50 protein-coding genes and 1 pseudogene (1 of these 51 running past the window's edge) are annotated in these 57671 nt (G+C 70.3%); 39 read left to right on the top strand and 12 right to left on the bottom strand.

Annotation, left to right across the window (positions count from 1 at the left end; all coding sequences use genetic code 11):
• Together AB0O34_RS15220 and AB0O34_RS15215 are read right to left on the bottom strand one after the other, a co-directional pair.
• Positions 1-4450, bottom strand: the 5' portion of a protein-coding gene (locus AB0O34_RS15220; RefSeq protein ID WP_363915965.1) for an FtsK/SpoIIIE domain-containing protein. Its footprint begins 428 nt before the window's first position; 4450 of the gene's 4878 nt are visible here — the first part of the coding sequence; its start codon is at positions 4448-4450; its stop codon lies beyond the left edge, outside the window.
• Positions 4451-4550: 100 nt separating this feature from the next.
• Positions 4551-4925 carry a hypothetical protein gene (locus AB0O34_RS15215; protein ID WP_363915964.1) on the bottom strand — a complete coding sequence of 125 codons (375 nt, stop codon included), beginning with the start codon at positions 4923-4925 and terminating at the stop codon, positions 4551-4553.
• A 10-nt stretch (positions 4926-4935) separates the two neighbouring features.
• On the opposite strand from AB0O34_RS15215, the gene AB0O34_RS15210 reads away from it, so the two are divergent.
• From AB0O34_RS15210 to AB0O34_RS15125, 18 genes are all read left to right on the top strand, one after another.
• On the top strand, positions 4936-5082 hold the full coding sequence (locus tag AB0O34_RS15210) for a hypothetical protein (RefSeq protein ID WP_363915963.1): 147 nt from the start codon (positions 4936-4938) through the stop codon (positions 5080-5082).
• Between the two features lie 553 nt (positions 5083-5635).
• A complete protein-coding gene (gene cutA, locus AB0O34_RS15205) occupies positions 5636-5989 on the top strand; it encodes a divalent-cation tolerance protein CutA (protein WP_363915962.1) in 354 nt (117 codons plus the stop codon).
• A 368-nt stretch (positions 5990-6357) separates the two neighbouring features.
• Positions 6358-7059: a hypothetical protein gene (locus AB0O34_RS15200; protein WP_363915961.1), complete on the top strand. Its 702-nt coding sequence runs from the start codon at positions 6358-6360 to the stop codon at positions 7057-7059.
• 1 nt (position 7060) lies between these two features.
• The gene (locus AB0O34_RS15195; RefSeq protein WP_363915959.1) at positions 7061-7855 is read left to right on the top strand and encodes a hypothetical protein; all 795 of its coding nucleotides are present in this window, start codon (positions 7061-7063) and stop codon (positions 7853-7855) included.
• The gene (locus tag AB0O34_RS15190; protein ID WP_363915958.1) at positions 7852-9159 is read left to right on the top strand and encodes an ATPase, T2SS/T4P/T4SS family; all 1308 of its coding nucleotides are present in this window, start codon (positions 7852-7854) and stop codon (positions 9157-9159) included. Before AB0O34_RS15195 ends, AB0O34_RS15190 begins: the two co-directional genes overlap by 4 nt.
• On the top strand, positions 9156-10067 hold the full coding sequence (locus AB0O34_RS15185) for a type II secretion system F family protein (RefSeq protein ID WP_363915957.1): 912 nt from the start codon (positions 9156-9158) through the stop codon (positions 10065-10067). The genes AB0O34_RS15190 and AB0O34_RS15185 overlap by 4 nt, the downstream gene beginning before the upstream one ends.
• A complete protein-coding gene (locus tag AB0O34_RS15180; protein WP_363915955.1) occupies positions 10060-10986 on the top strand; it encodes a type II secretion system protein in 927 nt (308 codons plus the stop codon). Before AB0O34_RS15185 ends, AB0O34_RS15180 begins: the two co-directional genes overlap by 8 nt.
• Positions 10987-11220 carry a hypothetical protein gene (locus AB0O34_RS15175; protein ID WP_363915954.1) on the top strand — a complete coding sequence of 78 codons (234 nt, stop codon included), beginning with the start codon at positions 10987-10989 and terminating at the stop codon, positions 11218-11220.
• Complete coding sequence (locus AB0O34_RS15170; RefSeq protein ID WP_363915952.1) at positions 11217-11672, top strand: TadE/TadG family type IV pilus assembly protein; 456 nt, start codon at positions 11217-11219, stop codon at positions 11670-11672. The genes AB0O34_RS15175 and AB0O34_RS15170 overlap by 4 nt, the downstream gene beginning before the upstream one ends.
• Entirely contained in the window at positions 11663-12085 is a 423-nt protein-coding gene (locus AB0O34_RS15165; protein ID WP_363915951.1) for a TadE family protein, read from the top strand. The genes AB0O34_RS15170 and AB0O34_RS15165 overlap by 10 nt, the downstream gene beginning before the upstream one ends.
• 26 nt (positions 12086-12111) lie before the next feature.
• A complete protein-coding gene (locus AB0O34_RS15160) occupies positions 12112-12519 on the top strand; it encodes a pilus assembly protein TadG-related protein (protein ID WP_363915950.1) in 408 nt (135 codons plus the stop codon).
• Between the two features lie 28 nt (positions 12520-12547).
• Complete coding sequence (locus AB0O34_RS15155; RefSeq protein ID WP_363915949.1) at positions 12548-15559, top strand: bacterial transcriptional activator domain-containing protein; 3012 nt, start codon at positions 12548-12550, stop codon at positions 15557-15559.
• A 137-nt stretch (positions 15560-15696) separates the two neighbouring features.
• Positions 15697-16398, top strand: a complete 702-nt coding sequence (locus AB0O34_RS15150; RefSeq protein ID WP_363915948.1) for a hypothetical protein — start codon at positions 15697-15699, stop codon at positions 16396-16398.
• Complete coding sequence (locus tag AB0O34_RS15145; protein WP_363915947.1) at positions 16395-17324, top strand: hypothetical protein; 930 nt, start codon at positions 16395-16397, stop codon at positions 17322-17324. Before AB0O34_RS15150 ends, AB0O34_RS15145 begins: the two co-directional genes overlap by 4 nt.
• A 215-nt stretch (positions 17325-17539) precedes the next feature.
• Positions 17540-19486 (top strand): ATP-binding protein, encoded by a 1947-nt coding sequence (locus AB0O34_RS15140; protein WP_363915946.1) that lies wholly within the window; start codon positions 17540-17542, stop codon positions 19484-19486.
• Positions 19487-19553: 67 nt separating this feature from the next.
• Complete coding sequence (locus tag AB0O34_RS15135) at positions 19554-19904, top strand: serine hydrolase domain-containing protein (protein ID WP_363915945.1); 351 nt, start codon at positions 19554-19556, stop codon at positions 19902-19904.
• Positions 19898-20428 (top strand): hypothetical protein, encoded by a 531-nt coding sequence (locus tag AB0O34_RS15130; protein ID WP_363915944.1) that lies wholly within the window; start codon positions 19898-19900, stop codon positions 20426-20428. Before AB0O34_RS15135 ends, AB0O34_RS15130 begins: the two co-directional genes overlap by 7 nt.
• A 220-nt stretch (positions 20429-20648) precedes the next feature.
• Positions 20649-22148, top strand: coding sequence for an SMP-30/gluconolactonase/LRE family protein (locus AB0O34_RS15125; RefSeq protein ID WP_363915943.1), 1500 nt, complete (start codon positions 20649-20651; stop codon positions 22146-22148).
• Between the two features lie 94 nt (positions 22149-22242).
• Here AB0O34_RS15125 and AB0O34_RS15120 read toward each other — a convergent pair whose 3' ends face one another.
• From AB0O34_RS15120 to AB0O34_RS15100, 5 genes are all read right to left on the bottom strand, one after another.
• Positions 22243-22749, bottom strand: a complete 507-nt coding sequence (locus AB0O34_RS15120) for a methylated-DNA--[protein]-cysteine S-methyltransferase (RefSeq protein ID WP_363915942.1) — start codon at positions 22747-22749, stop codon at positions 22243-22245.
• A complete protein-coding gene (locus tag AB0O34_RS15115; RefSeq protein ID WP_363915941.1) occupies positions 22746-24377 on the bottom strand; it encodes an AlkA N-terminal domain-containing protein in 1632 nt (543 codons plus the stop codon). The genes AB0O34_RS15120 and AB0O34_RS15115 overlap by 4 nt, the downstream gene beginning before the upstream one ends.
• A gap of 68 nt (positions 24378-24445) precedes the next feature.
• Positions 24446-25393 carry an NYN domain-containing protein gene (locus AB0O34_RS15110; protein WP_363915940.1) on the bottom strand — a complete coding sequence of 316 codons (948 nt, stop codon included), beginning with the start codon at positions 25391-25393 and terminating at the stop codon, positions 24446-24448.
• A gap of 103 nt (positions 25394-25496) precedes the next feature.
• Positions 25497-25700: an acyl-CoA carboxylase subunit epsilon gene (locus AB0O34_RS15105; protein WP_363915939.1), complete on the bottom strand. Its 204-nt coding sequence runs from the start codon at positions 25698-25700 to the stop codon at positions 25497-25499.
• Positions 25701-25713: 13 nt separating this feature from the next.
• Positions 25714-27312: an acyl-CoA carboxylase subunit beta gene (locus AB0O34_RS15100; RefSeq protein ID WP_363915938.1), complete on the bottom strand. Its 1599-nt coding sequence runs from the start codon at positions 27310-27312 to the stop codon at positions 25714-25716.
• 73 nt (positions 27313-27385) lie between these two features.
• Here AB0O34_RS15100 and AB0O34_RS15095 point away from each other — a divergent pair, with 73 nt between their 5' ends.
• The 4 genes from AB0O34_RS15095 (at position 27386) to AB0O34_RS15080 (ending at position 33290) form a co-directional block, all read left to right on the top strand.
• Positions 27386-28204: an ABC transporter ATP-binding protein gene (locus tag AB0O34_RS15095; RefSeq protein ID WP_363915937.1), complete on the top strand. Its 819-nt coding sequence runs from the start codon at positions 27386-27388 to the stop codon at positions 28202-28204.
• 16 nt (positions 28205-28220) lie between these two features.
• Positions 28221-29777 carry a hypothetical protein gene (locus AB0O34_RS15090; RefSeq protein WP_363915936.1) on the top strand — a complete coding sequence of 519 codons (1557 nt, stop codon included), beginning with the start codon at positions 28221-28223 and terminating at the stop codon, positions 29775-29777.
• Between the two features lie 151 nt (positions 29778-29928).
• Entirely contained in the window at positions 29929-32616 is a 2688-nt protein-coding gene (locus AB0O34_RS15085) for a phosphoenolpyruvate carboxylase (RefSeq protein WP_363915935.1), read from the top strand.
• Between the two features lie 188 nt (positions 32617-32804).
• Positions 32805-33290 (top strand): SRPBCC domain-containing protein, encoded by a 486-nt coding sequence (locus AB0O34_RS15080; protein ID WP_363915934.1) that lies wholly within the window; start codon positions 32805-32807, stop codon positions 33288-33290.
• A gap of 60 nt (positions 33291-33350) precedes the next feature.
• Here the strand turns inward: AB0O34_RS15080 and AB0O34_RS15075 are convergent.
• Positions 33351-33565, bottom strand: a pseudogene (locus AB0O34_RS15075) (formate dehydrogenase accessory sulfurtransferase FdhD); the annotation flags it as partial.
• A gap of 427 nt (positions 33566-33992) precedes the next feature.
• On the opposite strand from AB0O34_RS15075, the gene AB0O34_RS15070 reads away from it, so the two are divergent.
• The gene (locus tag AB0O34_RS15070) at positions 33993-34478 is read left to right on the top strand and encodes an SRPBCC domain-containing protein (protein WP_363915933.1); all 486 of its coding nucleotides are present in this window, start codon (positions 33993-33995) and stop codon (positions 34476-34478) included.
• A gap of 20 nt (positions 34479-34498) precedes the next feature.
• On the opposite strand, the gene AB0O34_RS15065 is transcribed toward AB0O34_RS15070, so the two are convergent.
• Both AB0O34_RS15065 and AB0O34_RS15060 read right to left on the bottom strand, forming a co-directional pair.
• Positions 34499-35446 carry a formate dehydrogenase accessory sulfurtransferase FdhD gene (locus tag AB0O34_RS15065; protein ID WP_363915932.1) on the bottom strand — a complete coding sequence of 316 codons (948 nt, stop codon included), beginning with the start codon at positions 35444-35446 and terminating at the stop codon, positions 34499-34501.
• On the bottom strand, positions 35443-37656 hold the full coding sequence (locus tag AB0O34_RS15060; protein WP_363915931.1) for an FdhF/YdeP family oxidoreductase: 2214 nt from the start codon (positions 37654-37656) through the stop codon (positions 35443-35445). Before AB0O34_RS15060 ends, AB0O34_RS15065 begins: the two co-directional genes overlap by 4 nt.
• A gap of 225 nt (positions 37657-37881) precedes the next feature.
• Between AB0O34_RS15060 and AB0O34_RS15055 the strand changes: the two genes are divergently transcribed.
• From AB0O34_RS15055 to AB0O34_RS15015, 9 genes are all read left to right on the top strand, one after another.
• Entirely contained in the window at positions 37882-38706 is an 825-nt protein-coding gene (locus tag AB0O34_RS15055) for a biotin--[acetyl-CoA-carboxylase] ligase (RefSeq protein ID WP_363915930.1), read from the top strand.
• A gap of 146 nt (positions 38707-38852) precedes the next feature.
• Complete coding sequence (locus tag AB0O34_RS15050; RefSeq protein WP_363915929.1) at positions 38853-39365, top strand: PH domain-containing protein; 513 nt, start codon at positions 38853-38855, stop codon at positions 39363-39365.
• Positions 39366-39398: 33 nt separating this feature from the next.
• Positions 39399-40391 carry an adenylate/guanylate cyclase domain-containing protein gene (locus AB0O34_RS15045; RefSeq protein WP_363915928.1) on the top strand — a complete coding sequence of 331 codons (993 nt, stop codon included), beginning with the start codon at positions 39399-39401 and terminating at the stop codon, positions 40389-40391.
• 84 nt (positions 40392-40475) lie between these two features.
• Positions 40476-41561 (top strand): S-(hydroxymethyl)mycothiol dehydrogenase, encoded by a 1086-nt coding sequence (locus tag AB0O34_RS15040; RefSeq protein WP_363915927.1) that lies wholly within the window; start codon positions 40476-40478, stop codon positions 41559-41561.
• 2 nt (positions 41562-41563) lie between these two features.
• Complete coding sequence (locus tag AB0O34_RS15035) at positions 41564-42181, top strand: MBL fold metallo-hydrolase (protein ID WP_363915975.1); 618 nt, start codon at positions 41564-41566, stop codon at positions 42179-42181.
• Positions 42182-42400: 219 nt separating this feature from the next.
• A complete protein-coding gene (locus AB0O34_RS15030) occupies positions 42401-42580 on the top strand; it encodes a (2Fe-2S)-binding protein (RefSeq protein WP_363915926.1) in 180 nt (59 codons plus the stop codon).
• A gap of 16 nt (positions 42581-42596) precedes the next feature.
• Positions 42597-43091 (top strand): bacterioferritin, encoded by a 495-nt coding sequence (gene bfr, locus AB0O34_RS15025; RefSeq protein ID WP_363915924.1) that lies wholly within the window; start codon positions 42597-42599, stop codon positions 43089-43091.
• Between the two features lie 295 nt (positions 43092-43386).
• Positions 43387-44055 carry a response regulator transcription factor gene (locus AB0O34_RS15020; protein ID WP_155339464.1) on the top strand — a complete coding sequence of 223 codons (669 nt, stop codon included), beginning with the start codon at positions 43387-43389 and terminating at the stop codon, positions 44053-44055.
• Between the two features lie 11 nt (positions 44056-44066).
• Positions 44067-45338 (top strand): ATP-binding protein, encoded by a 1272-nt coding sequence (locus tag AB0O34_RS15015; RefSeq protein ID WP_363915923.1) that lies wholly within the window; start codon positions 44067-44069, stop codon positions 45336-45338.
• A 97-nt stretch (positions 45339-45435) separates the two neighbouring features.
• Here AB0O34_RS15015 and AB0O34_RS15010 read toward each other — a convergent pair whose 3' ends face one another.
• Positions 45436-46062, bottom strand: coding sequence for a GtrA family protein (locus tag AB0O34_RS15010; RefSeq protein ID WP_363915922.1), 627 nt, complete (start codon positions 46060-46062; stop codon positions 45436-45438).
• A gap of 187 nt (positions 46063-46249) precedes the next feature.
• Here AB0O34_RS15010 and AB0O34_RS15005 point away from each other — a divergent pair, with 187 nt between their 5' ends.
• The 3 genes from AB0O34_RS15005 (at position 46250) to purE (ending at position 48968) form a co-directional block, all read left to right on the top strand.
• Positions 46250-47197 (top strand): hypothetical protein, encoded by a 948-nt coding sequence (locus AB0O34_RS15005; protein WP_363915921.1) that lies wholly within the window; start codon positions 46250-46252, stop codon positions 47195-47197.
• Positions 47198-47271: 74 nt separating this feature from the next.
• The gene (locus AB0O34_RS15000; RefSeq protein WP_363915920.1) at positions 47272-48441 is read left to right on the top strand and encodes a 5-(carboxyamino)imidazole ribonucleotide synthase; all 1170 of its coding nucleotides are present in this window, start codon (positions 47272-47274) and stop codon (positions 48439-48441) included.
• Positions 48441-48968 carry a 5-(carboxyamino)imidazole ribonucleotide mutase gene (gene purE / locus AB0O34_RS14995; protein ID WP_363915919.1) on the top strand — a complete coding sequence of 176 codons (528 nt, stop codon included), beginning with the start codon at positions 48441-48443 and terminating at the stop codon, positions 48966-48968. The genes AB0O34_RS15000 and purE overlap by 1 nt, the downstream gene beginning before the upstream one ends.
• Before the next feature lie 13 nt (positions 48969-48981).
• Here the strand turns inward: purE and AB0O34_RS14990 are convergent, their stop codons facing one another.
• Entirely contained in the window at positions 48982-50301 is a 1320-nt protein-coding gene (locus tag AB0O34_RS14990) for a UDP-glucose/GDP-mannose dehydrogenase family protein (protein WP_363915918.1), read from the bottom strand.
• Between the two features lie 175 nt (positions 50302-50476).
• Between AB0O34_RS14990 and AB0O34_RS14985 the strand changes: the two genes are divergently transcribed.
• From AB0O34_RS14985 to cphA, 4 genes are all read left to right on the top strand, one after another.
• Complete coding sequence (locus AB0O34_RS14985) at positions 50477-51640, top strand: acyl-CoA dehydrogenase family protein (protein WP_363915917.1); 1164 nt, start codon at positions 50477-50479, stop codon at positions 51638-51640.
• 396 nt (positions 51641-52036) lie between these two features.
• Positions 52037-53629 carry a glycoside hydrolase family 44 protein gene (locus tag AB0O34_RS14980; RefSeq protein ID WP_363915916.1) on the top strand — a complete coding sequence of 531 codons (1593 nt, stop codon included), beginning with the start codon at positions 52037-52039 and terminating at the stop codon, positions 53627-53629.
• A gap of 230 nt (positions 53630-53859) precedes the next feature.
• On the top strand, positions 53860-54687 hold the full coding sequence (locus AB0O34_RS14975; RefSeq protein WP_363915914.1) for a cyanophycinase: 828 nt from the start codon (positions 53860-53862) through the stop codon (positions 54685-54687).
• A 44-nt stretch (positions 54688-54731) separates the two neighbouring features.
• Positions 54732-57410, top strand: a complete 2679-nt coding sequence (gene cphA / locus AB0O34_RS14970) for a cyanophycin synthetase (protein ID WP_363915913.1) — start codon at positions 54732-54734, stop codon at positions 57408-57410.
• The last annotated feature ends 261 nt before the right edge of the window (positions 57411-57671 follow it).

Genomic DNA, 57671 nt, shown 5'->3' with positions numbered 1-57671 from the left:
TGCGGCGGGGAGCCACCACGGCGACCGGGGTGTCGCGGTGGAGCAGCGAGCGGGCGGCGGTCAGCAGTACGGACGAACGGCCGGACCTGGACGGTCCCGCGATGACCGCCGCCGGGCCCTGCGCGAGCAGGTCGACCCCAAGGGGGGCCAGGGAGTCGCCGCCCGCGCCGAGCAGCGCCCACAGGGGGGAGGGCGGCTCGAAGGCGGGAACCAGCTCCAGGGCCTGGGAGGAGGTGATCCGCATCGGCAGCGCGTCCACCTTCAGCAGCGAGCCTGGGCCAGGGAACCGAGACGAGGCCGTACGGGCGAGCGCCTGCAGCGCCGCGACCTGCGCGGGCCCCGAGGGATCGTCGCACAGCAGGGCGATCTGGCTCTCGATGACGCCCTGCTCTCCGATGGAGATCGCGCGCCCCGGCGGCATGGCCGACGGGAGGCTGCGCGGCGGGAGCCCGGCGAGGCCGTAGTCGGCGGGATCGGCCAGCCGCATGATCAGCCGGTCCTCGAACAGCGTGGAGATCTGGCCGAGCAGGCCTGACCTGTCGGAGGTCACCACGGCCCGCAGCCCGACCGCGGGCCCCTCGCGGAGCAGTTGCATGAGCGAGTCGAGCAGCCGCCCGTAGTCGTAGCCCTCGAACGCCGCCGCGAAGCCCTCCCAACGGTCCAGCATCAGCACGAGCCAGGGCATCCGCAGCGTCGCGTCCGCTGACTCACCGCTCCCACCAGCGGTCCCGGCTTCGGGAAGGGACGCCGGCTCACCGCTCCGGCTTGCGATCCCGGACGGTGGTTCACCGCTCCGGCCGGCGATTCTCGCTTCGGCCGGGGACGGTGAGGCGCCGTTCACGCTCGCCGCTCTGGCCTCGGCCAGGGAGGCGTAGCCGGCCTCGGCGAGGAGCTGCTGTCTGCGGCCGACCTCGATGCGGAGCCGGGTGAGCAGGCGCTCGACGCGGTCGAGCTGGTCGCGCGTGACGACGGCGCCGCAGTGCGGGAGCGCCACCAGCGGCAGCAGGGCGCCCGAGCCGCAGTCGATCGCGTGCAGGTGCACGTCCTCGGGCGAGGCGTGCATGGCGATGGAGCCGGCCAGGGTCCGCAGGGCTGTGGACCTGCCGGTGCGGGCCGTGCCGGCGATCAGCAGGTGACCGCCGTGGGCCGGGTCGAGTACGAGCGGCCGGCGATCCTGGGCCCAGGGGAGGTCGGTGAGACCGAACCTCAGCGGCGGCACCTCGGTGCCGTCGTATGGGTCCAGGGCCGGCGGCAGGCCGGTCAGGCCGAACCGCGGCGGTGGCACCTCACGTCCGCCGTGCGCGGACTCCTCCAGCAGGACCGTATCGGGGAGCGGGGGGAGCCACGGGCTCGGCTGCTCCTTGATGCCCATGATCCGGGCGGCGTCCACCACGGCGTCCACGAGGACGGCCAGGTCACTGGTCGGCCCTCCGTTGCCCCCGCCCGCGCCCCCCTGCGGGCCCGTGCGCAGCGGGTGCCCGAGATCGCGCCAGCCGACCTCCACGACCCTCGGCCCGGCGCTCCGGCGCGCGGCCTCCGGCACCCTCCCGCCGACCCGCGCCGTCTGGACGGCCTGCGCGGCCCCGATGCCGGATCGCACGTAACACCGTCCGGGAGTGGACTTGGAGATGTGCGCGGCCTCGGGCCCGGAGATGACGTCGGCCGACTCCGTGGCCTCCGTGACCCGCAGCGCGATGCGCAGCGAGGTGTTCGCCTGGATGTCGGCGGTCACCACGCCACCGGGCCGCTGGGTGGCGAGGACGAGGTGGATGCCGAGGGAACGGCCGCGCCGGGCGATGTCGACCAGCCCGTCCATGAAGTCCGGCAGCTCGGCCACCATGGCGGCGAACTCGTCGATGATCAGCAGAAGCCGGGGCAGGGGCGCGGCGCTCCCGGCACCCCGGGTGGCGGACGTGGATTCCAGGACCGGAGAGCCCGCGCCCCCCGCTTCGCGCGAGTGGTCCCTGAGCTCGTGGTAGTCGTCGATGTCCTTGGCCCCGGCCGCGAGCAGCAGCCGCTCCCTGCGGCGGATCTCGGCGGCGAGCGACGCCAGCGCCCGCTGGGTGAGGTGCTCGTCGAGGTCGCTGACCATGCCGACGGTGTGCGGCAGGCGCACGCACTCCTTGAACGCGGCGCCGCCCTTGTAGTCGATCAGCACGAACGTCATCTCGTCGGGGCGGTTGGCGACGGCGAGCGAGCAGATCAGCGTCTGGAGCAGCTCCGACTTGCCCGCTCCCGTCGTTCCCGCGACGAGCGCGTGCGGGCCGTCCGTGCGCAGGTCGACGCTGAACGGGCCCTCCGCCCCGACACCGATCGGCACCTCGGTCGTGCGGCCCCCCGAGCGCCACCGCGTCGCCACGGCGCGGCCGGTGGGGGTCAGCTCCAGCAGGTCGAGCAGGCGCACGGACGAGGGGAGCGCGACCGCGGCGTCGTCCCTGCTCACGTCGCGCAGCGGGGAGAGCGAGCGGGCCAGGCGTTCGCACCACGCGGGCGAGACCTGGTCGGCGAGGATCTCGCCGATCGAGTCCAGCCCCCCGCCGCGCAGCCGTACGAACCCCTCGGGCGCGCAGTCGACGACCGTCGCGCACTCCTCCGGGAGCAGCCGCTGGTCCTCGTCGATGGCGATCGTGTAGACGCCGGCGCGCGGCCCCTGCCGGAGCACCTGCGGCATGCCGGGAAGCGCGCGCAGCACCTGGGCGCCGTCGAGGATGACCAGCACGTCGTACGGGCGGTCGTCGTAGGAGGCGAACAGGGGCTCCTCGTCGGGCAGGAACGAGCGCCCCCATCCCTTGGCCGGCGCGAGGGGGGCCAGGCCGTGGTCGTCGGGGCCGAGACGCTCGGCGATCAGCGCCGCCAGCTCCGATACCCGCTGGGCCGCCGCTTCGGGGTCGGCGCCGACCAGCGCGACGCAGTCGGCGTCACGTGGCGCGCAGTGGGGCAGCCAGCGCGCCCAGTTCCACTGCGCCGCCCCGTCGGCACCGGCGGAGAGCACCACCACGGCGAGGTCGCGAGGGCTGTGCAGGGTGACGGCGGCGCCGACCAGCGACCGGGTGATGCCCAGCGTCACCTCGCGCGGCCCGGTCATCCCCGCCACGCCGAGCCGGCGCATCGCCAGCGAGACCGGCACGGCCCCGGACACCGGATGCTCGGGCATGGGCATGTCGGGAGACGCGCCGCGCTCGGGAACGAACTCGATCTCCGCGGGCAGGTCGGCCAGGCCGATGCGCAACCGCAGCGCGTCGGGATCGTGGCTCCTGCGCTCCCACAGCCGCCGCCGGGGACCGGTCGCGGTGAGCAGGAGCTCGGCGGCGTCGGGGGAGGCGGCGCGGCGTTCGAGCTCGTTCACCGCCCTGGCCTTCTCGACCGCCACCTCGAACGCGGCCAGGCGCTCCCTGTAGGCCTTCATCTCCTGGCGGTACTTCCTGCGGCCGTGCCGCCGGTCGCCGATCCACTGGCCGATCATGATCAGGGGGGTCATGAGCCCGATCAGCAGGTAGTACCAGATGTGGAACACCGCGGCCATGGTGAAGCCGAGGACGGCGGGCAGGCAGGCGGCCAGCAGCTGCAACCGCATGCCCTCGCCCCGGCTGGGCTCGGCGGGCACCTCGAACCGCCTTCGGCGCTCGGCCGGGCGCAGCCGGGGCGGCCGGTTGTAGGCGAGGCCGCCTTCGGGCAGGACGTCCAGATGCGCGTCGGGCGGCTCGGTCGCCCGCAGGACGAGGACGGAGTTCCCGCAGGTGAGCGGGGTGCCGTCGAGCCAGGGGCGGGGGGCGCTCACCGGCTCGCCCGCGAGCTGGGGGACGGTGTGGGTGGCCCCGCGCGTGAGGGCGCCGATCACCTCGACCCTCTCCGCGCTGACTTCCGAGGGCCCTCCGCGCGCTCGCTTCCTCGCCTTGCGCCGGGCACGCCGGGACATCTTCGCCGGGGCCCTGCCCGGGGATAAGACGGACCTCACGAGGACCTCGTCCGGCGTGACGCGTACCTCGGCCGCCTCGGGCGGCAGATGGTGGTCGCCGACCGACACCGCGCACGCCGGATCGGACCCGATGACGTGGACCCCGAGGCCGAGCCGGTGGACCGAGCCCGCCGCGGGCCCACCGACCACCCTGATCTCGATCACGCCGCCGGGCTCCGCGAGGACCGTGGACCCGGCGGTCCGCTGGTCGAGCGTCACCAGGTCGCCGTCGCGGAGCGCCGCGACCATGGGGGCGTCCGGGTCGAGCCGCCTGCCGTCGACCCACAGCGAGGGCACCTCCCGCCCGCGCGGGCGTGCCTGTCCGCCGAGGCCGTACGGCGCGCGTGCCCGCGCCAGCCGTACGACGTTGCCGCGGGTCTCTCCCGGCGCGCCCTGCAACGCCACGGCGAGGCCCGCGACCGTGGTCTCCTCGTCACCATCGATGACGACGTCACGATGGCCGTGCTCTGAGACCACGGTAAGCATGATCCGCATGCGGCGTCTCCTCCGGGTCCGGCTCCCGCGCATAACGTAGCGACGGGAGTTCATCCGGTCCGGAGGTTTACGTCAACCAGACCCGGGGGTGCCCGTCTCCCTACTTCTCCACTTTCTTGCCGTCAGGGTTGATGAGATACCACTTGCCGCCGAACTGGTTCCTGCCCTGGCCGTTGTAATCGCCGGGCTTCATGTCGCCGCTGTAGTAGTACAGCGGGTGCTTGTCGTAGGTGACCTGCTTGTCTCCCTGCTTGCGGGTCGTGGTGCCGAGAAGGTTCTCCTTCACCCCGGTGCCGGCCTGGGGCTTGCCGCGGGTGAGGAGCGGCGGCCAGGTGATCGCGCAGTTGTCGTAGCAGTTGGACGTGTTGTCCTTGTCCTTCTCGAAGACGTAGAGAGCCTTGTCGTTGTCGCCGACCAGGATCTTGCCGTACTTCGAGTCCGCGACCTTGACCTTCGCGTGCTCGGGCGTCGGCATGGGGCTCATCATGGATTCGGTCCCCGACGGCGACGCTCCCGGCGAGGTGTATGTGGGGCTCGTGCCGGGGCTCGACGTGGTCGTCGGCGAGGACTCGGGGTATGGGGACATGTCTGTGCTGGTCGGTGACTCGGTGGCGTTCGCCGCCCTGCTGTAGCTGGTCGCGGGCCTGCCGGCTCCGCCACATGCGCTTACCAGCAGGACGGTTGTGGCCAGCCCGACGCTCGACGCCAGAATTCTGTTCATAACCCCCTCCTTCTCAAGAGCTCCGCACCCAGCTGTCGGGGCCGGACTATGTATCTGCCGAGGGGGGACGTAGCTATCCTTCCCGCCTATCCAGGTTTCAGCACATCCGTGCTCGTTTCGCATGGTCTCCGACCCAAAGACCGATACGGAAAGAGGGATAACGTGGGTGGTTATCGCGTGGTGTCGTGTTGTCCCACGGGTTTCCCACAGGCGTCTGTGGGCGACTGCTGTGGATAACCTCCACTCCTGTGGATAACTCGGAGGCGTTGTGGGCTGATTTACGATCTTAAACCGGATTTATGGGCATGATTCGGGCGGAACTGTGCCTGACGATAACGCGCTGCCGCTGTGGATAAAGCTGTGTACAACCGGCCGTGAAGACCGGTTCGGTGCCGGTTCGGTGCCGGTTCGGTGCCGGTTCGGTGCCGGTTCAAGGCCGGTCCAGTGAGGGGGAAGGGGCTGTCATGCCGGACTACGTGCAGGTCCAGGTCGCGGTCGAGGACCGGGCCAAGGCCGCCGAGCTCGCCCGGTCGGCCGTCTCCGCCAGGCTCGCCGCCTGCGTACAGATCGTCGGCCCCGTAACGAGCACCTATCGGTGGAAGGGCGCGGTGGAGACGGCCGAGGAGTACCTGTTGCTCATCAAGACCACCCGCGAGCGCTCCGTCGAGCTGACCGAGCACATCCGACGCGAGCATCCGTACGAGATGCCGGAGATCATCAGCCTGCCGGTCGAGGGCGGCCTGGGCGCTTACCTGCACTGGGTCGACGAGGAGACGCGGCGCGGCCCTGAGAGCTATGGCCGGGAGACGGGCGGTTAGGATGCCGCTTCGCAGGGAAACCAGAGTGGTAACTGTTGCTGACGATACGTTCGATACAAAGGGGAATAACAGCGGAAATATCATGGCGACCGGTGTCACGGGGCAGCTGCGACTCTTGACGCTCCCGTTGACAGTTAATCCATAGTGGATAAGCATGGGTCCGGTTTCTATCCCTGAGCTTGGTGCAAGCTGCACGCAATGGCATGAGAATTCCGGAAGATAACCCAACGACCCCCCGTCCTACATATCCGTGACCATGCCGTCCCGCACCGTGGTCATGCGGTTCATCTCGGTCAGCCCCGTTGGCGGCCGATTTCAGCGCATGGTGAGGGTGTCGGCCTGGTTCCTGATTCGGGAGCCCCCCACCCATGAGGATCAGCGAGAAACCCGATCGTGACAGCCGCGCGCCCGTGAACTCGGAGCGCCCGGGGTCGCCGGGCGCGCTGTCCGGACCGGCCTCCCGCAAGCTCCCCGTGCCGCCTCGCGAGCGCAAGCCGGCCCTCGCCGCCCTCGCCCTGCTGCTCGTCCTCGGCGGGGCGCTCGCCACCACCTTGCTGGTCCTCCGCAGTGGCGACCGCGTGTCGGCCATCCAGATCACCCAGCAGATCGGCGCCGGCCAGCCGATCCTCCCCGAGGCGATGGAAGAGGTCCAGATCGCCGACACCGGCATCCCGTACGTCTCCTGGAGCCACCGGCAGGAGGCCGCCGCGACCTTCGCACGGGTGACCCTGATCCCCGGCACCCTGCTCACCGAGCAGATGGTCAGCAACGCGAGCGAGCAGGTCGGCCCCGGCAAGATCACCCTCGGCCTCGCACTCAAGGCCGGCCAGATGCCGCTGAGCCTCCAGAGGGGCGACCACGTCCAGGTGCTGTACGTGCCCGGCTCGGGCCGTGGCACGGCACAGGGCAAGGTGCTCGCTCCGAGCGCGCTGGTCGAGAGCGTGGGCACCAGCGAGGGGAGCAGTTCGGGCCTGGTGTCGATCATCGTCGACGCGACGGTCTCCCCGGCGATCGCCATGTACTCCTCAAGCGGTGAGATCGCCCTCGGCAAGCTCTCCGGAGCCGGCTGACGTGGCGCTCATCGCCCTCGCCGCCGACAAGGGGGCGCCCGGCGTGACCACCGCCGCGACGGCGCTCGGCGCGGTGTGGCCACGGCCGGTGCTCCTCGCCGAATGCGACCCGTCGGGAGGCGACCTGGTCTACCGCCTGCCCAGCGTCGACGGAAGCGTACTCAACCCGGGCCGTGGACTGCTGAGCCTGGGCGCCACCGCGCGCCGGGGCCTGCGGCCCGAGCAGGTCCACGAGCACACCCAGAAGCTCGTCGGCGGCCTCGACGTGCTGACCGGCCTGACCAACGGCGAGCAGGCCGCCGGGCTGACCTGGCTGTGGGGTCCTCTGGGCCGGGCGCTCGCCGCGCTGCCGGGGGCCGACGTGCTCGCCGACTGCGGCCGGCTCGGCGCCCACCCCCAGATGGCCGACCTGGTCGCCGAGGCCGAGCTAACGCTGCTGTTCACCCGGCCGAGCCTCGACCACGTGGCACACCTGCGCGAGCGCCTCATGCTGATCTCCGGGCAGGTCGGCGTGGTGGTGATCGCCGACCCCCGGTCCTACCGAGGCTCGATCGACGAGGTGCGCCGCATCGTCGCCGCCACCGCCAGGGAGGTGGTCTTCGTGGCCGGCCTGGCGTACGACCCGAAGGGCGCTGAGCTGCTCAGGGGCCAGTGGGGCGGCCGGCTGGACCGCTCCCTGCTGATCCGTACGGCCCGGGAGCTCGCCGGCCGTCTCGCCGCCCGCGTGGCGCCGGGCCGCACATCCCCGCCCGCCACGGAACCGCCACGCCCACGAACGGGGGAGCGAGCGACATGAGCATCGACCACACGCTGGTGAAGCGGTTCCGGCAGGAGGTCGGTGATCGGCTCGCGCACCAGCGCAGGCTCGACCAGGCGAGCGGCCTCGTGCCGATGTCGGGGGAGGACGAGCGCCAGTTCGCCCGGGCGCTGATCTCCCAGGTGCTCGAGGAGCACGCGCGGAGCGAGATCGGTTCGGGGCGCACCCCTCCGACGGCCGAGGAGGAGGAGGCGCTGGCGGCGGGCATCCACGCGGCGCTGTTCGGCGTCGGCCGGCTGCAGCCGCTGCTCGACGACCCAGAGGTCGAGAACATCGACGTCAACGGCTGCGACCGCGTGTTCGTCGGATACGCCGACGGCCAGGAGCTCGTCCACGATCCCGTGGCCGAGTCCGACGAGGAGCTGGTCGAGCTCATCCAGATCCTCGCGGCCTACAGCGGCCTGTCGAGCCGCGCCTTCGACACCGCGAACCCCCAGCTCGACCTGCGGCTCCCCGACGGCTCACGGCTCTCGGCGGTCATGGACGTCACGGTGCGCCCCGCCGTGTCGATCCGCCGGGCCCGCCTCGGCAAGGTCTTCCTCAGCGACCTGGTGGGCAACGGCACCCTCACCCCCGAGCTCGGGCGTTTCCTGTCGGCCGCCGTCGGGGCCAGGAAGAACATCATGATCGCGGGCTCCACGAACGCCGGCAAGACCACGCTGCTGCGCGCCCTGGCCAACGAGATCCCGCCCCACGAGCGGCTGATCACGGTCGAGCGCGCGCTGGAGCTGGGGCTCGACCAGTTCCCCGAGCTGCACCCGAACGTCGTGGCGTTCGAGCACCGCCTGCCCAACTCCGAGGGCCAGGGCGAGATCACCATGGCCGAGCTGGTGCGGCGCTCGCTCCGCATGAACCCCAGCCGGGTGATCGTCGGCGAGGTGCTGGGCGACGAGATCGTGACGATGCTGAACGCCATGACCCAGGGCAACGACGGATCGCTGTCGACGATCCACGCGAACTCCTCGATGGAGGTCTTCAACCGCATCGCCACCTACGCCCTGCAGGCCGAGGAGCGCCTGCCGATCGAGGCGACCCACATGCTCATCGCCGGGGCGATCGACTTCGTGGTCTTCATCGAGAAGCGCAACGACTACCACGAGGGCGGCCGGCTGCGCCGCTACATCGCCAGCGTCCGCGAGGTGGCCGGGGTCGACGGGCGGGTGCTGTCCTCGGAGATCTTCGCCCAGGGCCCCGACGGCCACGCCGTGCCGCACGCGCCGATCGCCTGCGTCGACGACCTGGCCCAGCACGGCTACGACCCGACGATGGGAGCGTGGTCATGATCCCGCTCCCCGCCGGGCTCTTCGATCCGCTCGCGATCCTCGCGGGCGCGCTGATCGGTGGCGGGCTGTTCCTGTTCGGCCTCGCCCTGTACGGGGTGCGCCCGGGGCCGCCCTCTCCCGATCGCGGCGCCCGGCGCCGTGAGGTGCTGCGCAGGCTCTCCACGCGCTCCGCGGTCGCGACCATCACCGGCGGCGTGGTGCTGGTGATCACGAGCTGGCCGGTCATGGCGGCGGGAGCGGTGCTGCTCGTCCTGGCCTGGCGCGGCCTCACCGGCGGCGCGGCCGAGGAGCGGGGGGCCATGACAAGGCTCGAAGGGCTCGCGGCCTGGACCGAGTCCCTCAGGGACACCATCGCCGGCGCCGCGGGCCTCGAACAGGCGATCCCGTCCTCGATCAGGGCGGCGGCGCCCATGCTCAGGCCGCACCTGCGCTCCATGGTCGACCGCCTGCACACCCGGATGCCCCTGGCCGACGCGCTGCGGATGTTCGCCGACGAGCTGGACGACCCCTCCGCTGACCTGGTGATCGCCGCGCTCATCCTCAACGCCAAGCTGCGCGGCCCCGGCCTTCGCGAGGTGCTCGGCGCGCTCGCCGTCTCCGCGCGCGAGGAGCTCGACATGCGCCGCCGCGTCGAGGCCGAGCGCCGTGCGACGCGCCGCAGCGTCCAGATCGTGGTCGGCACGGCCGTGGCCTTCGCGGCCGCCCTGGTCGTCTTCAACCCCTCCTACGTCGAGGAGTACGACTCCCTGCTGGGGCAGGCCGTGCTCGTCGTGGTGGCCGGGCTGTTCGGCGCCGGGTTCGCCTGGATGCGGCGGCTGGCCCGTTTCGACAAGCCCGCCCGGCTTCTCGGGCCGGCGTCGAGCGCCCCCGTGGAGCGCGAGCTGGTGTCCGGAGGCGTCCATGGCTGAGAACGTCCTCGCCGGGGCGGTGTTCGGGCTGGGCCTGTTCCTGCTGATCAGAGCTCTGTTCCCTCCAAGGCCAGGGCTGGTCGCCCGCCTGCTCGCGCTCGACTCCGCCCGGCAGGGCGACGACGCCCTCCGGCTCCGGCTCATCAACCCCGACGAGGAGGTCAGCGCCTTCCGGCGCGGTCTCGGTGTACGGCTCGCGCAGTTCTACACCGCTCGGGGCTGGGAGGTCCGCTCGACCCGCGCCGATCTCGCCCTGCTCGGCCGGTCCTTCGAGGGCTATCTCGCCACCAAGATGCTGCTCGCGGTGTCCGGGCTGCTGGCGTTCCCCGTCCTGGCCGGCTGGCTGCTGCTGATGGGGTGGGGAGTCTCGCTCCAGGTGCCGCTGTGGGGGGCGCTGCTCGTCGCCCTGGTCTTCTTCTTCCTTCCCGACCTGCAGATCCGAAGGGACGCCGCCGTGCGCAGGCGCGACTTCCGGCATGCCGTGGGCGCGTTCCTCGACCTGGTCGCGATGAACCTCGCGGGCGGCAGGGGCGTGCCGGAGGCGCTGCTGATGGCGGTGTCGGTCGGCGAGGGCGGCGGCTCGTCCAACTGGGCGATGGCCCGCATCCGCGAGGCCCTGGCCAACGCCAGGATCGTCGGCATAACCCCCTGGCAGGCGCTCGGCCAGCTCGGCGACGAGATCAACGTCGACGAGCTGCGCGACCTGTCGGCGGCGCTGGGATTGGTGGCCGACGACGGCGCCAAGGTACGCGCCTCGCTCACCGCCCGCGCGGCGACGATGCGGCGGCGCGAGCTCGCCGAGGTCGAGGGCCAGGCCGGCGAGCGCTCACAGTCCATGCTGGTCGCCCAGCTCCTGCTCTGCGCGGGATTCGTGATCTTCCTCAGTTTTCCGGCAGCGATGAAGATGTTGGGGTCGTAGATGTTCACACCACCGTGGCTCACTTACCTGGTCGCCGTGCTCCACGTACGCGTCGACCGTGCCAGGACCGCCCCCTCGCGCGGAGCCTCCGCCGTCGAATGGGTGATCATCACCGCGATCATCGCCGGCGTGGCCCTCGGCCTGGCCACGCTGATCAAGACCTTGGTCACCCAGAAGCAGGCCGAGATCCAGAGCAACTTCGGCGGGGGCGGCGGTACCGGCGGAAAGCCGTGACCAGGCGGGCCTCGTCCCCGAAGGCCGCCGCGTGCGTGGGCCGGCGCGACCGGGGGGCCACGGTGGTGGAGCTGGCGCTGCTCATGCCGGTCCTGCTGATCGTGATCCTGCTGGTCGTGCAGTCGGTCCTGTGGTTCCACGGCCGCCAGGTGGCGGACGCGGCGGCCCGCGAGGGGGCCAGGCTCGCGCGTGCCGCCGGAGCCTCCGGCAGCGGCTGGCAGGGCCAGGCCGAGGCCAGGGCCCTGCAGGTCGTACGCGCCATCGGGCCACGGCTGCTCGCGGGTGCCAAGGCCCGCGCGTGGGAGCAGGGTGGCGAGCGCGGCGTCGAGGTGACCGGCGGAAGCGTCTCGGTGATCCCGCTGCTGCCCCGCACGGCGTTCACCATCACCTCCCGGTTCGGCGGCCCGGTGGAGTGCTTCCGCCCCGACGACGGGAGCGGCGCGTGCGGCTGAGAGTGCCTGGCCGCGAGGTCTTCGCGCGTTCTCCCGACCGGGGGTCGATGGCGGTCGAGACCGTGATGCTGGCGCCCGTCTTCCTGCTCTTCCTGATGTTCCTCGTCGGGGCGGGCCGGGTCGTCGAGGCGCAGGGCGAGGTCAACGGGGCCGCGAGGGACGCCGCGCGCGCCGCCTCTGTGCAGCGCACCTTCGCGGCTGCCGAGACCGCCGCCCGCGACGCCGCCGGGTCCGCGCTCGACGACCAGTGCGGCCCGAAGGTGAGCCTCTCCGGCAGCGACTGGAAGGAGGGCGGCAGCGTACGGGCGACCGTGACCTGCGACCTGAAGCTCGACTTCCTCGGGTTCGGCACGCTCAAGCAGATGAAGGGCGACTCGGTGGTGCCGCTGGAGCAGTTCAGGAGGGTCGAGTGAGACGGCTCCGGCAAGATCAAGGCTCGATGTCAGTATTTGTCGTGATCTTCTCCGTGGTGGTGTTCATGCTCGCCGGGCTCCTGGTCGACGGCGGCGCGGCCATCAACGCGCGGCTGCGCGCGTCCGACATCGCTGAGCAGGCGGCGCGGGCGGCGGCCGACCAGATCGACGTCGAGAACCTCCGGGTCACCGGCCAGGTGCGCCTGCTCGGCGACGACCGCGCGGTCTGCGGCCGGGCCCAGGAGATCGTCGACGCGCACGACGACGCGGAGGTCCGGCTGACCCGGTGCCAGACCGGCGCGGGCCAGGCTGAGGTGACGGTCGCGGTGAGCGCCCGGTGGAACGCGGTGTTCCTCGCCGCGCTCGGGTTCTCCGGCTCCGCCATGTCAGGTGTCGCCACCGCGGGCCCCGATCCCGGCGGCCAGCAGCCGTGACCGGGGCGGAGACGAAGGAAGGAGAGGGATGACCGCGCAACGCAGACCCCCATCGCGCACGTCGTCCGGGATCACCCCGGCGGCGCAGCCTCGGCGCATCCGGCCGCGACGGACGGTCGGCGACGTGATCGCCGGCATCGGGGCCCTCATCGCCCTGGCCGCGCTCATGGGCGGTGTCCCCTATGCCCTCCTCCGTCTCGCGGGCCCGCCGCTGCCCGACGAGCTGCTCAACGGAGACCTCCTCACCAGGCAGGTCAGCACCAGCACGGCCGTCGCGATCCTCGTGCTCCTGGTCTGGCTCACGTGGTCCCAGCTGGTCCTGTGCGTGATCGTCGAGGTGTACTCCGGCATCCGCCGCATCGGCATGCCCGTACGCGTGCCGCTGTCGGGCGGACCGCAGGCGCTGGCCAACCGTCTCGTCTCCACGGCGCTGATGCTGTTCACCGTGTCGGCCGTGGCGATACCGATCGCGGGCATCGCCTCCGGGCCGCCGCCGGCCCGGCCCTCGGTGGTCGCGGCGGCCCTCACCACTCCCATCCCGGAGGAGCAGGGCTCGCTCGGCTCGCTCGACGTGGTACGCCAGGTCAAGAAGGTGTACGTGGTCCAGCCGCCGCACGGGCGCCACCACGAGAGCCTCTGGGAGATCGCCGACAAGTGCCTCGGCGACGGGCGGCGCTATCCGGAGATCTACCGCCTCAACCAGCACAAGGCGCAGCCGGACGGCACCCGCCTGCAGATGGCCGATCTCATCAAGCCGGGCTGGGTGCTCGACATGCCGGACGACGCGAGGAATGTCCATGTCGTGCCCGTCGACGAGCAGCGGGAGACGACACTCAAGCGTCACCCGGGGAAACCCGTCGAGATGGACGGCCGCACGCAGTTCGTCGCACCGGAGGCCACGAAACACCAGACCACGAAACACCAGACCACGAAGGACCAAAGCGCGAAGGATCAAGGGTCGAAGGACCAGGCGAGCCGGAGCGCGCAGGACGAAACCGCGAAAAAGGGTGATACGAAGGTCGTCCTACCGCCGCCGGCGATGCCCCAGCGCACTTACCACCTTCCCGCCGTGCCGAAGGTCCCTGTTTCGGCCATTCCCAAACTGCCGCAGGCGACCGTTTCCCCTTCCGTGAAACCCGCGGAGAAACAGCACAAGCCCGAAAAGATCGAATTACCCGAAAGGCAGGAAAAGCAGGATCAGGGCGGCGGGCTCGATCTCGTCGACTACCTGGCGGGCGGTTCCCTGGCGGCGGCCGGTCTCCTGGCGGCGCTCGGCCGGCGCCGGCGCGAGCAGCTCTGGCACCGCGCGTTCGGCCACCGCATCCCCCGGCCGAGGGGCGACGCAGCGGGCGCGGAGGTCGCGCTGCGCCTCGGCTCGGACGCCCCCGGCAGCCGCATGCTGGACAACGGGTTGCGCCTGCTCGGCAAGCTCCTGGCCGAGCAGGGCCGCGTACCCCCGACGATCTACGCCGTGCACCTGTCCGTCCGGGGGCTCGACCTGTGGATCCACCCGCCGGAGCAGGACGCCCCCGAGCCCTGGGAGTCGCATGACGGCGGCCGCACCTGGCGGCTGCTCGCTCACGAGGGCCGGGGCATCGACGAGCACGCCCTGGCCGACGCGCCCGCCCCGTACCCCGGGCTCGTCTCGCTCGGGGTCACCGAGTCGGGCCGGGTGCTGATCGACCTCGAAGCGGCGCACGGAGTGATCGCCATCGCCGGGCACCGGGTCCGCGACGCCCTCGCCGCGCTGGCGGTGGAGCTGGCGACCAACCGCTGGTCCGACCAGATGCGGATCACGCTGGTGGGCTTCGGGAGCGAGCTGGCGACGATCGCCCCGCACCGCGTCCGGGTGGTGGGCAGCCTGGCCGAGGCGCTGCCCGAGCTGGAGGCGAGGGCCGAGGAGATGTCCGCGGCGGGCACGCAGGTGCTGACCGGCCGCGTCCACGGCCACGCCGCCGACCCCGCCTGGCCCCCGCACTTCCTGCTGTCGGCCATCGGGCCCGACACCGAGGAGGCCGCCCGCCTGGCGAAGCTCGGGCGCGCGGGCACCCGCATGTCCGCCGGGTACGTCATCGCCGGTGAAGTCCCGCACCCCACCTGGACCTGGGAGATCACCGAGGAGGGCAAGGCGCGGGTGGAGGCGCTCGGCGTCACGGTGGCGGCGCAGCTGCTGCCCAGGCGCCACTACGACGCCGTCGTCGAGCTGTTCCGCACGGCGGAGCGCCGCGAGGGCGAGCCCGTGCGCGAGGACGAGGAGCCCCGCGAGTTCACCACCTCGCCCTCGATCAACGTGCGGGTCCTCGGCCCGATCGAGATCGGGCCGGTGCCCCCGCTGGAGGAGGGCAGGGCCGAGCTGGCGTGCGAGCTGGTCGTCTACCTGGCCACCCATCCGGCCGGCGTGCATCCGGTCGTGCTGGGCGGCATCCTGTGGCCGCGCGGCGTGCAGGCCGTCGTGCGGGACGCCACGATCGCCCGGGTGGCCGAGTGGCTGGGCACCGACAGCGAGGGCAGGCCCAATCTCCGTACCGACGACACCGGCCGGCTGCGGCTCGGTCCTGAGGTGCGGTCCGACTGGCAGCTGTTCCGCGAGCTCGTCCGCCGCTCGCACAACGACCCGAGCGCACGGGCCGTGCTTCTGGAGAAGGCGCTCGGGCTGGTGCGGGGCCCGCTGCTCAACGGCAGGCCACGCGGCCGTTACGCCTGGCTGGCGGCCGACGAGCTCGAGTACGAGGTGGCGGCGAGCGTGGCGGACGCCGCCCACAGGCTCTGCGAGGTACGACTCGCCCACGGCGACGCCGAGGCGGCCGTGGCGGCGGTACGGGCGGGGCTGCTGCTGGCGGCCGACGACGAGGGGCTCTGGCGCGACCTGTTGCGGGCCGCGCACGCCACCGGCGACCCGCTCAAGCTGCGTGCCGTGGTCGACGGGCTGCACCGCCGGTCGTCCTCCCATCCCTACGGCGGGGGGATGGCCCCGGAGACCGAGTCGCTCATCGACGAGTTGCTCCCCACCTGGCGGCTGCATTCGATGCCGTCCGCGTGATCCACCGCGGCGACGAGTACGCGAAAAAGACAAGCACGAGAAAGGCGGCGGCAGTGAGAGGGATGGGGCACGCGGGTCAGGATGATTCCCGCGAGTCATGCCGATACGTGCATAACGGTGGTTCGAGCTCCCACCCCGTGGTTAGCGTCGTCGGCATGCGGATGCGGGCTGCCCTGGCCGCCGTCGCGCTGCTGGGCACCGGATGCTCGGCCGCCGGCGCGGAGCGCCCGTTCACCCCTGCGGACGGCGCCCCGTCCGCCGTCGCCACGGCCGCCGACCCCTCCGGCGACGCGACGCCCGGCCCGCTCGGCGCTCCGCAGGTCATGTCGACGCCGGGAGTCGAGAACATCGAGGTCGCGCCCGGCATGACCGTGTCCATCGAGTGGCCCTCCGGTCTCGACGGCGCGCAGCAGGCGATGGTCAAGGCATTCACCGACGGTTACGTCGGGTCCTGGAAGGCGGTCGTCAGCCAGGGCAAGGACACCGCGTACCTCTCCGGGGTCGAGGACCAGGCCGGCCGCGACGCCTACACCTGGGTTCGCGGCTTCGTCGAGCGTCGCGAGTCGGCCACCGGGTCCGCCAAGGTGTACGCCGTGCGGGTGGCGGCGGCCTCGGGCCGGGGCGCCGAGGTGGACGCCTGCGTCGACGAGTCGGGCGTCCGGGTGACGGAGGCCGGCAGCGGCCGTCCGATCACCGGCCAGCCCGCCTGGACCCGTCAGCCCACCGCCGTCTACCTCCAGGTCGCGGCCGTGCGCAAGGGCGACGACGGGGCCTGGCGGGTCAAGACCTACCTGCACGCCTCCTACCCCCACGAGCGTGCGAAGGAGTGCCGCCGATGAGATCGCTGATGCCGTTCGTCCTGGCCGCCTCGCTGGTCACCGCCCCGGTCTCCGATCCCGGAGGCCCGCGCGGCACCGGCTTCCAGGACGGCCGCACGAGCGGCGTGGTGCTGCGCGACTCCAAGATCGTGCTGAGCGGCACCGGCCTCGGCGCCAAGAGCGACGGCTACCGCGTCAAGCGCCCCTGCTGGTACGAGCCCGGCGACAAGCCCGACGACATGCTGACCAAGCAGCAGGACGTCAGGGACGACTGGTTCCACACGCATCCGACCGGCACCGCCGAGGACTTCGACCAGTTCCTCAAGCAGTACAAGGACAAGGTCGGGGAGAACGGCCGCTGGTGGGCGCCCGCGTACAATGCCGCCGACCCCGACGGCCTCGCCTGCGCCACGGGCCTGCCCGGAGCCGTCTGGGTGCCGCAGGGGGCGACGCCGCCCGGCGGGATCACCCTGCAGGAGCTCTACGATCTCGCCCGGGCCGCGCTGACGGTGCCCGAGCCGAAGATCGAGCTCAGCCCCGACGTCAAGAGCTACGTGAACCTTCCGACCTGGGTGTGGCTGACCGGCATCGGGGCCACCACCCGGTCGGTGACGGCCGAGCTCCCCGGTGTCATGTCCGCGACCGTGACGGCCACCCTCACGGACGTCAAGATCGATTCAGGCACGACCTCCGACCGGGCCGAGGTCAAGCAGGACTGCGGTCCCACGGGCCACCCGTACGTGAAGGGCGGCACGTTCACCTGCGGCGTTCGCTACCTGCGCGCCTCGGTCGACCAGTCGCGCAAGGCGTACGTGCTCACCGTGACCACGGAGTGGCCGGTGACGGCCGGTGGCGCGGTCGGTTTCGCCTTCCAGCCGGTCCAGGCGACCGCGGTCAGGGACGTCCCCGTGGGCGAGGTCCAGAGCATCGTCCGCGGCGACTCCTGACCGATCAGGCGAACTCCGGAGGAGCCGCAGGCCTGCAGGATGACGCTCACGATGAGGCCGCCGCCTTCGCGTGGGCGGGTGTTGACGTGACCATCGTGGGCTCCGACGACCGAGCGGACGATGGACAGGCCCGAGCAGGCGCCTTCGGCGGTGACCAACCGTTCATTCTGGTGACCTAGGGCGTGACTTCGCATGTGGTCTGCGATAGTGACCGTGTGCGTACGGTTCACATCGAGGCCAAGCCAGATCATCTCCTCCGTCTCGCGCGCCTGAAGGATCCCGTGGGCGCCGTCGCGGAGATGATCTGGAACGCGCTGGACGCCGAGGCGTGTCACATCACGGTCGACCTTGATGTCAACGAGCTGAGCGGTGTCGAGTCGGTCAATGTCACCGATGATGGCCATGGAATGCCGAGCGCCTCTTGCGCGAGCTGCTTCGGTGGCCTTGGCGGTTCGTGGAAGACCAGGGCCAAGGTTTCACCTGAGCTGAAGCGCGGCCTGCACGGGCGTAGCGGGCAGGGCAGGCTTCGCGCGTTCGCGCTAGGGGAACAGGTGCGCTGGGTCACGGTCGCGAAGGGGCTCGATGGTCGAAACGAACGCACGGTCATCAGCGGGGCGATCGACCGGCTCGCCGATTTCGACATCTCCGAGCCGGACTATGTTGAAGAGCCCTGCGGAACACGGGTCGAGGCGTCGGTCCCCGCGGACTTTGTCAACCGCCTGGTACAAGATGACACGGCTCAGCAGCTCGCCTCGACCTTCGCGCCCTTTCTCGCCGCTAATCCTGATGTGAGGATCACCTATCAGGGGGAGTCGTTGGATCCGGCCACCGTCTGGGCGGACACAGCTCAGTACCCGGTGGTGTGGCCAGATTCCGGTGAACACGCTGAGCCGCTGCTCCGGGTCATCGAATGGCCCAAGGATGTCGGCCGAGTCCTCGCCATCTGTGACGCCAACGGGGTCGTACTGGACGAGGTCTCGCCTGGAATCCAGGCGCCGGGATACCACTTCACGGCCTATCTCTTGTGGGACGGATTCGTCGAACGGCGGAGCGATCTCCCAATGGCGGAGATGGACGAGCTCGGAGGTCTTTTGGGGGTAGCCCGGGAAACTCTCCGTGGGCACTTCCGACGGCGTGACCGGGAGCGTAGAGCCAGGCTGATCCAGGAGTGGAAGCGCGAGGAGGTCTATCCTTACTCGGGGGAGCCCACCGAACCGACGCAGGCGGTGGAGCGCCAGATGTTCGACGAGGTGGCGACCACGATCGCGCGCCGTATTCCAGGTTCCCAGCAGAACCGGAAGACAACGCTCCGGCTGCTCAAAGAGATCATCGCCCATGATCCCAGCGGGCTCTACCCGGTTCTGGACGAGCTGTTCCGGCTGCCACAGTCAGAGCAGGAGGAGCTCAAGCGGATTCTCCAACGAACGAGCCTCTCCGATGTGGTCAAGGCGACCGGGCAGGTGGCCGACCGGCTGGACTTCGTCGCCGTGCTCAAGAAACTCGTCTTCGAGCCGGAGATCAGCAGGACGGTCAAGGAGCGAAGAGAGCTTCACAAAATCCTTGAGCGTGAGACGTGGGTGTTCGGGGATGCCTACGCGCTGATGGTCAGCGATCAGAGCCTGGATACGGTACTCATACGTCACTTGAAAGCGTTGGGCCGTGACCCTGAAGCCGGTCGGCTTGTCCCGGTGCGCAGAGAAGACGGTCGCCAGGGAATCGTCGACCTCATGCTCGGCAAAGCGCGCCGGGGAGGTTCCGGTCGCGAGCATCTCGTGGTGGAACTCAAGGCCCCCAGTGTGAAGATCGGCCAGATGGAGGTCGGTCAGATCAAGAGCTATGCCCAGGCGGTCGCCGACGATCCGCAGTTTCGCGATGCTCGGGTTTCCTGGAATTTCTGGGTCGTCTCCACAGAGATGGACGACATCGTCCGGAGGGATGCGACAGCCCCGAATCGGCCGCCCGGCTGTATCGCCGAGTGGGAGGGGGGCGTCCGTATCTGGGCGCGAACGTGGAGTGAGGTCATCGACGACTGTGAGGACCGCCTCCACTTCTACCGTGACCGACTGAATCACGATCCAGCCACGGAGCACGCGTTGGAGTATCTCCGACGAGTGCATGGCGACGTCATGCCTGAGGCGGCTGCGCGTGCGGTCGCTTATTGACGCTGGTTGACATTCGCGGGGCCGTGCTGGTCTTACCCTGGAGCCGCGCGGTTGAGACGGTGGACCGATGAGCATCCTGCGCGACCTGTTGAAGGCGTACGTCGGGGACGGATCGGTGCCGGGGGTGGTGGGTCTGGTGGCCCGGGGCGGCGGGGTCGAGGTTGAGGCCGTCGGGTCTGTCGATGTCGACGGCACCTCCCCGATGGCCAGGAACACGATCTTCCGTATCGCTTCGGTCAGCAAGCCCGTCATCGCCGCGGCGGTCATGTCGCTGGTCGACGACGGCCGCATCGCGCTGGACGACCCGATCTCGTCACCCCGATCAATCGTCACCGTGGTCCACGACATTGAAGCGCAGCGCGGCCCGAGCGGCGTACGCAGGTGCCGGTGGTCACTCGCCCTCCGAAGGCGGTGCTGACGCTGGCCCGAAATGCTCGATCCCTCGCCCCAGAGCGTGTTTCCCCCGGCCTCTTGCAGGCCTTGGCCGCAGAGGCACAAGCTCTCGCCATCGTGGGAAGGCAGAGGGAGGCTCTTGAACACCTCCGAGATCTCCAGGAGCTGACCGGCCGCTACAGCTTCAGCGAAGAGTTCGGCTGGTGCCCGTCCTCAATTTGGTTCACGAGTGCCTGGGTCAGCGCATACGGGGGAGCCACCGAGAGCGCGCGTGAGGCTCGCGACGCGGCCTTGGCCGCTTCGCCGAGCTACCAGAACGCCGCGAACGTGCGCCTGCAAGAAGCGATCAGCGTCGGCAAGAGCGGCGGCTACGACGAAGCTCTTCACCTCGCCACGCAGATAATGTCCGACCTTGACCCCGCCTACCGCACCAACATGATCATGCATACCGCACGCAGGGTGCTCGACACCGTTCCGGTCGAAAAGCGGGCCGCCCTGCCCGCGCTCGGTGACTACCGCGCCGCCGTCAACGTTCCCGTCCCGGCCTGACGCGAGTGAACACCTAGGGGCTGAGGGGAAAGGTCATCCAGGGCCCCGGCGACCGAGACTTGCTGACCTGACGGCGCGGCGTGCCTCACCGTGACGACGGAGTGGCGGGTGACCGCAGGTGGCGCGGAAGGAATCTTGCAATCTCGATGAGGTCGTCTCATAGTCGTTGGGCGATGGCCGGCACCCCCCTCGGCCGGCCGCATCATTCGGGAGGTTTGCCATGACGGCACCGCAGCACCACCGGAGTCCACTGCTCCGATGCATTCTGTCGACGGGCGCGGCCGCCGCCGTGGTGATCACCATGGCCGTGGTCCACGTGCCCACCGCGTCGGCGGCGGCGGGCTCCCCCATCACCGGCATCGGTGGCAAGTGCGTCGACGTGGCGTCCGGCAACAGCGCCAACGGCACCCGGGTGCAGCTCTGGACGTGCAACGGCGGCGCGGCGCAGCAGTGGACCGTCGAGACAGACGGCACGATCAGGGCGCTCGGTAAGTGCCTCGACGTGGCCGGCGCCTCCACCGCCAACGGCGCCAGGGCCCAGATCTACGACTGCAACGGCACGGGTGCCCAGCGCTGGATGGCCACGGCGGGACAGCTGGTCAACACGGCTTCCGGCAAGTGCCTGGACGCCGCGAACGTGAGCAGCGCCGACGGCACCCAGCTGCAGATCTGGTCGTGCAACGGCGGCGTGAACCAGCGGTGGACCATCGCCACCCCGACCCCCACGCCGACCCCGACCCCGACCGTCACCCCCACCCCGACGCCCACGCCCACCACGTCCCCCGTGCCGCGGCCCGGGGTCGGACAGTGCACGACCGGGGCGACGTACGGCAACCCGCTGCCGTCCACGACGGTCACCGCCACGAAGATCCGCGACGGCTTCAACTTCCTCGAGGGCCCGGTCTGGGACGCCACGACGCAGACCCTGCTGCTGTCGAGCATGCGCGACGGCGCGGGCGCCGAGAACGTGCAACCCGCGGACATTCTGAAGTTCACCGCGCCCAATACCTTTGAAACGTTCATCGCCGGCTCCGGCAGCAACGGCCTCGCTCTCAGCCGGGACGGCAGCACCATTCTGGCCGCGACGCACGACCAGCGCAGCGTCTCCTCCTACCGCTTGCAGGACAAGGCACGGGGCGTGGTGGCCTCGTCGTACCAGGGGCACGCGTTCAACTCGCCCAACGATCTCACCATCGGCGCCGACGGCACCGTCTACTTCACCGACCCCGACTTCCAGCGGGCGAACCGGTCCGACCAGATGTCCGGCCGCACCAGCGTCTTCCGGGTCAAGAACGGCGTGGTCTCGCTGATCGACGACACGATCAGGGAGCCGAACGGCATCGCGCTCTCGCCCGACGGCAAGACGCTCTACGTCGGCGGCAACGGCTCGGGCAAGGTCTACAAGTACCCGGTGAACGCGGACGGCAGCGTCGGCTCGCGCTCCGACTTCGCCTCGCTCTCGGGCTCGGACGGGTCCACGATCGACTGCGCGGGCAACCTCTACCAGGTGTCCTACAGCGACGCGAAGGTCCACGTCTACGCGCCTTCCGGCGCGGCTCTCGGCACGATCTCCGCGGGGGCGAGCACCACGAACGTGGCGTTCGGCGGCTCTGACGGCAAGACCCTCTACATCACTTCCGGTACGGCGTCGCATGGCGGCAACACCGGCAACTTCGGGCTCTACAGCGTGCGCCTCAACGTGCCCGGCTGGCCGTACTGACCGACGCCTCGGAGACGACTCACCCGTGGCCGGCGGGTCGGTCGTCTCCTGTCGGAAGATCATCACGAGCGCGCAGCGAGTCAGGTGATCATGGTCAGAGGGCGTGCTCGTGCTTGAGGAGCCATTCCTTGACCGGGGTGCCGTAGTAGTAGCCGCCGAAGCCGCCGGTGGAGGGAAGTACGCGGTGGCAGGGGACGAACGGGGCGATGAGGTTCTGGGCGCACGCCGACCCGGCCGCGCGTGCCGCCGTCCTCGGCAGTCCGGCCCGCTCGGCCAGTTCCGCGTAGCTCACCGTCGTTCCCGCTGGCACCGCACGCAGCGCCGCGAGCAGCCGCTGCCGGGTCGGCGTGCCCGGCTGGTCCAGTTCCACGGTGTCGAGCGCGAACAGGTCGCCGTCGAGGTAGTCCCGTACGGCCCGCGCCGGCTTGCCGAGGTCGTCGACGGGCTGGAGGGGGAGCGCGGTGAGCTTTCCCGGCAGCCGTACGTACATCTCGGCGGGGTCGGCGGTGAACCCCGCGGCGACCAGCACCCCCTCATGTACGAGCAGCGAGAGCGGCCCGGTCGGAGTCGGCAGGACCTGTGCGTCGATCGTTGCGTTCATGGCGTTTCCGAACTCCAGAGGTGTAGGGCGGCGTACGCCCGCCAGGGGCGCCACCGCTCGGTGTCGTCTTCGGGGATGTCGAGTGCCTTCATGGCCCGCCGGAGGCCGAGGTCGCCGGAGGGCCAGGCGTCGGGGTCGCGCAGGGCGCGCATCACGATGTAGCCGGTGGTCCACGGCCCGATGCCCGGGATGTCCAGGAGCCGGGACGCCGTCTCGGCAGGGTCCGCCCCGCCGTCGAGGTCCAGCTCACCTGAGGCCGCCTTCTCGGCGAGGATCTTCAGCGTCGTGATCCGCCGCCCGGTCAGCCCGAGCCCGGACAGATCGGCCCCCGCCAGCCGCTCGGCCGTGGGGAACAGCAGGCGCGGTCCATCGGCGTCCGCACCCATCACTCGGCTCCCGCCACCGTCGTACGTCCGGTCGGGTGGTCCGGCCAGAGATGAGGTGTGTTCGGGTGGGGTCGGGGCTCCGGCGATGGGGGGCTCTCCGACGTCGGGTGTTCCGGTGAGGGCTGCGACGTCGCAGGGTTTGGCAACGGTTCCGGCGCGGGCGGCGATGCGGCCGAGCAGCGTCCTGGCCCCCGCGACCGAGATCTGCTGGCCCACCACGGCGCGTACCGCCAGCTCGAAACCGTCGAAGGCGCCGGGCACGCGCAGCCCCGGACGTCGCTCGACGAGCGGGTGGAGCGCGGTCGCGCCCAGGGCGTCGGCGATGGCGCCGGGATCGGAGTCGAGGTCGAGCAACCGGCGGCACCGGGAGACGATCCTCGCCAGGTGACGGGTGTCGTCGAGGGTCACCGACAGCCTGATGTGCCCGTCGGCCGGAGCCAGAGTGATCACCCCTCCGGGCACGGCGCGGCGGTAGCCGGTGGGGCTCGCCTCCTCGACCCCCGGGATCGCCCGGGAGGCCAGGAAGCCGAGCAGGGTCTCCGCGTCGTACGGCGGCCGGTAGTTCAGCCGCAGCGTGAGCGTCGCGGGCATGCCGGGAGTGACGCCCCGCGACGACGAGGGGACCCGGGAACCCGATGTAAGGGCTCCAGGAGACGCGATGGGGAGGGAGCCTGAGGTGGTACGGAGGTCGCTGGGCGCGAAGCCGTACGCCTCCTTCATCGTGGCGTTGAACTGGCGCACGCTGCCGAACCCGGCGGCGAACGCGACATCGGTGATCGGCAGCGGCGTCTCGGTCAGCAGTTGCTTGGCGAGCAGCAGCCGCCGGGTTCTCGCCACGGCCAGGGGACCGGCGCCGAGCTGGGCCGTGAAGAGGCGCAGGAGGTGGCGTTCGGTAACGTGCAACCGGCTCGCGAGGCCCGCGACGCCGTACTCGTCGGCCACGCCGTCGTCGATGAGGCGCAGCGCCCGCCCGACGAGGTCGGCGGCGACGTCCCAGCCGGGATCGCCGGGGCTGAGCTCGGGGCGGCAGCGGCGGCATGGACGGAATCCGGCGGCCTCGGCCGCGGCGGCGTGGCGGTAGAACCTGACGTTCTGCCGCGCGGGCGTACGGGCGGGGCAGATGGGGCGGCAGTAGATGCCCGTCGAGGTGACGGCCGTGTAGAACCGCCCGTCGAATCTCGTGTCGCGAGCGCTCGCCGCCCTGTAACAGGAATCGAAGTCGAGGGTCTGGTGTGGTGTCACAGCTACGACGCTATGCCCTGGTCAGGCCGCGCGACCGGCGGGAATCGGACCTCGCCGTCGGCGGGGTGTCACTTGGTGGATATGCCGACGCCGAGGTCGAATTCGCGGTAGACGCGGGCCCAGAAGCCGTCGCGTAGCCAGACCCTGGCCTCGGGGTAGGGGCGCAGCGAGTGACCGAGCTCCTTCTCGGCCTCGATCAGCAGCTCGGTGTCGATGACCGTCGGCAGCAGCGGGCCGGGGAGCAGGTCGCGGATGTTGTCGCGGCCCCGCGTGAGGATCCACTTCTGCGCGACGTGCTCGCCGACCTCCTCGACCCTCGGGCGGCTCGGCCCGAGCTTGGTGACCTGCCCGGGGTGCTTGACGGCGGGTTTGGCGCTGAGCGCGGTGCGGCCGGCGAACACCTGGGCGGGCGACGGCGGCGTGGGCGCGGTGGCGGTCACGACCTGGGCGGCACGGTTGAAGTAGGGGCGCAGGAAGTCGGCCCCCAGCTCCTCCACGGTGTCGGACTCCCATACGAGGCGCTCGGCCTGATTGGTCCCATAGGGAGGTTCGACGCCCCACAGATGGATGCGCACTCCGAACGTCTGGGCCGCCTCGACGGCGGGCACCATGTCCTCGTCTCCGGCTATCAGCACGGTGTCGCTCACCGCGTGGTGGCGGGCGAGCGCCTCCAGGTCGCTGCGGATCTGCGCGTCGACGCCCTTCTGCTGCCCTCGGGCGTTGAGGTTGCCCAGGCGCACCTTGACCCACGGAAGCTGCGCGATCACGCGCTGGTCGACGGTGGGCACACGGTCGCGGGCGGCGTCGTACCAGTAGACGCGCAGCAACTCGCCGGGGATGCGCTCCATCGCGTGCTTCTTTAGAGCTTGGATCAGCTCGTCGGCCGCTACGCGATATTCCTTGCGCTCCTTGGCACCCAGGATGACCTCGCCCGCCGCAGCGTAGAGATAGCCGACGTCCACGAGAACGGCGTATTTCGCCGCCACGGGATGCGGTGTGAGGTCCGGGATTGCCATGCTCTCCTCCAGGCCTCGGTCCTAGACAATGATCGGCTGACTATATTCCCCCATTTCTAGATAGTCCCAACTCTTAGCTCGCTTGACACCCACTTCGAAAGATCTAATGGGGCCGTGAGCTTGCTCGCCACGCTCCCGGGCCCGTGGGGAACGCCCTTCTCAGCCGGTGTGCTGGGTTACGCCACGTTTCGCGGCTTCGAGGGGTTTGTGTCGGGCTTGTCTCCCTTGTCGCAACCGCGATCACGAGCGCGGCCACCTCCTCCGGAGTGGCGTCGCCGTGAATGATCCTGAGATAGGGCTGATCCATGGGCACCTCCTTCCTACAGGGGGATGTTGCCGTGCTTCTTCGGCGGCAGGGTCTGGCGCTTGTTGCGCAGCACGCGGAGCGCCCTGACGATCTTGATTCGCGTGTCCGAGGGCCTGATCACCGCGTCGACGTACCCCCGCTCGGCCGCGAGGTACGGGTTGGCGAGCGTGTCCTCGTAGTCGGTGATCAGCCGGGTCCGCTCCGCGTCGGGGTCGTCCGCCGTCGCCAGCTCGCGCCGGTAGAGGATGTTGACCGCGCCCTGGGCGCCCATGACCGCGATCTGCGCCGTCGGCCACGCCAGGTTGATGTCGGCCCCGAGGTGCTTGGAGCCCATGACGTCGTACGCGCCGCCGTACGCCTTGCGCGTGATCACCGTGACCAGCGGCACCGTCGCCTCGGCATAGGCATACAGCAGTTTGGCGCCGCGCCGGATGATCCCGTTCCATTCCTGATCAGTGCCCGGAAGGAAGCCCGGTACGTCCACGAAAGTAAGGACGGGAATGTTAAAGGCATCACAGGTGCGGACGAAACGCGCGGCCTTTTCGGAGGCGGCGATGTCCAGCGTGCCCGCGAAGCTCAACGGCTGGTTGGCCACCACTCCCACCGAGTGCCCCTCGACCCGGCCGAAGCCCACGACGATGTTGGGCGCGAACCCCGCGTGGATCTCCAGGAACTCGCCGTCGTCCAGGACGTGCTCGATGACCTGGTGCATGTCGTAGGGCTGGTTCGCCGAGTCGGGGATGAGCGTGTCGAGCTCGCGGTCGGCGTCGCTGACGGTCAGGTCGGCGGGGGAGTCGAACACCGGGACGTCGTCCATGTTGTTCGACGGCAGGTACGACAGCAGCGCCCTGGCGAACTCCAGGCAGTCGGCCTCGTCGGCCGCCTCGTAGTGGGCCACGCCCGACTTGGAGTTGTGGGTGTGCGCGCCGCCGAGCTCCTCGAACGTCACCTCCTCGCCGGTGACCGTCTTGATGACGTCCGGCCCGGTGATGAACATGTGCGACTTCTCGCGCACCATGAGCACGAAGTCGGTGAGCGCCGGGGAGTACACGGCGCCGCCCGCGCACGGGCCCATGATCAGGGAAATCTGCGGGATCACCCCAGAGGCGTGGACGTTGCGCTTGAAGATCTCGGCGTAGAGCCCGAGCGAGACGACGCCCTCCTGGATGCGCGCGCCGCCGGAGTCGTTGATGCCGACGACCGGGCAGCCGGTCTTCAGAGCGTGGTCCATGACCTTGACGATCTTCTCGCCGAAGACCTCGCCGAGCGAGCCGCCGAAGACCGTGAAGTCCTGCGCGAAGACCGCCACGGGGCGGCCCGCCACGGTGCCGTAACCGGTCACCACGCCGTCGCCGTACGGCCGCTCGCGCTCCATGCCGAAGGTGGACGACCGGTGGCGGGCGAGCTCGTCGAACTCGACCAGCGACCCCTCGTCGAGGAAGGCGACCAGCCGCTCGCGGGCGGTCATCTTGCCCTTGGCGTGCTGTTTCTCGACCGCACGCGAGGATCCGGCGTTGGCGGCCTCGTCGAGGCGTCGCTCCAGGTCAGCGATCTTCCCCGCGGTCGTGCGCGGATCGATGCCTTCGACGTGCGGAACGGGCTCAGCGCTCATGCCCGTAGGTTAGTCCTCCCGTCAGATCGCCGGTCACCCGGAACCGTCCTTGGCCCCCGGTTAGAGTGACGGCATGACCGATTTCGCCAGTGGGCCCGGCTCGGCCGTCTCAGCGGGTTCCGCCGGCCCTCCGGAAGCGGTCCGCACACGGGGGCTCTACAAGCGGTTCGGCCCGCAGGTGGCGGTCGCCGGAGTCGACCTCGTGGTGCCGCGCGGCAGCTTCGCGGGCCTCGTCGGGCCGAACGGCGCGGGCAAGACGACCACCCTCAGCATGATCACCGGCCTGCTCATGCCCGACGCGGGCTCGGTGGAGGTCGGCGGGGTCGACGTGTGGCGTCACCCGGTGGCGGTCAAGGCCCATGTCGGCGTGCTCCCCGAGGGTCTGCGGCTGTTCGAGCGGCTGTCGGGGCGCGAGCTGCTCTCGTACAACGGCCAGATCCGCGGCATCCGCAAGGAAGAGGTCGCCCGGCGCGCCGAGGAGCTGCTGAACGTCATGGATCTGGCGGACTCGGCCGACAAGCTGGTCGTCGACTACTCCACCGGCATGCGCAAGAAGATCGGCCTGGCCGCTGCGCTCCTGCACAACCCCAAGGTCCTCTTCCTGGACGAGCCCTTCGAAGGGGTGGACCCGGTCAGCGCCAACACGCTGGTCGAGGTCCTCCAGCGTTACACCTCCTCCGGCTCGACCGTCGTCTTCTCCAGCCACGTGATGGAGCTCGTCGAGCGCCTGTGCGACTGGGTGTCGGTCATGAACCACGGCCAGATCGTCGCCCAGGGCACCCTGAGCGAGGTCCGCGGCGGACACACGCTCAACGAGGCCCTGCTCGACCTGGTCGGGGTACGCGGCACCGGCGAGGAGGGCCTGTCGTGGCTCGGATCCTCCTCCACCTGAGCCGAGAGGGGCCTTGATGGCCTGGCTTTTCGTCCGCCTGAAGCTACGCCTGATCGCCGGTAACCTCCGCGGCGACACCATGCGCCAGGTCGGCTTCGTCTTCACGATGATCGCGGCGGTCATGGTGGCCTGCGCGGGGCTCCTTCTGATGAGCCTCTTGCGGTTCGCGCCCGTGGACGTGGCCGTGAACGCCGGCGTGGTCCTCTTCACCGTGCTCACGGTGATCTGGGTGGTCGGTCCGCTGCTGGTGTTCGGCGTGGATGAGACGCTCGACCCGGCGCGGCTGACCCTGTTCCCGCTCACGGCCCGGCAGATGGCCGTCGGCATGTTCGCCGCCTCGGCCACCGGTCCCTGGCCGGTGGCCTCGCTGTGCCTCCTCGTCGGCGCCATCGTCGGGCTGTCGCGGAGCTTCACCGGGGTGCTGATCGGTCTGGTCGCCATCGTGTTGCAGGTCGCGCTGTGCCTGGTCGCGTCCAGGGCCGTCACCACGGCGCTCTCCCGCGTGCTGCGCACCCGGCGGGGCCGCGACCTGCTGGCCGTGGGCGTGGTCTTCGTGATCCTGCTGACCCAGGTCCCCAACCTCCTCCTGAATCGCGGCTTCGGCGCCGATCCCCAGGAGTTCCTGGCGCGTCTGGCCTCGGTGGTGAGGTGGGGGCCGCCGGGCATGGCCGCGCACGCCATCGCGGACGGCGGGCTCCTCGGGCTCGCCGAGATCGTGATCGTCGCCCTTGTGGTGCTCGCGCTCGGTCGGCTGTGGATCGCCGCGCTGGGCAAGGCCATGGTCACATCCGACTCCTCCACGCAGATCGGCTCGGTACGCCGCAGCCGCTTCGACGGCCTGCTGCCCGGGGGTGCGCTCGGCGCCGTCGTGGCCAAGGAGCTGAAGTACGTCCGCCGGGAGCCGCGGGGACGCATGGGATGGATGGCGGCCATCGGCTTCTCTGGAGTGCTGATGTTCTCCCTGAGCGGCGGCCCCAACGGCCTCGGCGGGTCCGCGCTGGCCGTCGCCCCCGCGTGCGTCGGGGCGCTGATGATCGGGCTCCAGGCGGCCAACGCGTTGGGCATCGACGGCCGCGCCCTGTGGATGAACGCCATCGTCTACTCCTCCGACCGCGACCTGCGCACCGACTTCGCCGGGCGGCATCTCGCCGTCTCCCTGGTGGCCGTGCCGCTGCTCGCCGTGCTCTCGATCGCCGCCGCGCTGGTCGCCGGGCACCTGCCCTGGGCACTGCCCGCGGTGCTGACCTCCAGCGGGCTCCTGCTGGTCTCTCTGGGTGTGGGCGCCGTGACCAGCGTGATCCTTCCGTACACCTACCCCGACCGGATCAACGCGTTCACCAGCGCGGCTCCCGGCCAGGGCGGTGTGGCGTTCGCCGGGTCGTTCGGCGCGATGCTCGGCACGAGCATGCTGGCGTTTCCGGTCGTGCTGCCGGTCTTCCTCGGGCTGACCTGGGTCGCCGCGCTGGCCGTGCCGTACGGGCTGGTGGTCGCCCTCGCGGGCCGGCGGCTGGCCGCGACCATCGGGTACGCCCGCCTCCCCGACCTCCTCGGCGCCGTCTCCCGGCCCGCCTGACCGCCGCTCGCCCATGCACACTGGTCTAGTCCAATAGGTGAGACCGGTATCCAGGTGGTGGGGCCGACTGGATACCCTTCCTGGTATGGCCGCCATCGCTTCACAGCAGGCAGACCGTTCTCCTGTTGAACGCCACAGTGCCGTTTCCGAGATGCCCGACGAGCTGCGTGCCGACGTGCGCATGCTGGGCGAGTTGCTTGGCCGGATCATCGCCGAGGACGGCGGGCCCGACCTGCTGGCCGACGTCGAGCGGCTGCGCAAGGCGGTGATCGCGGCGCGAAGGCGCGAGATCTCCGTGGACGAGGTGGCCGCGATGGTCGCCGGATGGTCGATCGACCGGAGCGTGCAGATCGCCCGCGCCTTCACGTGCTACTTCCACCTGGTCAACCTCGCCGAGGAACACTTCAGGATCCGCACGCTGAGGTCCAGAGACACCGGCGAGGCGACGCTGCCCGAGTCCCTGGCTCAGGCGGTCAGCGAGCTGAAGCACGACCTCCGCCCGGAGGAGCTGACGAAGCTGATCTCCGAGCTGGAGTTCCGCCCGGTGCTCACCGCGCACCCGACGGAGGCGCGCCGCCGCGCGATCGTCACGGCCATCCAGCGGGTCAGCGTGCAGCTCGCGGAGTACAACGCCCCCGAAAGGGGAGCGCAGGAGCGGCAGGAGGCGCACCGGCGCCTGCTCGAAGAGATCGACATGCTGTGGCGCACCGCCCAGCTCCGGCACACCAAGCTCGACCCGCTGGACGAGGTCCGCACGGCCATGTCGGCGTTCGACGAGACCCTGTTCCGTACGGTCCCGCGCATCTACCGGTCCCTGGACGCCGCGCTGGCCGAGGGTTCCGGCACGCGCGAACCGCAGGCCAAGGCCTTCATCCGCTACGGGAGCTGGATCGGCGGCGACCGCGACGGCAACCCCAACGTGACCGCCCGGGTCACCCGCGAGGCCGTGCTCATCCAGGCCGAGCACGTGCTCACCGCGCTCGAGAACGCCGCCACGCGCATCGGCCGCACCCTCACCGCCTCCGCCCTGTACGGCGCGCCCGGCAAGGGCCTGCGCGACGCGCTGGCCGCGGCGGCCGACGACCATCCGGAGCTGGTCTCCGAGCTGGGCAAGCGCTCGCCGCGCGAGCCGCACCGGCAGTGGCTGCTGTTCGTGGCCGCCCGGATCGCCGCGACCCGCCGCCGCGACCTCGATCTGGCATACCGCTCGCCCGACGACCTGCTGCGCGACCTGCGCACGTGCCAGGCCTCCCTGGTCTCCACGGGCGCGACCCGCCAGGCGTACGGGGAGATTCAGCACCTCATCTGGCAGGTCGAGACCTTCGGGTTCCACCTGGCAGAGCTGGAGGTCCGCCAGCACTCGCAGGTGCACGCCCAGGCGCTTGAGGAGATCAGGGCCGGCACGACCTCCGAGCGCACCGAGGAGGTCCTGGCGACTATCCGCATGATCGCCTGGATCCAGGAGCGGTTCGGAGTCGCCGCCTGCTCGCGGTACGTCGTGTCCTTCACCCGGTCGGCCGGCGACATCGCCGCCGTCTACGAGCTGGCCGAGCACGCGCTCGGCGGTCGCACTCCCGTGCTGGACGTCGTGCCGCTCTTCGAGTCCGGGGAGGACCTCGCCAACTCGGCCGACGTGCTCACCGGGATGCTCGGCCTGCCCGCCGTACAGAAGCGCCTCGCCGTGAACGGGCGCCGCCTTGAGGTCATGCTCGGCTACTCCGACTCCGCCAAGGAGCTCGGGCCGGCCGCCGCCACGCTGAAGCTCTACGACGCCCAGGCCGAGCTGGCCGCCTGGGCCCTCACCAACGACGTCCGGCTGACCCTCTTCCACGGCCGGGGCGGCGCTCTCGGCCGGGGCGGCGGCCCCGCCAACCGGGCCGTACAGGCCCAGGCTCCCGGATCTGTCGCCGGCCGGTTCAAGGTCACCGAGCAGGGCGAGGTCATCTTCGCCAGGTACGGCCACCCCGCGATCGCCCTGCGGCACATCGAGCAGGTCACCAACGCCGTGCTGCTCGCCTCCACCCACTCCGTCGGGGCCCGCACGGCCGACGCCGCCGCGCGTTTCCGGCTGCTGGCCGAGCGGGTCGCCTCCGCCTCCGAGCACGCCTACCGCTCGCTGACCGAGGCTCCCGGGTTCCCCGAGTGGTTCGGCCTGGTCAGCCCCCTGGAGGAGATCGGCTCGCTGCGCCTCGGCTCCCGTCCCGCGCGGCGCGGGCTCGGCGCGCCCAGGTCCCTGGACGACCTGCGGGCGATCCCGTGGGTGTTCGCCTGGGCCCAGACCCGCGTCAACCTCCCCGGCTGGTACGGCCTCGGCAGCGGCCTCCTCGCCGCCACCCGCCCCGAGCCGGTCCCCAACGGTACGGAGCCGGTTTCCGGTGGCACCGAGCCGGCCGCCAACGGCACCGGCTCGGCCGGGCAGGAGCCGGGGCCGGGGCTGGAGGAGCTGCGGCGGGCCTATAACGAGTGGCCGCTGTTCGCCTCGCTCCTCGACAACGCCGAGATGTCCCTCGCCAAGACCGACCGGCAGATCGCGGCCCGCTACCTCGCGCTCGGTGGAAGGCAGGACTTCGCCGACCAGGTGCTCGCGGAGTACGACCTGACCCGCGAGCTCGTCCTCGCGATCACCGGGCACTCCCGGCTGCTGGAGAGCAGGCGCGTCCTGTCCCTGGCCGTACAGCTCCGCGACCCCTACGTCGACGCCCTGTCCCACCTCCAGCTCCGTGCCCTCTCCGCCCTCCGCGCCGAGGACAACCTCTCCGAGGACGAGCGCGAACGCCTCGAAACCCTCCTCCTGCTGAGCGTCAACGGCGTCGCCGCGGGCCTGCAGAACACCGGCTGACCGTCACCCCCGGCGAATCGAAGACCGAAGCGGCCGGCTCGTCCGTTGGAGACCGGGGTGTGGCTGGGTCACACCCCGGTGCACCCCCTAGTGGGTGCGGGTGGGCTGCACAAAAGGCGGATTCCCCGGCCGAGTGGTGAGATATTTACAGCGCGTAGGGGTCCCGGCAAGACGAGAGGACACGACAGATGAGCGTCACCAGCCTCGACAAGGACTTGGCCAACTTGACCCTCACCCTGGTGGCCGACTTCGAGGCCCCCGCCGATCGGGTGTGGCAGCTGTGGGCCGACCCGCGGCAGCTGGAGCGCTGGTGGGGGCCGCCGAGCTTCCCGGCGACCGTGGAGGAGCACGACCTGACCCCCGGCGGCAACGTCACCTACTTCATGACCGGTCCTGAGGGCGAGAAGTTCCGCGGCTGGTGGCGGATCACGTCGGTCGACCAGCCGGCCTCCCTGGAGTTCGCCGACGGGTTCGCCGACGAAGACGGGGCACCGGTCGACGACATGCCGACCACCATGATGCAGATGCGGCTCATCGAGCACGACGGCGGCACCCGGATGGAGCTGCGCTCGGCCTTCGACTGCTGGGAGCAGATGCAGCAACTGGTGAGCATGGGCATGGCAGAGGGACTGCAGCAGGCGGTCGGCCAGATGGACGCCCTGCTCGCCGGCTGACAGTGATCATGCCGATCTGAGCCCCAGGAGGACAATGCTCCTGGAAACGGCCGGTCCGGGTCAGTCGCCCTGGCGGGGGGACGACGCGATGCGGTCGGGGCCGGCGTAGATGTTGAAGCGCTCGCCTCTGAGGAAGCCCATGAGGGTCAGGCCGAACTCTCTGGCCAGGTCGACGGCCAGGGACGAGGGCGCCGAGACGCCGCAGACCATGGGCAGCCCGCCGCCTGGGCCTTCTGCATGATCTCGTAGCTGGTCCTGCCGCTGACGAGCAGGAGCTTTCGGAGAGTTCTCATCCCTTTACAGCGGGTGGATGCCGGGTTAACTTACAACCGCACGGTTGTACGGGAATCGTCCGACGAGGGCTTGGACCACCTTTCCACGCACTGGCCGACGCCGCCCGCCGCGACATCCTCCACCGCTTTGTCAGGGCGAGCTGTGGTGTCGCGACTGGCCGAGGCATGCCCGGTGATCTTCGCCGCGGTGCGGAAGCACGTCGCAGGTGCTGGAACGTTCCGGTCTGAGTCACCAGGGAGCGCCGCGGAAGGGAGCGGCTCGTACGCACGACCCCGATGCCTTATGGCCGTCGAGGCTGGTCTTCGGCCAGCTCGAAGCGGTATGTCACGGGCGAGTTCACCAGACGTCCGGCCTGCTCGCGCAGGTCCCCGGCCCAGAAGAGAACAACCTGACGAGAGGACACGACAGATGAGCGTCATCAACCTCGCCGAGGACTTCGAAAACCTGAGCCTCACTCTGGTCTCCGACTTCCGCGCCCCGGCCAGGCGGGTGTGGCAGCTGTGGGCCGACCCGCGGCAGCTGGAGCGCTGGTGGGGACCGCCGAGCCACCCGGCGAAGGTGGAGGAGCACAACCTGACCCCCGGCGGCAAAGTCACCTACGTCCTCACCGGTCGGGACGGTGACATGTACCGCGGCTGGTGGAACGTCACGGCGGTCCACGCGCCGACGTCCCTGGAGTTCACCGACGGGTTCGCCGACGAACACGGGAGACCGGTCGCCCACCTGCCGATGACCAAGATGCACATGCGCCTCATCGACCACCACGGCGGCACCCGGATGGAGCTACGCGCGTCCTTCGACTCCCGGGAGCAGATGGACCATCTGGTGGCCATGGGCCTGATGGATGGCCTGCCGCTGGCGGTCGGCCAGCTGGACGTCCTGCTCGCCGTCTGACCGATCCCTGGCCCGGTGAGTCAGTCGCATTGGCCGGGGCCTGAGGTGATGCGGTCGGGGCCGGCGTAGATGTTGAAGCGCTCGCCTCTGAGGAAGCCGACGAGAGTCAGACTGAACTCCCTGGCCAGATCCACGGCCAGGGAGGACGGGGCGGAGACGCCGCAGACCATGGGCAGGCCCGCCGCCAGGGCCTTCTGCATGATCTCGTAGCTGGTCCTGCCGCTGACGAGCAGGAGCGACGAGCTGAGCGGCAGCCGCTCGGACATCAGGGCCCACCCGACGAGCTTGTCCACGGCGTTGTGCCGCCCGACGTCCTCCCGCAGGGCGAGCAGGGATCCGTCCGCCGTGAACAGCCCCGCGGCGTGCAGGCCCCCCGTCTTGCCGAAGATGCCCTGGGCCTTCCTCAGCCGGTCGGGCAGCTCGTAGAGGACCTTGGCGGGGACCGGCGGAAGCAACCGCGAGGACGTCCCCTCCCCGGGCGCCTTCCCCTCCAAGGAAGCCTTCTCCAAGGAAGCCTTCTCCGAGGATGCCTTGTGCTCCATGGAGGTGTGGCGGGCGTGGAGGGCTTCGAGGCTGGCGGTGCCGCAGACGCCACAGGCGCTCGATGTCAGGAAATGTCGTTGCATGGTGGGTAGTTCGGGGAGCGTCGCCCCGCGCAGCCGTACGGTGACGGTGTTGTAGCGGGCCTCCGGCGGGAGGTCCTCGTCGGTGCAGTACGCGATCGAGGCGATGTCCTCCGGTCCCGCGATGCCCTCGCCCGAGAGGAATCCCGCCGCGAGCTCGAAGTCCGCTCCCGGTGTCCGCATGGTGATCGCGAGAGTACGGGTGGCGCCGCCCGCGGTGATCCGGATCTCCAGCGGCTCCTCGGTGGCGAGATCGTCCCGGCGGTCCCTTGCCGTGCCCCCGGAGACCTCGCGCACGCGCACCCGCGCCGTCGGCCCCGGCCTCACAGGTCCCACGGTCGTCATGGTGCGGCCTTTCTGAGGGTCACGACGGCGTTGTAGTCGGGGATCCGCGCGTCGGGGGAGCGGCGGGCCACGTCCAGCAGCACGTTGCCCTCCGGCCAGTGGATCTGGAGGTTGCCCGGGGTCAGCGGCGCACGCATCACGCGCCCGGTGAACCGCCCGGCGGCACCGCTCAGCACCACCTCGGTGCCGTCGGGCAGCCCGAGCCGGTCGGCGTCGTACGGGCTCATCAGCACGGCCTCCCGGGTTGCGCCGTTGAAGCCGTCACGCCGCTCGTGGACCATGCTGTTGAACTGCTTGCCGCGCCGGGTGGCGACCATGAAGGAGCCGTCCGGGCGTTCGAGCCGGGGCGGCTCGACGGGCGAGAAGTGGCCGAGCCCGTCGGCGGTCGGGAAGCGCCCGCCGGGACAGAGGTGCCGCCCGCCGTACTGCACGTTGTCGCCGAACTTCGCGAGCCCGGCGATCCCCGCGTAGAACGGCACGGCGTCCTCGATGTCCCTGCGGATCTGGGGTGTTCCTCCGGGGTACCGGATCTTGTCCGCCAGCTCCGGGCGGGCGCGGGCCGCCAGCTCGGTGAAGATCTTCCACTCCGGCCACGCCTCCCCGATGCGGGGCCCCTGGACTTCGGGGGAGAAGATGACGCGGCGCTCGGTCGAGGTCTCGGTCACCCCGCCCTCCATCTCGTACCGCGTCTGCGCCGGCAGCAGGAGGACGTCGCCGTCCGACTCGACCAGCATCTGGCTGGACAGCACGATGTCGACGTGGACCCGGAGCGAGAGCCGGGACAGCGCGTCGCGGCAGTAGGCCGGGTCGGGCAGCACCTCCAGGAAGTTGCCCCCGGAGGAGATCAGCACGTCCAGCTCGCCCGCGTGGGCGGCGTCGATCATGTCGGTCGCGGTGAGCCCCGGCGCGCAGGGGACCTCGAAGCCCCACTTCTCGCTGAACCTCCCGGCGTTCTCCGGGGTGATCGGCAGGCCGCCCGGCAGACCCGTGGCGTAGGCGCCCATCTCGGCGCCGCCCTGCACCCCGCTGTGCCCGCGGATCGGCATGAGCCCGCAGTTGTCCCGCCCCACGAAACCCCTGGCCAGGGCCAGGTTCACGATCGAGCGGACGTTGTCCTCGCCATAGGAGTGCTGGGTGATGCCCATCGACCAGACCAGCACGGCGGACTTCGCGTCGCCGAGCAGCTTGGCCAGCTCGTACATCTGCTCCCGCGTGGCGCCGCTGAGGGCCTCGAGCGTCTCCCACGACTGCCCGGACACGGCGGCCCGTACGCCCTCGAAGCCCGAGGTGTGCTGGTCGATGAACGCCTTGTCCAGCCAGTCGTTCTCGACGAGGTGCTTGAGCACGCCGTTGAGGAAGCCGATGTCGCCCCCGACGTTCACCCCGAAGAAATCGTCGGTGATCTTCGTGCCGAACAGCGCGGACTCGGCGTTGGACGGCACCCAGTAGCGCTCCATGCCCGGCTCGCGGTAGGAGTTCACCATCGCGATGCGGGTGCCCGCCTTCTTGGCGTGGAACAGGTACTTCATCGCGACGGGCTGGTTGTTCGACGGGTTCGACCCGATGAACACGATCAGGTCGGAGCCGATCCAGTCGGTGTAGGAGCAGGTGGTCGCGGCGGCGCCGATGGTCTGCTTGAGCGCGACCGTCGAGGGCGAGTGGCAGATGCGCGCGGCGTTGTCGACCGAGTTCGTGCCGAGCGCGCGCACGGCCTTCTGCGCCGCGAAGTAGTTCTCGTTGGGGACGCCCCGGCTGGTGAGGTACACCCCGAGCTTCGTGCCGCGCAGCCGGGACGCGGCCAGGTCGAGCGCCTCCTCCCAGCTCACGCGGGTGAACCCGGGCTCGCCCCGGCGCCGGAGCATGGGGTACGGCAGGCGGCCGAGGTCGCGTAGCTCCGCGCTCCTGAGCTTGGCCAGCGGGGCCACGTCGGCCAGCACAGAATGGTCCAGCGGAGGCATGGTGTTGAGCTTGAGCAACCGCAGGCGGATGTTGCACAGGTGGATCTCGTCCATGGTCCAGTCGCGCATGCCCCGGGTGCCGAGGGCGCAGCCGTCGCAGGTGCCCTCGTTGAGGATGCGCCAGGCGAAGCGCCGGTTGCCCTTCACCGACCGGAACGCCTTCCACAGCTCCAGATAGTTGTTGGGTTTGCGCTCGCCGATGCCGAAAGGCTTCCAGCTCGCCCAGTTCCGAGGGTCCAGACGCTTGCTCACCGGACGTTCACCTGTTCCTTGTGCCTGCCTGCCGGTCATTCCCGGGGCTACTCATAGCATCACCTTTCACCCTGTTTGACTAACCATGGATCACGCCGGCATCCCAGAGCACGGGTCGGGCCGCTTGGTCACCCACGGTCAAAATTATGGTGGCGGTACGTAGTGTTCGCCGGTCGTGCGGGTAAGCGGGCCGCGCCACTCCGCGCGAGGGAGGAGGATGGAAGCGTGCTTGACTCGCCGTACACCGATCTCGACCGGCCGCCGCTCTCGCAGGCGGCGCTGAGCCGCGCCGTCGTCCGGCCCGGCGGCCTCTGGTCACAGCTGACCGTCGTCGACCGCACCGGGTCCACCAACGCTGACCTGGCCCAGGCCGCCCGCGACGGCGCGCGCGAGGGCGCCGTGCTGATCGCGGAGCTCCAGCTCGCGGGTCGCGGCCGGCTCGGCCGCGTGTGGACCGCCCCGGCGCGTTCGGGGCTGACCTTCTCCCTGCTGCTGCGCCCGGCGGTCCCCCCGGCCACGCAGGGGTGGATCACGCTGCTGGTGGCGCTGGCCGCCGCGTCCGCCATCCGCCGCGTCGCCGAGCTGGACGTACGGCTGAAGTGGCCGAACGACCTGCTCGTCGGTGAGCGCAAGATCGCGGGAGTGCTGGCCGAGCGGGTTGAGGGCGCGATCATCGTCGGCATGGGGCTCAACGTGTCGGTGCGCGCTGAGGAGCTGCCGGTCACCACCGCCTCCTCGCTCGCCGTCGAGGACGCCAAGTGCACCGACCGCGACCCCCTGATCAGGGCCGTGCTGCGCGAGATCGAGTCGCACTACCGCGAGTGGCTCGCGGCCGGCGGCGACGCCGACGCGTGCGGGCTGCGCGCCGCCTACACCGCGATGAGCGCCACGGTCGGCCAGGAGGTGCGGGTGGAGCTTCCCGGAGAGCGCCTGCTCACGGGCGTCGCCACCAGTGTGGACGGCTCCGGGCACCTGATCGTCCGTGCCGACGGCGTCGACCACGCCATCAGCGTGGGCGACGTGGTCCACGTCAGGCCCGCCGCCAAGTAGACCAAGCACGGCCGCCTGTGACGGCCGTCCGGGTGGGTGCGCGAGCGTCAAGAAGGAGCCAAGGGAATGTCCTGGTTGGCGGAGCTTCGGCCCGGCACGAAAGATAGGGCAGACGTGGGGGAGATCGGCGTGCCACGATTTGCCCCATGGGTCTCCCTGAACATCATCTGACGGCGGGGGAACGAGTCGTCCACTCGTTCCATCCCCACTGGAAGCGCCTGATACTGCCCTTCTTCGCGCTGATCCTCGTCATCGCCGCCTCTAGCACGGCGTTCTACTTCATTCCCGTGGACTACGAGTACGTCCGTTACGCTTGGATCGCGGTCGCCGTGGTGTCCGTGGTCGCGCTGGCGCTCTGGTCGTTCATCCCGTACTTGCGGTGGAAGACGACGTCGTACACGCTCACGACCCACCGGTTCAACATCAGCACCGGCATCTTGAGCAAGTCCGACGACGACATCCCGCTGGCCAAGGTCAACAGCGTCAGCTCCGACCAGACCTTCGTCGAGCGGATGCTCGGCTGCGGGACCCTCGTGGTCGAGTCCGCCTCCGACAAGGGCGAAATCAATCTCAGGGACATTCCCAAGATCCAGGCGGTCAGGTCGGAGCTGTTCCGGCTGGTGGAGGACGCATCCGACGGAGATATCGACGGTCGGTGAGATATGCCCCGAACGTGGCGTAACCTCCTGAAGGTGCGTGAGACCGAGACCGCGGGACGTCCGACAGCCGAGCAGATCGAGCGGCTGTTCGTGGGTTCCACGCCTCGCCATACGCGCGGGGAGGTGGCGAGGCGGGCCGGGGTCTCTTCGGAACTCGCCCAGCGCATCTGGCGCGCGCTCGGGTTCGCCACGCCCGCCGACGAGACCCCCGCCTTCACCGACGCCGACGTGGAGGCGCTGCGCCGGGTGGGCGGCATGCTCGGCGGCGAGCTGATCGACGAGGCCACGGTCGTACGGATGGCCAGGGCGCTCGGCCAGACCACGGCCAGGCTCGCCCAGTGGCAGGCCGAGATCATGATCGGGGCGATGCTCGACCCGGCGGAGGCGCCGAGCGACAAGGACCTGGCGGGCGTCATGGCGACCTCCCGCAAGCTCCTGCCCGACTTCGAGCGCCTGCTCGTCCACGTCTGGCGGGCCCAGCTCGCCGCGGCCGGCACCCGCCTGCTCACGATCACCGACATGAACACCGAGACGGTGCCGGGCCGCCTGACCCTCGCCGTCGGGTTCGCCGACCTGGTCTCCTTCACCCAGGTCTCCCGCGAGCTGGACGAGCAGGGCCTGGCCGAGCTGGTGGAGAGCTTCGAGGCCAGGACCTCCGACGTCGTCGCCGCGCACGGCGCCCGGGTGGTCAAGACGCTCGGGGACGAGGTCCTGTTCACCGCCCCCACCGCGGAGACGGCCGCGCGCGTCGCGCTGGAGCTGGTCGACGTGATCCGCGACGAGGGCAGGGAGGTGCGTGTCGGCCTGACGTACGGCCCCGTACTCCCGATCATGGGCGACGTCTTCGGGACGACCGTGAACCTCGCCGCCCGGCTGACCGCCATCGCCCGTCCGTGCACGGTGCTCGTCGATCCGGGTATGGCCGGGGGGATCGAGGGCAGGCCGGGGCTCGTGGCCCAGCGGATCCGCCGGCGACCGGCCCGCGGCCTCGGCGTGATCCAGCCCTACGTACTGCGCCGGTCTTGACGGGCCGCACCGGTCGTCAACATTCTGAACGCCATTGATGTGTCGACACACGTTGATGTAGGTCATTAAAGGGAGGGACCCACCATGCCGTACGAAGTCCAGGGTGTGATCGCAGAGGGCAAGGGCGAGGCCGTGTCGGTGCAGACCGTCATCGTCCCCGACCCGGGGCCCGGCGAGGCGGTCGTGAACGTGCAGGCCTGCGGCGTGTGCCACACCGACCTGCACTACCGCGAGGGCGGGATCAACGACGAGTTCCCCTTCCTGCTCGGCCACGAGGCCGCGGGTGTCGTCGAGGCCGTGGGCGCCGGCGTCACGAGCGTCGCCCCGGGGGACTACGTGATCCTCAACTGGCGTGCCGTCTGCGGCAACTGCCGCGCGTGCCTGCGCGGCCGCCCGTGGTACTGCTTCGCCACCCACAACGCCACCCAGAAGATGACCCTCGCCGACGGCACGGTGCTCAGCCCCGCCCTCGGCATCGGGGCGTTCGCCGAGAAGACGCTGGTGGCCGCCGGACAGTGCACCAAGGTCGACCCGGACGCCCGGCCCGCCGTGGCCGGTCTGCTCGGCTGTGGCGTGATGGCCGGTCTCGGTGCCGCGATCAACACCGGCGGGGTGTCCCGCGGTGACTCGGTCGCCGTCATCGGGTGCGGTGGCGTCGGGAACGCGGCCATTCTCGGCTCGTCGCTCGCGGGCGCCGCGAAGATCATCGCGGTGGACGTGGACGACCGCAAGCTCGGCCTGGCCGGGCAGTTCGGCGCGACCCACACCGTAAACTCCAAGACCGCCGACCCCGTGGAGGCGATCCGCGATCTCACCGGCGGGCACGGCGCCGACGTCGTGATCGAGGCCGTCGGCCGGCCCGAGACCTACAAGCAGGCCTTCTACGCCCGCGACCTCGCGGGCACGGTCGTGCTGGTGGGCGTCCCGACCCCGGACATGACCCTTGACCTGCCGCTGCTGGACGTCTTCGGCCGGGGCGGCTCGCTGAAGTCCTCCTGGTACGGCGACTGCCTCCCGAGCCGCGACTTCCCCATGCTGATCGACCTCTACCTGCAGGGCAGGCTCAACCTCGACGGGTTCGTCTCCGAGACGATCGAGCTCGACCAGGTCGAGGACGCCTTCGCCAAGATGCACCGCGGCGAGGTCCTCCGTTCGGTGGTGGTCCTGTGACGATCGGGAAGCTCGTCACCTCGGGCACCTTCACGCTGGACGGCGGCACCTGGAACGTCGACAACAACGTGTGGTTCGTGGGCGACGACCACGAGGTGGTCGTCATCGACGCCGCGCACGACGCGCAGGCCATCCAGGACGCGGTGGGCGGCCGCCGGCTGAAGGCGATCATCTGCACCCACGCGCACAACGACCACATCAACGCCGCGGGGGCGCTGGCCGACGCCACGGGTGCCCCGATCCTGCTGCATCCCGCCGACGCCGTCCTGTGGGAGATGGTCTACGGCACGGCGCGGCGGTACGAGCCGCTGCACGACGGTGACGTGATCGAGGTGGCGGGCACCGCCCTGCACGTGCTCCACACGCCCGGCCACGCTCCGGGGGCCGTCAGCCTGCACATTCCCGACCTCGGGGCCGTCTTCACGGGTGACACGCTCTTCTCGGGCGGGCCGGGGGCGACCGGCCGGTCGTACTCGTCCTTCGAGACGATCATCGACTCCATCAGGGACCGGCTGCTGACCCTTCCGCCGGAGACCGTCGTGCACACCGGTCACGGCGACTCGACGAGCATCGGCTCCGAGGCCCCCGACCTGGAGAAGTGGATCGCCCGAGGCCACTGAGCGGCCAGGAATCACTGACTTCGCCTGCCGCCACAGACCGCCACAGACCGGCATAGACCGGCACGGACACGGCAGCGCGAGGTCAGTGACCCAGTGTCGTCTCAATGACGGGGTGAAGGCAGCGTCAGTGTTGCGCAGCTCACATAGGCAAGCCTTACCGACATGGGTTATCTTAGGTGTGCCTAACCTACTTCCCCTGTCGCGAAAGGCACTCCTCGCATGTACGTCTGCATCTGCCGAGCCGTGACCGACAGCGACGTTCACGACTGTATCGCCGCAGGTGCGAAGAGTGCGCGCCAGATTCGGGATGTCACAGGCGCCGGCAAGGACTGCGCGACATGCGTCCGGAAGATTTGTGCAATGCTGAAGCGATCTGAGGAACTTGTCGCGACGGCATAGAACAAGGGGCTTGCATATGCAGGGGGACAAAGACATCATCGCTCTGCTGAACGAGCAGCTGACATCCGAGCTCACGGCGATCAACCAGTACTTCCTTCACGCCAAGCTGCAGGAGCACTGGGGATACACGAAGCTCGCCGCGTATACGAGGGCCGAGTCCATCGACGAGATGCGGCACGCTGAGGTGCTCACCGACCGCATCCTGATGCTGGAGGGCCTTCCGAACTACCAGAAGCTCGGCACACTGCACATCGGGCAGACCGTCAAGGAGCAACTGGAGGCCGACCTTCAGCTTGAGGTGGAGGTGGTCCAGCGCCTGCGTCCCGGCATCCAGCTGATGCGGGAGCGCGGTGACGCGACCTCGGCCCGCGTCTTCGAGGGAATCCTTGAGGACGAGGAGCACCACATCGACTACCTCGAGACCGAGCTGCAGTTGCTGAACACACTCGGCGAGGCTCTCTACCTGCAGCGTTTCGTGGAGCTTCCGGACGGTTCGGGCTCCAGCTCGTAGCCCTCCGGGGACTTTTTAGGACATTTTTGCTCATGTCGCCGAGACCGGTGGCTGAGACCGCGTCCGCGACACGGCCCGCCGGGCTCATCCGGCGGGCCGTCGGCGTCTCGCGGCGTGTCCCCGGCGTGTCGGGACCGCTCGGCGCGGATAGAGCTGGTGCGCTTGGGGTACCAGGTAGTGCGGGAGGGCTCATCCCCCTTTCTCCGTCTTTGCCCAGGTCAATTGCTGGGTCAACGACAAGTCAAACCGCGCGCTGTACCCGGGAAACGATCGCCTAAGGTCCTACGATCGCTTTATGACCTGCGTACTTCTCGCCGAGGATGACACCTCGATCTCCGAGCCCCTGGCGCGCGCGCTGCGCCGAGAGGGCTATCAGGTGGAGGTGAGCCCCGATGGCCCGCAGGCCCTGGAAAGGGCTCTGTCCGGGGGCGTCGACCTCATCGTGCTTGACTTGGGCCTACCGGAAATGGACGGCCTGGAGGTCGCCCGCCGCATTCGCGCCGAAGGGCACGGCACGCCCGTGCTGATCCTGACGGCGCGTGTCGACGAGGTGGACACCGTGGTCGGTCTCGACGCGGGGGCCGACGACTATGTGACCAAGCCGTTCCGGCTCGCCGAGCTACTGGCCCGTGTCAGGGCGCTGCTGCGGCGCGGCACCTCTGAGACCCCCGTGGTCCAGGGCGTGCGCATCGACGCCGACTCGCGGCGTGCCTGGATGGGAGAAAAGGAGCTGCATCTGACCACCAAGGAATTCGACCTGTTGCGCGTGCTCGTACGCGACGCCGGCAAGGTCGTCACCCGCGAGCAGATCATGCGTGAGGTGTGGGACACCAACTGGTGGGGTTCGACCAAGACTCTCGACATGCACATCTCGTGGCTGCGCCGCAAGCTGGGGGACGATGCCGCCAAGCCGCGATATATCACGACGGTTCGGGGAGTTGGCTTCCGGTTCGAGCGCGAATAGCCCATAGCTAGATGCGCCGTAGGTTGCTGTCTTCGACCTTGGTAGTCGCGGCCATCGCGGTCCTGCTCCTGGGTGTTCCGCTCGGTCTGGTGGTGACCCGCCTCATCAACGACGAGGCGGTCCAGCAGCTCAGGGCACAGGCGACGCTGCTGCTCAGCCAGGTGGAATACGCCCGCATCGAGGATCGGCCCATAGACCCCGACGAGCTGCAGCGGCAGTATCCCAACAGGTATGTCCAGATCTTCATTCGCAACAGCCCGACGGTCATCGTCGGTACGGAGCCGCCCCCCGATCGGCAGATGACCGAGGAAACCCATTCCGAGAGTGGGGTCTATGTCCGGATAACGCGTGACCGAGCCCAGGTCGAACGGAACATCCGGGGATGGCTCCTGCTCATCGTGGCCCTGGCCGGGCTCGCACTCGCGGTCGCGGTGTCGCTCGCCGTCGTGCAGTCACGCCGGCTCACCCTGCCGCTCCTGGATCTCGCCAGGATCGCGGAGCGGCTGGGCTCCGGTGACGCCCGGCCGAGCAGGCACCGCTACGGCATACCCGAGCTCGATCGGGTGGCCGAGGTGCTCGACCGGAGCGCCACCCGCATCGCCGACCTGCTGAGCCGCGAGCGCGAGTTCGCGACCGACGCCTCCCACCAGCTCCGCACGCCCCTCACGGGGCTGACCATGCGACTGGAGGAGATCGTGGCCGCCGCCACCGAGCCCGCGATCGTGCGCGAGGAGGGCGAGGCGGCGATCGTCCAGGCCGAGCGGCTCACCGCCGTCATCGACGAGCTTCTCGCCGCCGCCCGGCGGCAGCGCCACGCGCAGGCGGAGGCCATCTCTGTGGACGAGGTGCTGCGCCAGCAGATCACCGAGTGGGAGCCGGCCTTCCGCAGGTCAAGGCGGTCGCTTCATCTCGAAGGAAGGCGCGGCCTGCGCGCGCTCGTCAGCAAGGGCGGGCTGAGCCAGGTGGTGTCGACGCTACTGGAGAACTCCCTGGAGCACGGCGACGGCCCGGTGACGATCACGACGGGCAGCTCGGACAAGTCCATCGTGATCGAGGTGGCCGACAAGGGGCCGGGGATCCCCGAGCATCTTCGCGCGCGCGTGTTCGACCGCAACGTCAGCGGCGCGGGGGGTACGGGGCTCGGGCTGACGCTGGCCCGGGCGCTCACCGCCTCTGACGGCGGGCGCTTAGAGCTGGTGCGGCCGCGACCGGCGGTGTTCGCGCTCTTCCTGCGCCCCGCCGACGAGACGGCACGGCACCGCGTGGTCAGCGGTCCGGCGTGACGCCGGGTGTCCGGCTCGCGTTCAGGGCCTGGAGGACCGCTCAGGCTCAGGCCTGACAAACCAGACTCAGGCTCAGAACTTGGCGGTCTGTGCCGGCTCAGAGCTTGGTGGCCCGCTCCGGCGGGGGCGAGAAGGTGGCGTGGTGGCCGTCGCCGTTCAGACGGGCGGGATCCCCCAGCTGGATGCCCGGAGCGGCCGGCGGTGGCACGGTACCCTGTGAACCCTGGTGGGGGGTGTGGGGCGACTCCTCGCCCGTCTCGGGGAGCCCGGTGTGCGGGTCGACAGAGGGCAGCTCCGGCGGCAGGAAGACCCACTTCTTGTACGACCAGAAGCGGAACAGCGTGCCGAGGACCGTGCCGACGATAAGCGAGATGTTGTAGCTCAACGGGTCGGTCATCTTGAGCGTGTACTCGACGAAGCCGATGATGAGCAGCGAGATCAGCAGGCCGATGCCGTTGAGCACGAAGAACAGGAAGTACTCGCGGGCGAGGCCGGTCTGCTCGCGGTGCCGCCACGTCCAGTAACGGTTGGCGAGGTAGGCCAGCGTGGCGGCGACCACGGTCGCGAAGACCTTGGAGGTCAGCGGCCCGAGCTGCACGCCGTACCGCAGCAGGTTGGTGCTGCCGAAGTCGACCACGAAGGCGACGGCGCCTACCGTGCCGAACTTGGCGAGCTCGCGGAACAGCGAGGAGAACCTGTCATACAGGCGACGAATGAGCTGCACAACAGTCCTTCCTAGGTTCCGAAGCACCCAGGTTACCGGTGGTCCGGCGGATCTCGCGTCCGGTCACGCAAGCTCGTCAAAAACACTAATTGGCGAAATATCCGGACTTTCACGGGTAGTAACTGACATGGTGCGCTAGGCTGCGCCGCAGATCGCACAGGTGTGCCCTGGAGAGGTGGCTCCTAGCGTGCTGCGCCGATTGGTCGCTCTTGGACTCAGTGCCGCCCTGCTGACAGGCTGTGGCGCACAGGCCGACGGTCAGCCGGACCGGACGGCCACGCCCAAGGCCGTGGCCGCCCCCGCCCAGACCGTGGGCCCCGACGACGCCGCCACCGCGTTCGCCCTGCTCAAGGAGCTCGACGACGCCTGGAAGAAGCACGACTGCGCCAAGGTCGCCTTCCTCACGACCTCGGCGGAGGGCGAGCTGGGCGCCCGTGCCTGCGAGGCGGTCAAGAACGGCCGTCCAGCCCCCGCACCTCTGGACTACAGCAAGGTCGACTATTTCCTGCCCGACCGTGCCGCGGAGCATCCGTGGTTCGTCGCGCTGGCCCACCGGCCCCATCCGTCCTACTTCCTCTTCGCCCGCGAGGAGGAGCGCTGGCGGCTCGCGTACGGCCCCATCCGGCTCCTGGGGGACGCTCCCGAGCTCGACGCCCAGCAGACGACCCGTGCCGTGCCCACCGACGATCCCGACGACGGGGTCCGCGCCCGGCTCGTGCCGCAGAAGCATCTGGCCTTCCTCTCCGACCGCGCGGGGCTGAGCGGCGTACGGTTCGCCACGGGTGACCCGATGCGCGCCCTCCTCACCGAGCTGACCAAGAAGCCGGGCATCGTACGGCCCGACCGGCTCAGCTCCGACGTCCAGCTCGTACCGTCCGAGACCAGGGCCCTCGGGCTGGTCGACGGCGGCGCGCTGGTCTTCCACGCCCTCAAGATCATGTACATCCAGAAGACGGGCGCGCGCAGGCTCGCCCACCCCCTCTTCGGCGCGGACGCCGTGCGTGCCTTCACCGGCAAGGCCGGAGTCAAGGCCATCCACGCCAGTGAGGTGGTCCTCCTCGCGACCAAGGTCACCGCCGACGGGAAGCTGACCACCGTGGCGATGACCAGAGGCCTCGCCGACATCACCGCCTGACCCTCGCGGGGTCCGCGTACGGCGGACCGGCCGACATCACGGCCACCTGATGGTCCTGGGTAGGGTTTGAGCTTGTGACCAGTGTTGTGACCAGGGGCGAAACGCCTCCCATCGGGCCCGTCGTCGGCATGGTCGGCGCGGGCCAGCTCGCCCGCATGACCCAGCAGGCGGCCATCGCGCTCGGCGTCGAGCTGCGCGTCCTCGCCAACTCCCTCGACGAGAGCGCCGCCCGCGTGATCGCCGACACGCGGCTCGGCGACTACCGCGACCTCACCGTGCTGCGCGAGTTCGCCGCCGGCTGCGACGCGATCACCTTCGACCACGAGCACGTGCCCACCGGCCACGTCCAGGCCCTCGCCGCCGAAGGCCTCGCCGTACACCCGGGGGCCGAGGCGCTCGTGCACGCGCAGGACAAGGCCGTGATGCGCGAGCGGCTCACCGCGATCGGCGTCCCCTGCCCCGCGTGGGCCCGGGTCTCGTCCGCCGACGACCTTGAGGGCTTCGGCAAGGAGCACGGCTGGCCGATCGTGCTCAAGGCCGTGCGCGGCGGCTACGACGGCCGGGGCGTCTGGGTCTGTTCCTCCGTGGAGGAGGTCACCGAGGTGCTGGCCAGCGGCACCGAGCTGATGGCCGAGGCGTTCGTGCCCTTCGAGCGCGAGCTCGCCGTCCTGGTGGCGCGGTCGCCGCACGGCCAGGGGGTCAGCTACCCGGTGGTGGAGACCGTCCAGCGGGACGGCATCTGCGTCGAGGTCATCGCGCCCGCGCCGAGGCTCGACCCTGAGGACGCCGCGGTGGCACAGCACACCGCGCTCCAGATCGCCAACGAGCTGGGCGTCACCGGCCTGCTCGCGGTGGAGATGTTCCAGCTCCCGGGCGGCACGATCATGGTGAACGAGCTGGCGATGCGCCCGCACAACAGCGGCCACTGGACCATCGAGGGCGCCCGCACCTCCCAGTTCGAGCAGCACCTGCGCGCCGTCCTCGACCTGCCACTGGGCTCGCCCGCCCCGGCGGCGCCCGTCGTGGTCATGGTCAACGTGCTCGGCGGGGACGATCCCGGCCTCTTCGGCCGGTACGAGCACGTGATGGCCCACGATCCGGGCGTGAAGATCCACTTTTACGGCAAGGAGGTGCGGCCCGGCCGGAAGATCGGACACGTCACCGCGCTCGGCACCGACCTCGACGAGGTACGGGCCCGCGCCCGCCACGCCGCCGTCCACCTGGCCACGGGGGAGTACGTCTGATGGCCGCGAGTCCTGTGGTCGGCATCGTGATGGGCAGCGACTCCGACTGGCCGGTGATGCGGCTCGCGGCCGAGGCGCTGGGCGAGTTCGGCGTCCCCTTCGAGGCCGACGTGGTCTCCGCGCACCGCATGCCCCAGGAGATGATCGCCTACGGCGAGCAGGCGGCGTCCCGGGGGCTCCGCGTGATCATCGCGGGCGCCGGGGGAGCCGCTCACCTGCCTGGCATGCTCGCGGCCGTGACCCCGCTCCCGGTCATCGGCGTGCCGGTGCCGCTGAAGTACCTCGACGGCATGGATTCGCTGCTGTCCATCGTGCAGATGCCCGCGGGGGTGCCGGTGGCCACCGTGGCGATCGGCGGCGCCCGCAACGCCGGGCTGCTCGCCGTGCGCATCCTCGGTGCGGCCTCCGAGGAGCTGCGCTCGAAGATGACCGGCTTCCAGGCCGCTCTGAGGGACCAGGCGCACGCCAAGGGCGCCCGGCTCCGCGTGGAGGCCGAGACCCTGGGAGGCCCCGGCCCGACCGGCTGAGAACGGCCTGAAGCTAGGGGCGGCCCAGCGCGCGGTAGTGCCAGCCCGAGGCGCGCCAGGTCTCGGCGTCCAGCGCGTTGCGGCCGTCCACGATCTTGCGGGCGGCCACGACGCCGCCCAGCTTCTCGGGGTCGAGGTCGATGAACTCCTGCCATTCGGTCAGCAGCAGCACGACGTGCGCGCCGCGCGCGGCGTCCAGCGCCGAGGAGCCGAAGCCGAGGGTCGGATGGGCCCTGCGGGCGTTGGCGAGCGCCACCGGGTCGTAGATGGTGACCTTGCCGCCCTGCTCGCGGATCTTCACGGCCACGTCCAGCGCCGGGGAGTCGCGGATGTCGTCGGAGTTGGGCTTGAAGGCCGCCCCGAGCACCCCGACCGTACAGCCGCGGAACGAGCCGCCCGCCAGCTCGCGGGCCAGGTCGACCATGCGGGCCCGGCGGCGCATGTTGATCGCGTCCACCTCGCGGAGGAACGTCAGCGCCTGGTCGGCGCCGAGCTCGCCCGCGCGTGCCATGAACGCCCGGATGTCCTTGGGCAGGCAGCCGCCGCCGAAGCCGAGGCCGGGGTTGAGAAACCGGCCGCCGATGCGCTCGTCGAACGACAGCGCGAGCGACAGATCCTTGACGTCGGCGTGCGCCGCCTCGCAGACCTCGGCCATCGCGTTGATGAAGGAGATCTTGGTGGCCAGGAAGGCGTTGGCCGCCACCTTGACCAGCTCGGCGGTCGGGTAGTCCGTGATGATCAGAGGAGTGCCCTCCGCCAGCATGGGTTCATACACCTCGCGCATGACCTTTTCGGCCTTGTCCGAGACGACGCCGAGCACGATGCGATCGGGATGCATGGTGTCCCGCACGGCGAAGCCCTCGCGCAGGAACTCGGGGTTCCACGCGAGCTCCACCAGCTCACCGGCCGGCGAGAGCCGTACGAGCTTGTCGGCGAGGCGCTGGGCGGTGCCGACCGGTACGGTCGATTTGCCGATGACCAGGCACTCACGGGTGAGGTAAGGGGCGAGCGACTCGACGACGGCGTCCAGGTAGGACACGTCGGCCGCGTACTCGCCCTTCTTCTGCGGGGTTCCCACGCAGACGAAATGCACGTCGCCGAACTCGGCGGCCTCCTCGTAGGAGGTCGTGAAGCGTAGCCGCCCCGACTCCAGCCCGCGCTGGAGCAGCTCCTCCAGCTCGGGCTCGTGGATGGGAAGCTCGCCCGCCTGCAGGCTGGCCACCTTCGCCGGATCCACGTCCAGCCCCAGCACTTCGTAGCCCAGCGCGGCCATGCACGCCGCGTGCGTGGCACCCAAGTATCCGGTCCCCAGGACCGTCAGGCGATAGGACACGAGCGTGCTCCTTCCATGTACGGCTGTCGACCCCATCTTTACCGTTACGTTGCCGAGGCATGTTACCGGGCTCCCTACCTCCTGCAACAGTACAAATGGGACATTTCGCCGGAGGGGTGACTTCCATATACCCCTGCTTCGGCCACCGTATTGTTGGACGTCCTAGTATTTGTCCATGAGCTTCCCTCTCTACGCGCCCGCCGAAGAGCACGAGATGCTGCGCGAGACCGTGCGGGCACTCTCCGATGAGAAGATCGCCTCGCACGCCGCCGCCGTCGACGAGAACGGCGAGTTCCCGTGGGAGGCGTACAAGGCACTCGTCGCCGCCGAGCTGCACGCCGTGCACATCCCTGAGCAGTATGGCGGGGCCGGGGCCGACGCGCTCGCCACCGTGATCGTAATCGAGGAGGTCGCGCGGGCATGCGCGTCGTCCTCCCTGATCCCGGCCGTCAACAAGCTCGGCACGGTGCCGCTGCTGCTGTCCGCCTCCGAGGAGCTCAAGCAGCGCTACCTGGCCCCCGTGGCGCGCGGTGAGGGCATGTTCTCGTACGCCCTGTCCGAGCCCGAGGCCGGCTCCGACGCCGCCGCGATGAAGACGCGCGCGGTCCGCGACGGCGACCACTACGTGCTCAACGGCACGAAGATGTGGATCACCAACGCGGGCGTGTCGGAGTTCTACACGGTCATGGCCGTCACCGACCCGGGGGCCGGCGCCCGGGGCATCTCCGCGTTCGTCGTCGAGAAGGACGACGAGGGCGTGAGCTTCGGCGCCAAGGAGAGGAAGCTGGGGATCAAGGGATCGCCCACCCGGCAGGTCATCCTGGAGAACGTGCGGATCCCCGCCGACCGCATGATCGGCGAGGAGGGCACGGGCTTCAAGACCGCCCTCGCCACCCTCGACCACACGCGCATCACCATCGCCGCCCAGGCCCTCGGCATCGCCCAGGGCGCCCTCGACTACGCCATCGGGTACGTCAAGGAGCGCAAGCAGTTCGGCAAGCCCATCGCCGAGTTCCAGGGGCTGCAGTTCATGGTCGCCGACATGGCGATGAAGCTGGAGGCCGCCCGGCAGCTCACGTACGCGGCGGCGGCCAAGTCCGAGCTCGGCATGCACGGCCAGAAGGTGGCCGACCTCACCTTCTTCTCCAGCGCCGCCAAGTGCGCCGCCTCCGACGCCGCCATGGAGATCACCACCGACGCCGTCCAGCTCCTCGGCGGCTACGGCTACACCCGCGACTACCCGGTAGAGCGCATGATGCGCGACGCCAAGATCACCCAGATCTACGAGGGCACCAACCAGATCCAGCGCATGGTCATGGCCCGCCAGCTCCTCAAGTAAACCCCTGAAATGCGCGAACCCCGTCTCCCTCCTCTGGGCGGCGGGGTTCGCTGTATCCTCACGGGACTCTGAAGTCGATCTGCAGGTCGCCGTGCGGCCGAGAGGCCGGATTCGTGGGCTGCGTGCAACTTTCAGGCTGTCCTCCTGAACCGCGGCCGGGTCGGTACGGGGCGGGCAAGGCTTGAGCAGGAAACGCACCTAGTCAGGGGCCAAGAATTCTTGGTACCGCCTGGCCGCCCGCCCTCGCGCGACCGCAGCACCTTGACTCGGGTGAAGCATCCGGTCAGGCTCCTCGATTGTTGACCGACGGATCTATTGACGGGAGCGTCGATGATGGGTGCTCAACGGCGGCGGAAGCTGCGACCGGCCACGACGCTCGGCGTAGCAATGTCCTTCGTGGCGGGGACATTGACCGTCCAGGCGGCCCTGGACCCGGCTGTGGCCGCAGCGGGTCCCACGTTGTCGGTGGACCTGTCCGCCGCCCGGCATGCGATCAGTCCGGACATCTACGGCATGAACGGCGCCGCCCCGGCGTTCGCCGCCGAGATCGGCCTGCCGGTGGCGCGCTGGGGCGGCAACGCGAGCACGCGTTACAACTTCAAGAACCACACCTACAACACGGGAAGCGACTGGTACTTCGAGAACATCGTCGCCGGGCCCGACAACACGGTTGAGGCGTTCGTCAAGACCAACCAGGACCGCGGCACCAAACAGGTCGTCACCGTGCCGATGAGCGGGTGGGTGGCCAAGGACTCGCCCGGCCAGCACCCGTTCGCCTGCGGATTCCCTGCCAGCCGGTTCCCCGCTCAGGATGGATTCGACCAGTGGGACCCAGGCTGCGGCAACGGCAGGCTCAACAACGCGAACCTCACCGGGGCGGTGCCTGAGGACACCTCGATCCCGGTGAACGCCTCGTTCGACGGCGAGATGGTGTCGCATCTCGTGAGCCAGTTCGGTAAGGCGGCGCGCGGCGGCGTGTCGATCTACGAGCTCGACAACGAGCCGGTGTTGTGGAACTCCACGCACCGCGACGTGCACCCCGAGGCGGTCTCGTACGACGAGCTGGGCAGCAAGAGCACCGCGACCGCCGCGGCCATCAAGGCCGCCGACCCGGGCGCGGCGGTGCTCGGCCCGTCCGGCTGGGGATACTGCGAGTGGGTCGCGTCCGGAGTGGACGGATGTGGGCCGGGCGCCGACGCGGCCGCGCACGGCGGGCTCAACCTGTCGCAGTGGTGGCTGAAGAACATGAAGGACTACAGCGACGCGCACGGCGGCAAGCGCATGCTCAACTACTTCGACCAGCACTACTACCCGCAGATCAATGGCGGGAAGGACCCCGAGTCCAACGCGTGGCGGCTGCGGTCCACGCGTTCGCTGTGGGACCCGACGTACGTCGAGGAGTCCTGGATCGGGCCCACGGGCGTGAACGCGCCGCCGCTGCAGTTCATCCGCAAGATGAAAGAGTGGGTCGCGCAGTACTACCCCGGCACGAAGACCGCGATCACCGAGTACAACTGGGGCGCGCTGGACGACATCAACGGCGCCCTGGCGCAGGCCGACGTCCTCGGCATCTTCGGGCGTGAGGGTCTCGACCTCGCCACCATCTGGGGCGAACCCCAGCCGACGCAGCCCGGCGCCTACGCGTTCCGGATGTATCGCAACTACGACGGCGCGGGGAGCCGGTTCGGTGACGTGAGCGTGTCGGCGACCAGCAGCGATCAAGGCCAGCTGGCGGTGTACGGGGCGCAGCGCTCGCGCGACAAGGCGCTGACCCTGATGGTCGTCAACAAGACCGGCGGTGAGCTGACCTCACCGTTGTCGATCGCCGGACTGCACGGCGATGCCAGGGCGCAGCGATTCACCTACAGCGCGGCCGATCTCAACTCGATCGTGCGCGGTGACGATCTCAGGGTGCACCAGGGCCGGGTCAATGCGGCGTACCCGGCGAATTCGATCACCCTGCTGGTTCTGCCGGGGCAGCGGCGTTGATGGTTCCCGGAAGGGAGCGGCCCTGGTCGGCCGCCCCCTCCCGGCCTAGACGTGTAATCACCTCGCGGCGAGAGTTTCCAGCGGCAGACCAGCACGGCCAGCACGTCCGCGGCGCCCTGCGCTCCGAGTAACGCGAGCACCCGCGCTCCCAAACCGGCCCATACGGGGCGATCTAGTTGCTGTCGGTTGATATGTGGCAACTAAGGGTAACAACCGGTCGAGGAGGGAGCATGGACGCGGACGAAGGGGATAAACCCGGTGATCCGGGCCGCCTGCTTATCATCGGGGGCGCCGAGTGCTGCGGTTCCGGCCTGCTCGAGCGGTTCGTGGAGCTGTCTGGCGGCGAGGCGGCCCGGATCGTGCTGGTCACTACGGCCACCGGGGCGCCCGAGGAGGTGCACGCCGACTACGAGCGGGTGTTCCGCAAGCTCAGCGTGGACCACACCAGGGAACTGCGGCTACGCGGGCGCTCCGACGCCGACGGCGACAACGCGGCCAAGCTCCTCGACGACGCCACGGGCGTGTTCTTCTCCGGCGGCGACCAGTCGCGGCTGCGCGCCCTGGTCGGCTCGCGGGCCAACGAGATCCTGCGCGACCGGCTGCGCGCAGGCGGCGCGGTCATCGCCGGGACCAGCGCCGGCGCCACCGCCATGGGCCGCACGATGATCCTCGGCGGCGAGGGCCCCGGCGTGTCCGCCGCCACGGTCCGCACCGGCCCCGGGCTCGGCCTGCTCCCGAAGGCGCTCATCATCGACATGCACTTCAGCGAGCGCGGCCGGCTCCCCCGGCTGCTCAGCGCCATGGCGCTCGACCTGGAGTACCTGGGCGTCGGCATCGGCGAGAACACCGGGATCCTGGTCGACGGCACCCGCTTCGAGGTGCTCGGCACCGGCGTGGCCACGGTGGCTGACGGGCGGAACGCCACGGTCATCCACGCCGCCGGGGACGAAGACCCGATCACCCTGTTCGGTGTCCGGCTGCACCTGCTGCCCGCCGGGTGCGTCTTCGACATCGCGACCCGCGAGGCTTCCATCGGGCCCGCGCACGACCGGTACTGATCACCGCCGGCCCGCCCATCCGCCCAACCCTTAGGGAGTGTTACGTGCGTCTCGACGACCTGCGTCACCTGAGCGGACCTAACTCTTTCAGCACCCGGCCGGTCACCGTCGCGCGGCTCGAGCTCGAGGAGCTGACCGGCCGGAAGACCACCGAGTACCCGGGCTTCGCCGGTCGGCTGACCGCGGCCCTGCCCGGGCTGGCCGAGCACCACTGCGCGGCCGGGCGTCCGGGCGGGTTCCTGGAGGCGATGGCCCGGGGCACCTACTTCGGCCACGTCACCGAGCACGTGGCGCTGGAGCTGTCCAGCCTGGTGGGCCGCGACGTGCACCTGGGCCGGACCATGTGGGCCGGCGCCGACGGCCGCTACGACGTGATGACCGAGTGCCCGCAGGACGAGCCCGCGCAGTCCTCGGTGCCGGCCGAGCTGCTGGAACTGGCCATCACCACGGTCCAGCACATTCTTCTTGAACGCATCCCCGACCTGCCGCTCGAACTGGCCAGGATCGCTCGGGTCGTGGAGCGGGAGCGCCTCGGCGTGAGCACGGCCGCGCTCGCGGGCGCGGCCCGCCGCCGGGGGATACCGGTCCGCCGGGTCGGCCAGCTGAGCATGCTGCGGCTCGGCTACGGGCGCTATCGCCGGCTGGTGTGCGCCGCGCTGACCGAGCAGACGTCGGTGATCGGTGTGGACATCGCGGCCGACAAGATGCTGGCCAAGCAGCTGCTGACCGGCGCGGGCATCCCGGTGCCCGATGGGGTGGTGGCCCGGAGCGCGGCCGACGCCGCCGGGGCGCTGGGCCGGCTCGGCGGGCCGGTCGTGATCAAGCCGCTCCATGGCAACCACGGTGCCAACGTGACCGTCGGCGTGACCACCGCCGCGGCCGCGGCCGCGGCCTACGCCCAGGCGGCGGCCGGCGACGAGGGCGCGATCGTGGAGAAGTTCGTGCCCGGCACCGACTACCGGGTGCTGGTGGTCGATGGCCAGGTGGTGGCCGCGGCCGAGCTGCGGCCGGCCTCGGTGACCGGCGATGGTGCCTCCGACATCGCCCAACTCGTCGACGTGGTGAATGCCGACCCGCGCCGGGGCGAGGGCCACTCCCGAGAGCTGACCAAGATCAAACTGGACGAGCGCGCGCTCGCGCACCTGGAGGCCCAGGGCCTGGGCCCGGGGTCGGTCCCGGCCCGCGGCCGGCTCGTGACCCTGCGCCGGAACGCGAACCTGTCCACCGGCGGAACCAGCCGCGACGTGACCGACCTGGTGCACGAGGACGTGGCCGACGTGTGCCGCCGGGCCGCGGCAGTGGTCGGCCTGGACGTCTGCGGCATCGACGTGCGGCTGGCCGACATCGCGGCACCGATGCGGTGCGGCGGGGCCGGTCACGGCGGGGCTGAGCCCGGGGCCGTGATCGAGATCAACGCGTGCCCGGGGCTGCGGATGCACCTGTCCCCGGCGGAGGGCGCGCCGCGGGACGTGGCCGGCGCGGTGATCGACAGCCTGTACCCGCCCGGCGCCCCATCCCGGGTCCCGGTCGTCGCGGTCACCGGGACCAACGGGAAGACCACGACGGTCCGCATGATCGGCCACATCCTGAGCAAGGCCGGGATGCGGGTGGGGATGTCCACCACGGACGGGGTCTACTCCGGCGGTCGGCTGGTCTACGACACCGACGCCTCGGGCCCGCGGTGCGCGGACATGGTGCTCGACGACACCAGCATCGAGGCCGCGGTGCTGGAGACGGCGCGCGGCGGGATCATCCGCGGTGGGCTCGGCTACGACCGGGCCGACGTGGCCGTGGTCACCAACATCACCGCCGACCACCTGGGCGCGGATGGTGTGGAAGATCTCGACGAGCTGGTCGAGGTAAAGGCGCTGGTCGCCGAGGAGGTTCGCGAGGGCGGGACCGTGGTGCTGAACGCCGACGACCCGGTGGTCGCCGCGCTCGCCGACCGGCCGCGGGTGCGCGGGCACGCGTCCGTGATCAGGTATTTCAGCCTGGTGAACGGCAACCCGGTCATCGAACGGCACCGGCAGGCGGGCGGCCTGGCCTACGAGCTTCGCAACGGCGAGCTGGTCGAGTTCGATGCGGACCGGGAGCGGGCGCTGCTCAGCGTGGTCGAGCTGCCCGGCGCGTTCGGCGGGCTCGCCCCGCACGTGATCGCGAACGCGCTGGCCGCGGTGGCGGCCTGCCGCGGGCTCGGGGTCAGCGCCAAGGACATCCGGCGCGCGCTGGGCACGTTCACGCCGGGCGAGTCGAACCCGGGGCGCGGCCACGTCTACCTGGTCGGCGGCGGCCCGGTGATCGTGGACTACGGCCACAACGCCGCCGCGCTCGACGCGACAGGCCGCATGATCAGCGATGTCTGGGGCGGCGAGCCCGTGGCGGCGATCACGCTGCCCAGCGACCGCCGCGACGACCTGGTGGCCCGCTCGGCCGATGCCGTCGCCGCGTGGTTCGGCCGGGTCGTCGTCTACGAGGACGCCGACAAGCGCGGCCGCCGGCCCGGTGAGATGACCGGCCTGATCACCGCGGCCATGCGCCGGGCCCGGCCCGGCATCGGCCTCGCCACCGCCGAAGGACCGGAGGCTGCCCTGCGCACCGCGGTCACGATGGCCGCCGGCCACCCGGTCCTGTTCCTCTACGAGAAGCTAGCCATGGCCCGCCAGGCCCTTGAGGCCCTGAACGCCTGCCCCTGGCCCGCCGACGCGGTCCCGCCCGCAAAGTAGGCCGCTGAACAGTAAGAACCCGGTCCCGAGGAAGCTCCGGGACCGGGTCCGCCGGGTCGGACGATCTTAGGAGCGTCTGACCTGTTCATAGCCTTACCGGGCGTATTTCAGACATGACGCGGTCGGGGGGCCTGGCGACCGCCTGCGTTCGTGATCGCCGAGGCGAACTCCCTCGCTCGGGGCAGCAGGATGATCTGGGTTCTTCCCGTGACCCGGGCGGGCTCGGCCTTGCACCGAGCCCGCCGCTCGAACTCCACCCGG

It is taken from the genome of Sphaerisporangium sp. NPDC088356 (assembly GCF_040685555.1).
Classification (GTDB): domain Bacteria; phylum Actinomycetota; class Actinomycetes; order Streptosporangiales; family Streptosporangiaceae; genus Sphaerisporangium.
Note: the sequence above shows the minus strand (reverse complement) of the source record. Positions and strands in the feature narration are given on the sequence as shown.

Coding starts and splice junctions, on each gene's coding strand:
- AB0O34_RS15030 (WP_363915926.1), top strand. CDS start 42,401: ATGTACGTCTGCATCTGCCGAGCCGTGACCGACAGCGACGTTCACGAC.
- AB0O34_RS15085 (WP_363915935.1), top strand. CDS start 29,929: ATGCCCGACGAGCTGCGTGCCGACGTGCGCATGCTGGGCGAGTTGCTT.
- AB0O34_RS15040 (WP_363915927.1), top strand. CDS start 40,476: ATGCCGTACGAAGTCCAGGGTGTGATCGCAGAGGGCAAGGGCGAGGCC.
- AB0O34_RS15125 (WP_363915943.1), top strand. CDS start 20,649: ATGACGGCACCGCAGCACCACCGGAGTCCACTGCTCCGATGCATTCTG.
- AB0O34_RS15065 (WP_363915932.1), bottom strand. CDS start 35,446: ATGACGACCGTGGGACCTGTGAGGCCGGGGCCGACGGCGCGGGTGCGC.
- AB0O34_RS15105 (WP_363915939.1), bottom strand. CDS start 25,700: ATGGATCAGCCCTATCTCAGGATCATTCACGGCGACGCCACTCCGGAG.
- AB0O34_RS15200 (WP_363915961.1), top strand. CDS start 6,358: ATGAGGATCAGCGAGAAACCCGATCGTGACAGCCGCGCGCCCGTGAAC.
- AB0O34_RS15185 (WP_363915957.1), top strand. CDS start 9,156: ATGATCCCGCTCCCCGCCGGGCTCTTCGATCCGCTCGCGATCCTCGCG.
- AB0O34_RS15155 (WP_363915949.1), top strand. CDS start 12,548: ATGACCGCGCAACGCAGACCCCCATCGCGCACGTCGTCCGGGATCACC.
- purE (WP_363915919.1), top strand. CDS start 48,441: ATGGCCGCGAGTCCTGTGGTCGGCATCGTGATGGGCAGCGACTCCGAC.
- AB0O34_RS15160 (WP_363915950.1), top strand. CDS start 12,112: ATGTCAGTATTTGTCGTGATCTTCTCCGTGGTGGTGTTCATGCTCGCC.
- AB0O34_RS14985 (WP_363915917.1), top strand. CDS start 50,477: ATGAGCTTCCCTCTCTACGCGCCCGCCGAAGAGCACGAGATGCTGCGC.
- AB0O34_RS15050 (WP_363915929.1), top strand. CDS start 38,853: ATGGGTCTCCCTGAACATCATCTGACGGCGGGGGAACGAGTCGTCCAC.
- AB0O34_RS15190 (WP_363915958.1), top strand. CDS start 7,852: ATGAGCATCGACCACACGCTGGTGAAGCGGTTCCGGCAGGAGGTCGGT.
- AB0O34_RS15135 (WP_363915945.1), top strand. CDS start 19,554: ATGAGCATCCTGCGCGACCTGTTGAAGGCGTACGTCGGGGACGGATCG.
- AB0O34_RS15080 (WP_363915934.1), top strand. CDS start 32,805: ATGAGCGTCACCAGCCTCGACAAGGACTTGGCCAACTTGACCCTCACC.
- AB0O34_RS15015 (WP_363915923.1), top strand. CDS start 44,067: ATGCGCCGTAGGTTGCTGTCTTCGACCTTGGTAGTCGCGGCCATCGCG.
- AB0O34_RS15120 (WP_363915942.1), bottom strand. CDS start 22,749: ATGAACGCAACGATCGACGCACAGGTCCTGCCGACTCCGACCGGGCCG.
- AB0O34_RS15020 (WP_155339464.1), top strand. CDS start 43,387: ATGACCTGCGTACTTCTCGCCGAGGATGACACCTCGATCTCCGAGCCC.
- AB0O34_RS15175 (WP_363915954.1), top strand. CDS start 10,987: ATGTTCACACCACCGTGGCTCACTTACCTGGTCGCCGTGCTCCACGTA.
- AB0O34_RS15215 (WP_363915964.1), bottom strand. CDS start 4,925: ATGCCGACGCCCGAGCACGCGAAGGTCAAGGTCGCGGACTCGAAGTAC.
- AB0O34_RS15100 (WP_363915938.1), bottom strand. CDS start 27,312: ATGAGCGCTGAGCCCGTTCCGCACGTCGAAGGCATCGATCCGCGCACG.
- AB0O34_RS15090 (WP_363915936.1), top strand. CDS start 28,221: ATGGCCTGGCTTTTCGTCCGCCTGAAGCTACGCCTGATCGCCGGTAAC.
- bfr (WP_363915924.1), top strand. CDS start 42,597: ATGCAGGGGGACAAAGACATCATCGCTCTGCTGAACGAGCAGCTGACA.
- AB0O34_RS15070 (WP_363915933.1), top strand. CDS start 33,993: ATGAGCGTCATCAACCTCGCCGAGGACTTCGAAAACCTGAGCCTCACT.
- cutA (WP_363915962.1), top strand. CDS start 5,636: ATGCCGGACTACGTGCAGGTCCAGGTCGCGGTCGAGGACCGGGCCAAG.
- AB0O34_RS14975 (WP_363915914.1), top strand. CDS start 53,860: ATGGACGCGGACGAAGGGGATAAACCCGGTGATCCGGGCCGCCTGCTT.
- AB0O34_RS15110 (WP_363915940.1), bottom strand. CDS start 25,393: ATGGCAATCCCGGACCTCACACCGCATCCCGTGGCGGCGAAATACGCC.
- AB0O34_RS15210 (WP_363915963.1), top strand. CDS start 4,936: ATGGATTCGGTCCCCGACGGCGACGCTCCCGGCGAGGTGTATGTGGGG.
- AB0O34_RS15095 (WP_363915937.1), top strand. CDS start 27,386: ATGACCGATTTCGCCAGTGGGCCCGGCTCGGCCGTCTCAGCGGGTTCC.
- AB0O34_RS15145 (WP_363915947.1), top strand. CDS start 16,395: ATGAGATCGCTGATGCCGTTCGTCCTGGCCGCCTCGCTGGTCACCGCC.
- AB0O34_RS15180 (WP_363915955.1), top strand. CDS start 10,060: ATGGCTGAGAACGTCCTCGCCGGGGCGGTGTTCGGGCTGGGCCTGTTC.